Annotated in this window: 49 protein-coding genes; 24 read left to right on the forward strand and 25 right to left on the reverse strand. The window is 34.7% G+C overall.

The features are described from left to right. The 14 genes from MV589_RS06860 to MV589_RS06925 all read left to right on the forward strand — a co-directional run. On the forward strand, window positions 1–155 hold a 155-nt coding region (locus MV589_RS06860), incomplete at its 5' end, for an aconitase family protein (protein ID WP_297433375.1). A gap of 93 nt (window positions 156–248) precedes the next feature. After that, on the forward strand, window positions 249–1,469 hold the full coding sequence (locus tag MV589_RS06865) for an OmpA family protein (protein WP_297433281.1): 1,221 nt from the start codon (window positions 249–251) through the stop codon (window positions 1,467–1,469). Continuing rightward, window positions 1,469–2,056 (forward strand): molybdenum cofactor guanylyltransferase MobA, encoded by a 588-nt coding sequence (gene mobA, locus MV589_RS06870; protein WP_297433283.1) that lies wholly within the window; start codon window positions 1,469–1,471, stop codon window positions 2,054–2,056. The genes MV589_RS06865 and mobA overlap by 1 nt, the downstream gene beginning before the upstream one ends. A gap of 37 nt (window positions 2,057–2,093) precedes the next feature. Further along, window positions 2,094–2,564, forward strand: a complete 471-nt coding sequence (gene moaC / locus MV589_RS06875) for a cyclic pyranopterin monophosphate synthase MoaC (protein ID WP_297433285.1) — start codon at window positions 2,094–2,096, stop codon at window positions 2,562–2,564. After that, window positions 2,545–2,820 carry an HP0495 family protein gene (locus MV589_RS06880; protein WP_297433287.1) on the forward strand — a complete coding sequence of 92 codons (276 nt, stop codon included), beginning with the start codon at window positions 2,545–2,547 and terminating at the stop codon, window positions 2,818–2,820. Before moaC ends, MV589_RS06880 begins: the two co-directional genes overlap by 20 nt. Window positions 2,821–2,832: 12 nt before the next feature. Then, the gene (locus MV589_RS06885) at window positions 2,833–3,882 is read left to right on the forward strand and encodes a DUF6781 family protein (protein WP_297433289.1); all 1,050 of its coding nucleotides are present in this window, start codon (window positions 2,833–2,835) and stop codon (window positions 3,880–3,882) included. 93 nt (window positions 3,883–3,975) lie between these two features. After that, the gene (locus tag MV589_RS06890) at window positions 3,976–4,575 is read left to right on the forward strand and encodes a DUF2231 domain-containing protein (protein ID WP_297433291.1); all 600 of its coding nucleotides are present in this window, start codon (window positions 3,976–3,978) and stop codon (window positions 4,573–4,575) included. Then, window positions 4,565–4,720, forward strand: a complete 156-nt coding sequence (locus MV589_RS06895; RefSeq protein ID WP_297433293.1) for a hypothetical protein — start codon at window positions 4,565–4,567, stop codon at window positions 4,718–4,720. Before MV589_RS06890 ends, MV589_RS06895 begins: the two co-directional genes overlap by 11 nt. Further along, window positions 4,720–4,989: a hypothetical protein gene (locus MV589_RS06900; protein ID WP_297433295.1), complete on the forward strand. Its 270-nt coding sequence runs from the start codon at window positions 4,720–4,722 to the stop codon at window positions 4,987–4,989. Before MV589_RS06895 ends, MV589_RS06900 begins: the two co-directional genes overlap by 1 nt. A 272-nt stretch (window positions 4,990–5,261) precedes the next feature. Next, complete coding sequence (soxC, locus tag MV589_RS06905; protein WP_297433297.1) at window positions 5,262–6,644, forward strand: sulfite dehydrogenase; 1,383 nt, start codon at window positions 5,262–5,264, stop codon at window positions 6,642–6,644. A 2-nt stretch (window positions 6,645–6,646) separates the two neighbouring features. Further along, window positions 6,647–7,819 carry a c-type cytochrome gene (locus tag MV589_RS06910; protein ID WP_297433299.1) on the forward strand — a complete coding sequence of 391 codons (1,173 nt, stop codon included), beginning with the start codon at window positions 6,647–6,649 and terminating at the stop codon, window positions 7,817–7,819. Window positions 7,820–7,835: 16 nt separating this feature from the next. Next, complete coding sequence (locus tag MV589_RS06915; protein WP_297433301.1) at window positions 7,836–8,321, forward strand: thiosulfate oxidation carrier protein SoxY; 486 nt, start codon at window positions 7,836–7,838, stop codon at window positions 8,319–8,321. 50 nt (window positions 8,322–8,371) lie between these two features. Next, a complete protein-coding gene (soxZ, locus tag MV589_RS06920) occupies window positions 8,372–8,686 on the forward strand; it encodes a thiosulfate oxidation carrier complex protein SoxZ (RefSeq protein ID WP_297433303.1) in 315 nt (104 codons plus the stop codon). Window positions 8,687–8,799: 113 nt separating this feature from the next. Next, a complete protein-coding gene (locus MV589_RS06925; RefSeq protein WP_297433305.1) occupies window positions 8,800–9,252 on the forward strand; it encodes an MOSC domain-containing protein in 453 nt (150 codons plus the stop codon). 27 nt (window positions 9,253–9,279) lie between these two features. Here the strand turns inward: MV589_RS06925 and MV589_RS06930 are convergent, their stop codons facing one another. From MV589_RS06930 to MV589_RS06985, 12 genes are all read right to left on the reverse strand, one after another. Beyond that, window positions 9,280–10,020, reverse strand: a complete 741-nt coding sequence (locus MV589_RS06930) for a DUF4395 domain-containing protein (RefSeq protein ID WP_297433307.1) — start codon at window positions 10,018–10,020, stop codon at window positions 9,280–9,282. 76 nt (window positions 10,021–10,096) lie between these two features. Beyond that, entirely contained in the window at window positions 10,097–11,170 is a 1,074-nt protein-coding gene (aroC, locus tag MV589_RS06935) for a chorismate synthase (RefSeq protein WP_297433309.1), read from the reverse strand. After that, window positions 11,170–11,850 carry a ribonuclease III gene (gene rnc, locus MV589_RS06940; RefSeq protein ID WP_297433311.1) on the reverse strand — a complete coding sequence of 227 codons (681 nt, stop codon included), beginning with the start codon at window positions 11,848–11,850 and terminating at the stop codon, window positions 11,170–11,172. The genes aroC and rnc overlap by 1 nt, the downstream gene beginning before the upstream one ends. A gap of 19 nt (window positions 11,851–11,869) precedes the next feature. Next, complete coding sequence (rnhA, locus tag MV589_RS06945) at window positions 11,870–12,298, reverse strand: ribonuclease HI (protein ID WP_297433313.1); 429 nt, start codon at window positions 12,296–12,298, stop codon at window positions 11,870–11,872. Further along, window positions 12,273–13,319, reverse strand: coding sequence for a tetratricopeptide repeat protein (locus tag MV589_RS06950; RefSeq protein ID WP_297433315.1), 1,047 nt, complete (start codon window positions 13,317–13,319; stop codon window positions 12,273–12,275). The genes rnhA and MV589_RS06950 overlap by 26 nt, the downstream gene beginning before the upstream one ends. After that, window positions 13,319–13,786: a hypothetical protein gene (locus MV589_RS06955; protein ID WP_297433317.1), complete on the reverse strand. Its 468-nt coding sequence runs from the start codon at window positions 13,784–13,786 to the stop codon at window positions 13,319–13,321. The genes MV589_RS06950 and MV589_RS06955 overlap by 1 nt, the downstream gene beginning before the upstream one ends. 78 nt (window positions 13,787–13,864) lie before the next feature. Beyond that, complete coding sequence (locus MV589_RS06960; protein ID WP_297433319.1) at window positions 13,865–14,983, reverse strand: YeiH family protein; 1,119 nt, start codon at window positions 14,981–14,983, stop codon at window positions 13,865–13,867. Between the two features lie 53 nt (window positions 14,984–15,036). Further along, the gene (locus MV589_RS06965; RefSeq protein ID WP_297433321.1) at window positions 15,037–17,907 is read right to left on the reverse strand and encodes a DUF748 domain-containing protein; all 2,871 of its coding nucleotides are present in this window, start codon (window positions 17,905–17,907) and stop codon (window positions 15,037–15,039) included. Between the two features lie 58 nt (window positions 17,908–17,965). Then, entirely contained in the window at window positions 17,966–19,420 is a 1,455-nt protein-coding gene (gene ccoG / locus MV589_RS06970; RefSeq protein WP_297433323.1) for a cytochrome c oxidase accessory protein CcoG, read from the reverse strand. A gap of 15 nt (window positions 19,421–19,435) precedes the next feature. Next, the gene (locus MV589_RS06975; RefSeq protein WP_297433325.1) at window positions 19,436–20,071 is read right to left on the reverse strand and encodes a recombinase family protein; all 636 of its coding nucleotides are present in this window, start codon (window positions 20,069–20,071) and stop codon (window positions 19,436–19,438) included. Between the two features lie 104 nt (window positions 20,072–20,175). Next, window positions 20,176–21,375 (reverse strand): conjugal transfer protein TraF, encoded by a 1,200-nt coding sequence (gene traF / locus MV589_RS06980; RefSeq protein WP_297433327.1) that lies wholly within the window; start codon window positions 21,373–21,375, stop codon window positions 20,176–20,178. A gap of 16 nt (window positions 21,376–21,391) precedes the next feature. Further along, entirely contained in the window at window positions 21,392–22,474 is a 1,083-nt protein-coding gene (locus MV589_RS06985) for a hypothetical protein (protein ID WP_297433329.1), read from the reverse strand. Window positions 22,475–22,603: 129 nt separating this feature from the next. Between MV589_RS06985 and metH the strand changes: the two genes are divergently transcribed. Further along, complete coding sequence (gene metH, locus MV589_RS06990; protein WP_297433331.1) at window positions 22,604–26,092, forward strand: methionine synthase; 3,489 nt, start codon at window positions 22,604–22,606, stop codon at window positions 26,090–26,092. A 211-nt stretch (window positions 26,093–26,303) separates the two neighbouring features. After that, window positions 26,304–27,266, forward strand: a complete 963-nt coding sequence (locus MV589_RS06995) for a hypothetical protein (protein ID WP_297433333.1) — start codon at window positions 26,304–26,306, stop codon at window positions 27,264–27,266. Here MV589_RS06995 and MV589_RS07000 read toward each other — a convergent pair. Together MV589_RS07000 and MV589_RS07005 are read right to left on the reverse strand one after the other, a co-directional pair. Then, complete coding sequence (locus tag MV589_RS07000; RefSeq protein WP_297433335.1) at window positions 27,255–28,007, reverse strand: DUF3108 domain-containing protein; 753 nt, start codon at window positions 28,005–28,007, stop codon at window positions 27,255–27,257. The two genes, MV589_RS06995 and MV589_RS07000, sit on opposite strands and share 12 nt — an antisense overlap. Window positions 28,008–28,016: 9 nt before the next feature. Further along, a complete protein-coding gene (locus tag MV589_RS07005) occupies window positions 28,017–28,697 on the reverse strand; it encodes a glucosaminidase domain-containing protein (protein ID WP_297433337.1) in 681 nt (226 codons plus the stop codon). Between the two features lie 97 nt (window positions 28,698–28,794). On the opposite strand from MV589_RS07005, the gene MV589_RS07010 reads away from it, so the two are divergent. Genes MV589_RS07010 through MV589_RS07025 form a run of 4 tightly spaced genes read left to right on the forward strand, consistent with a single transcriptional unit; the run spans window position 28,795 to window position 34,384 of the window. After that, entirely contained in the window at window positions 28,795–29,391 is a 597-nt protein-coding gene (locus tag MV589_RS07010) for a TetR/AcrR family transcriptional regulator (RefSeq protein WP_297433339.1), read from the forward strand. After that, entirely contained in the window at window positions 29,388–30,626 is a 1,239-nt protein-coding gene (locus MV589_RS07015; RefSeq protein WP_297433340.1) for a TolC family protein, read from the forward strand. Before MV589_RS07010 ends, MV589_RS07015 begins: the two co-directional genes overlap by 4 nt. Beyond that, window positions 30,626–31,336 (forward strand): efflux RND transporter periplasmic adaptor subunit, encoded by a 711-nt coding sequence (locus tag MV589_RS07020; RefSeq protein ID WP_297433342.1) that lies wholly within the window; start codon window positions 30,626–30,628, stop codon window positions 31,334–31,336. Before MV589_RS07015 ends, MV589_RS07020 begins: the two co-directional genes overlap by 1 nt. A 6-nt stretch (window positions 31,337–31,342) precedes the next feature. Then, complete coding sequence (locus MV589_RS07025; RefSeq protein WP_297433344.1) at window positions 31,343–34,384, forward strand: efflux RND transporter permease subunit; 3,042 nt, start codon at window positions 31,343–31,345, stop codon at window positions 34,382–34,384. 3 nt (window positions 34,385–34,387) lie between these two features. Here the strand turns inward: MV589_RS07025 and MV589_RS07030 are convergent, their stop codons facing one another. The 7 genes from MV589_RS07030 to glmM all read right to left on the reverse strand — a co-directional run bounded on the left by MV589_RS07030 (window position 34,388) and on the right by glmM (window position 41,332). Beyond that, on the reverse strand, window positions 34,388–35,896 hold the full coding sequence (locus MV589_RS07030; RefSeq protein WP_297433346.1) for a YifB family Mg chelatase-like AAA ATPase: 1,509 nt from the start codon (window positions 35,894–35,896) through the stop codon (window positions 34,388–34,390). 69 nt (window positions 35,897–35,965) lie between these two features. After that, window positions 35,966–36,490 carry a peptide deformylase gene (gene def / locus MV589_RS07035; protein ID WP_297433348.1) on the reverse strand — a complete coding sequence of 175 codons (525 nt, stop codon included), beginning with the start codon at window positions 36,488–36,490 and terminating at the stop codon, window positions 35,966–35,968. Between the two features lie 15 nt (window positions 36,491–36,505). Then, on the reverse strand, window positions 36,506–37,564 hold the full coding sequence (locus MV589_RS07040) for a GGDEF domain-containing protein (protein WP_297433350.1): 1,059 nt from the start codon (window positions 37,562–37,564) through the stop codon (window positions 36,506–36,508). 9 nt (window positions 37,565–37,573) lie between these two features. Beyond that, window positions 37,574–38,164, reverse strand: coding sequence for an ATP-dependent Clp endopeptidase proteolytic subunit ClpP (clpP, locus tag MV589_RS07045; RefSeq protein ID WP_297433352.1), 591 nt, complete (start codon window positions 38,162–38,164; stop codon window positions 37,574–37,576). A gap of 3 nt (window positions 38,165–38,167) precedes the next feature. Further along, the gene (gene tig / locus MV589_RS07050; protein WP_297433354.1) at window positions 38,168–39,466 is read right to left on the reverse strand and encodes a trigger factor; all 1,299 of its coding nucleotides are present in this window, start codon (window positions 39,464–39,466) and stop codon (window positions 38,168–38,170) included. A gap of 74 nt (window positions 39,467–39,540) precedes the next feature. Next, the gene (gene lspA / locus MV589_RS07055; RefSeq protein WP_297433356.1) at window positions 39,541–39,996 is read right to left on the reverse strand and encodes a signal peptidase II; all 456 of its coding nucleotides are present in this window, start codon (window positions 39,994–39,996) and stop codon (window positions 39,541–39,543) included. Further along, window positions 39,989–41,332, reverse strand: coding sequence for a phosphoglucosamine mutase (gene glmM, locus MV589_RS07060; protein WP_297433358.1), 1,344 nt, complete (start codon window positions 41,330–41,332; stop codon window positions 39,989–39,991). The genes lspA and glmM overlap by 8 nt, the downstream gene beginning before the upstream one ends. 132 nt (window positions 41,333–41,464) lie before the next feature. On the opposite strand from glmM, the gene rpsT reads away from it, so the two are divergent. Together rpsT and prfA are read left to right on the forward strand one after the other, a co-directional pair. Further along, on the forward strand, window positions 41,465–41,725 hold the full coding sequence (rpsT, locus tag MV589_RS07065; protein WP_297433360.1) for a 30S ribosomal protein S20: 261 nt from the start codon (window positions 41,465–41,467) through the stop codon (window positions 41,723–41,725). 12 nt (window positions 41,726–41,737) lie between these two features. Then, window positions 41,738–42,805 (forward strand): peptide chain release factor 1, encoded by a 1,068-nt coding sequence (gene prfA, locus MV589_RS07070; RefSeq protein ID WP_297433362.1) that lies wholly within the window; start codon window positions 41,738–41,740, stop codon window positions 42,803–42,805. Between the two features lie 10 nt (window positions 42,806–42,815). On the opposite strand, the gene dapF is transcribed toward prfA, so the two are convergent. The 3 genes from dapF to MV589_RS07085 are packed head-to-tail and all read right to left on the reverse strand — an operon-like array spanning window position 42,816 to window position 44,727. Continuing rightward, complete coding sequence (gene dapF, locus MV589_RS07075) at window positions 42,816–43,589, reverse strand: diaminopimelate epimerase (RefSeq protein WP_297433364.1); 774 nt, start codon at window positions 43,587–43,589, stop codon at window positions 42,816–42,818. Next, window positions 43,586–44,179 (reverse strand): dephospho-CoA kinase, encoded by a 594-nt coding sequence (gene coaE, locus MV589_RS07080; RefSeq protein WP_297433366.1) that lies wholly within the window; start codon window positions 44,177–44,179, stop codon window positions 43,586–43,588. Before coaE ends, dapF begins: the two co-directional genes overlap by 4 nt. Then, window positions 44,179–44,727 (reverse strand): spermine/spermidine synthase domain-containing protein, encoded by a 549-nt coding sequence (locus MV589_RS07085; RefSeq protein ID WP_297433368.1) that lies wholly within the window; start codon window positions 44,725–44,727, stop codon window positions 44,179–44,181. The genes coaE and MV589_RS07085 overlap by 1 nt, the downstream gene beginning before the upstream one ends. A gap of 94 nt (window positions 44,728–44,821) precedes the next feature. Between MV589_RS07085 and MV589_RS07090 the strand changes: the two genes are divergently transcribed. Together MV589_RS07090 and purM are read left to right on the forward strand one after the other, a co-directional pair. Next, window positions 44,822–45,016 (forward strand): YgaP family membrane protein, encoded by a 195-nt coding sequence (locus MV589_RS07090; RefSeq protein WP_297433369.1) that lies wholly within the window; start codon window positions 44,822–44,824, stop codon window positions 45,014–45,016. A 3-nt stretch (window positions 45,017–45,019) separates the two neighbouring features. Then, on the forward strand, window positions 45,020–46,018 hold the full coding sequence (gene purM, locus MV589_RS07095; RefSeq protein ID WP_297433371.1) for a phosphoribosylformylglycinamidine cyclo-ligase: 999 nt from the start codon (window positions 45,020–45,022) through the stop codon (window positions 46,016–46,018). Window positions 46,019–46,249: 231 nt separating this feature from the next. Here the strand turns inward: purM and MV589_RS07100 are convergent, their stop codons facing one another. Next, window positions 46,250–47,473: an OmpP1/FadL family transporter gene (locus MV589_RS07100; protein ID WP_297433373.1), complete on the reverse strand. Its 1,224-nt coding sequence runs from the start codon at window positions 47,471–47,473 to the stop codon at window positions 46,250–46,252. Between the last annotated feature and the right edge of the window lie 505 nt (window positions 47,474–47,978).

The following is a 47,978-nucleotide window of genomic DNA, read 5'->3' on the forward strand; positions in this document are numbered from 1 at the left end:
ATATGGGAATTCTCGGTGATAACGAGGTAGCAGTTTCAACTACAAATAGAAACTTTGTAGGTCGTATGGGAAGTCGTTCATCTAAAGTCTATCTTGCTAATTCTGCAGTTGCTGCGATTTCTGCAATTACAGGCTACATTACAGACCCAAGATAAACTAATTTAAATATTTAAGAATTATATATTATTATTTTAGTTAAAATATTCGCTTATATTAAAATAAAACTAATTTCATTAAAGGATAGATAAATGAAAAAATTACTACTCGTTCCTGCTTTATTACTAGGTACGCTTGCATCTGCAGACAACTACAAATATGAGCTTTCCCCAATGATAGGCTATAACATTGCAGAAGGGAACCTTGGCATTAAAAATGATGGATACCTCACAGGTGGCCTAGAGTTTCAAATAAATTCTGCTAATTCCAAAATCAGTCCTGAATTTTCTCTCTACTATGCTCCTAATGTAGATTATTCAGTAAGCGGAAGTACAGATGTTCTTCGCGGTGCATTTAATGGTGTTTACACTTATGATAAAGTAAGTGCTATTACACCGTTTGCTAAAGCTGGTCTTGGAATAGAGAGCTTTACAACAAATAAATACAACAATGATGATCGCCTTTTCTTTGATGCAGGTGTTGGTGCAAAAGTTAATTTTACAGATAATTTAGCACTAAAACTAGAAGCTATTTATATGCTCAAACCTACTGCATCACATGCAGGAAATGCAGATAGTAATCTTATGACATTAGTAGGACTTACATACTCTTTTGGTGCACAAGCGCAAAAAAAAGAGCCTGTAGCAGTCGTAGAAGAACAAGTTGTAGAGACAGCTGTTGTACCAGTGGTTCTTGATAGTGATGGTGATGGTATTATTGATGCAAATGATAAATGTCCAAACACACCGGATAATACAACTGTTGATATTACAGGATGTCCTGTTGCTCAAGATGCCGATCATGATGGTGTACTTGATTCACATGATAAATGTCCAAATACTCCAGTAGGAGCACAAGTTGATGCAAATGGATGTAAAGTGAATCCAGATATGGACAATGATGGTGTTTTAAATGCTAAAGATATATGTCCAAATACACCTGCAAACACTGCAGTAGATGAAAATGGATGTCCAGCAACTGTTGCATTAGATATTCAATTTGAAAACAACTCATATAAAGTTAGAGCTGCTTCATTTGCTAACCTTGATAAATATGCAGCATTTTTGAAAAAATATCCAAATTATAGCGCTAAAATAGTAGGCTATACAGACAATAGAGGTGCAGCATCTTACAATCAGCGTCTTTCAGAAAAAAGAGCAAAAGAAGTTGTAAAAATGTTAGAAGCAAGAGGTGTAAGTAGTTCTCAACTCTCAGCAAAAGGGATGGGTGAAGCTAATCCAATTGCGAACAATGCAACTGCAGCTGGTCGCGCACAAAATCGCCGAATTGAAGCGCAACTTATTCATAACTAATGATAGAAATTCCCTGCGTAATCTTTGCAGGTGGCAAAAGTAGCAGAATGGGAGAGGACAAAGCGCTTCTTCCTTTTGCAGGTTTTGACACACTTACACACTACCAACATAACAGACTCTCAAAAATTTTTAAAAATGTTTATATCTCTTGTAAAGAGTGCTCCAAATTTGATTTTAAAGCAAATTTTATAGAAGATATAAAAGAGAGTGCAGTTTTCGCACCAACTCTTGGTTTTATCACTGCGTTTAAGCATTTAGAGAGTGATAGATTTTTTGCACTCAGTGTTGACACCCCTTTTGTTAGCAAAAAAGAGATAGAAACTTTAGTGAACGCAGACAGGAACTCATTTGATGCAACAATTGCAAAAACAGATGAAGGTATGCAGCCTCTTTGTGGTGTTTATCATAACTCCTTAAAGAGTTCTTTTGAAACTATGCTTAAAGAGAACAACCATAAGCTTGGACTACTGCTCAAAAATTCCAATACAAATTATTGTCACTTTTCTCAAACGCAGCCCTTTTTAAATCTTAACCACCCTCAGCAGTATCAAGAAGCTCTTAAAATTATAAAGAATTCTTTGCTATAATAAGGCAAAATTAATTTTATAATACAAAAGAGCATAGATGAATTTAACACACCTAGATGAGAATCAACGTCCTAAAATGGTCGATGTAAGCGATAAGAGCAATACAACAAGAGTTGCAGTAGCAAGTGGAACTATTCAAATGAGTCGAGATGCTTATGATGCAATCGTAAGTGAAAAGACAAAAAAAGGGCCTGTTTTGCAAACTGCTGTAATTGCTGCTATTATGGGAACAAAACAGACAAGCAATTTAATTCCTATGTGCCACCCTCTCAATCTTACAGGTATAAATTGTGATGTTGAAGAGATTGTAGATCTTCCTGGCTTTAAACTTACTGTGACTGCAAAACTTACAGGACAAACAGGAGTAGAAATGGAAGCACTTACTGGAGTAAGTGTGGGACTATTGACAATATATGATATGGTTAAAGCAATAGATAAAGGTATGATTATCAAAAATGTACAACTCGAATCTAAATCAGGAGGTAAAAGTGGAAACTTTAAACGATAAACTTAAAGATAAACAACTAGAACTTGAGTACCCTTGTAATTGGTGTTACAAAGTAATAGCAAGTGAAGCAGATACCCTCAAAAAAGCTGTTCATGATGTTATTGAAGAGAGAGAGCATAAGCTCACACCATCAAATAGTTCAAAAAGTGGGAAGTATGTAAGTATGAATTTGGATTTACTAGTCCATAATGAAGATGATAGGACCTTTATCTATGATGCACTAAAAAAACATCAAGATATAAAAATGGTTCTTTAAAAAGAGGAAAAAATGATGGATACAAATGAACTGGAATTAAAAGTTAAAAAAGTATATAGTCATAAATTTAAAAATATTTCACGAAGAGTTGTGAATGCTCTAAAAAGAGCAGAGATTGACTTAAATGAACTCACTGTAGATGAAATTAGAACACTCACAACAAGCCTTGTAGAGGTGGAGACACAATCTTTACAAAACGAAGTAGAAAATCTTTTAGCACAAAAAGAGAATATAGAGAGAGCATTGGAAAAAAAAGCAGATGAACTTCAAGAGGCTAAATATGAAATATTTAATGTTCTTGAAGAGGATGTAAAACCAAATAAAGATGTACTGCTTGCCCTGCACCATATAAAACTACAATCTATTGATTTATATGACATATTAAGTGAAATGGTAGAGTCTACTATTATTACTGCTTTAGAAAAAGAGCAAGAGAGTGATATTGATGAATCACTTAAAGAAGTAATAAAAGAGATTACATTTGAAGCTATAAAAGAGGGTTCTTTAAATACTATTCGCGTACGTAAAATTCTATCAACAATTTTAGCAACAGCTATTGATGTAGCAGAAGCAACACCAACAAAAGCTGATTCCATACTGCGTTTAACACTCAAAGGGATGCGCGGTGGTTTAGTGAAAGCTATTGACAGATTTAAACAAAGAGTTGCTTATATGCCAATAGAGGCGAAGCATATTCTTATAGAGGATTATGACACTATTATTGAAGATTTGAACCAAACAGATACACTTTTTTCTCAAATTATCCTTACTCAAGCAAGTGAGAGCTCTCAACTACTAAGAAAGATGCTTATAGAAATCAACAAAGATATGCATTATGACTTAGAAGAGCTTGTGCTTATTTCCAAAGAGACAGCAGATGTTATTCGCAGTAGATTTTCTAACTTTGCTAAAGGTGCTGTAAAAAGAGCAGATGTTGCTCTACAATCACCAAAAGCAAAAGAGGCAAAACGTATGGGGGCACAAGCGATGGAAGCTGCGCGAATAGTTCTTGGTTCAGCTATTAAATCTGCTAAAGATGTAATGGAAAAGAAAGAGAAATAAATTTCAACTTAAAATAAGAAATTATTATAATAATATAAATATTATTTATATTATACGCAATATAATTAGCTAAAAAAACAGAAGGAAAATATTATGATGATTCACCCAGCTACAGTTCACTTTGCAATGATTTTACCACTTGTTGCCGCAACATTTGGTGTTATATATATATTCAATAGAACCGAGACGATGGCAAAAATTTCTGCACGAACAGCTCTTCTTGCGGCAATTGCAATGATAGGCGTTTGGTACACTGGAGAAAAAATTGCCGGCCCTGAAGTTTTTGGCTTTCTTGATGCTGCCGGTAAAGCTGAACTTTTAGAGCATAGAGACCTTGGTCGTTACCTTGCTGTAGCGATGGCTATTGTTGCTCTTATACAAATCATTGGATGCAGAATGAAAAAAAGTGGCATTCAAATTTTTGGTATTTTACTTACAATTGCAGTTATGGCAGTTACTTTTCTTCAAGGAAAACATGGTGGCGAAATTGTATATGAACATGGAAATCCATTTCAAATGACACAATTAAAAAAATATATATCAAGTGATGAAGATTTTGATATGGCTGATGATGACGAAAAAGTTGAGCTTATTCAAAAACAGATTTCAGTGATAAATGAAACAACATGTAAAAAAATAGGGTGTGAAGACAAAGAACAAAAAAGTCAAAAGATTCAAGAAGATGATGACTAAGAATATGGAGGAAGCAAGCAAGACAGAGATTCAAGAAGCAATGCAAGAAGCACTTGCTCGCTTTTTAAAAGATAGAAGTTCTGCCAAAGAGTTCTCTGTTTGTATGCAAGAGAGTACCCAGTGGCTTAAAGAGAGAGAGAAGTAGTGCAAATATTCTGTACAGAAACATATCAAATGCAGCTCCATTCTCTTTTAGAAGAATTTTCCAAAGAGCAACTCAATGCAGCAAAAAGTTTTAAGCTTTATCTCGATACAGTCATTATAAATATTCCAACAAAAGTTCAAAAGTTCAAAAAGTCTACTCTTTTTAATGATGAAAATATTAAAGACCTTGAACATAAAGGTCTTCGTATTCCATTTTACTACGAAGAAGAGACACAGACATATCTTATTCTTGGCATAGTAAAAATGTAAATAAATATATGATATAAGCTATACAAATTAGAAATATACATTGTGTTAATATAACTATTTTCAATAACTATAAAACTGTTTCAATAAGTAACTAAAATAAGTTTTTTAAATAATATTATCACAAAAGTATCTCATTTTTCTGTATAATAACATCTGTCCAGAAATTTACAATTAATGTTTAAAATGGCATGATACAGATGTACGACTCTTTGTAATTCAAAGTGAAACATATCAATTAGATAAACTAACAACCTATTTTTAAAGGAGAAAATGTGGATATTAAAAAATCTCAACAAGACTTAGACACAGTATCTAGTAAAGATACGCAAAGTGCAAGTGTTGGGAGAAGAGACTTTTTCAAAAAGACTGCAGCACTTTCAGTGACTGCACTTGCTGGAACATCACTTCTATCCTCGAACGCTAAGGCAGATGACTCAGCTATTATGGAAACCCCAAAGTGGGCGAGTACATGGGGTGATCCTGTTACAAAAAATCTTTACGGTATGCCATCAAAATATGAGCATAATGTAACTAGAAGATACACAAAGCTACTTGCTTCTGGAAATTATAGAGCATCAATTGCAGTAACACCTATTCAAGATTCAAGTGGGATTATCACACCAAATGGACTTTTCTTCTCTCGTTCTCATGGTGGTGTAGCTCATATTGATCCAAATGAACACAGACTTATGATTACAGGTTTAGTGGAAAAGCCTATTGTTTTGACTATGAAACAACTTAAACGCTACCCAAGTGTAACTCGAACTCACTTTATTGAATGTCCTGCCAATGGTGGACAAGAGTGGAGAGGTCCTCAATATAACTCTTTACAATTTGCAAAAGGTTTTATGTCTTGTGCAGAGTGGACTGGTGTTTATGTGAAAACTATTCTTGAAGATCTTGGTCTTAAACCAGATGCGAACTGGATGCTTGCTGAAGGTGGCGACTCTTCTAAAATGGGAAGAACTATTCCTATTGATAAAGTTTTAGATGATGCTATGATCGTATGGGGTCAAAATGGTGAAGCACTTCGTCCAGAGCAAGGCTATCCTATTCGTCTTCTCGTTCCGGGTTGGGAAGGAAACTTATGTGTTAAATGGCTTCGTCGTTTAGACTTTGCTGCTGAGCCATGGTACTGTAAGGAGGAGACTTCTAAATATACAGTACTCAAACCTACGGGAAAAGCTATCCAACACTTCTATGCAAATGAAGTAAACTCAACTGTAACTTCTCCATCTCCAGAGATCGACTGGTCAGACTTAAAAGATGGTGATATTGTAGAAATTGAAGGTCTTGCATGGTCTGGAATGGGTACAATTACTGGTGTTGATCTTTCATTTGACGGTGGTAAAAACTATATTGCGGCAAACCTCAAAGGTCTAGTCCTTCCAAAATGTTGGACTCGCTGGAGTTATATGCATACATACAAGAAAGGTGATGAACTATTCCTCACTTCTCGTGCAAGAGATGATGCTGGATATATTCAACCAACAATTGATCAAGAGACACTAAAAGTTGGTGTGGAAGCTGTTTATCATAGAAATGCGGTTGAGACTTGGAAAGTTGAAAAAGACGGAAAAATTACTCATGTAGAAATCCGTTCTCAATTAGATCGAAAAGGCAAAGGCCCATTATTTATTGAAGGGAAGGCGTAACAATGTTTAAATTAAATAAAAAATTATTAATTTCAATCTCTGCGGCTGCTGCCTTATCATTAGGTCTCTCAGCATGTATGGATGGAGTAATGCCAAGCAGTAAGCAAAGTTCTCCTGCATTAGCTTCAATAGATGGTGGCGTAAGCTACCCTGTAAAAAACAATATGACTGGTCCTTACCATGTAAATCCTCAAGTTGCTAAAGATGCAACAAAGATTTTTAATGGTCGTGTTCCTACAAAAGCAGAATACGATGCATGGAACACTGATATAATGCCAGATGGTACAGGTCTACCAGAAGGTCATGGTACTGCTGAAGAGGGTAGTGACATTTACGATGCTAAATGTGGAATGTGTCATGGTGACTTTGGTTCAGGGGGAGGTGGATACCCAGCACTCTCTAAAGGAAATGCATATGACTTGCATAAAACTTTAACAAATCAAAGAATCAAACCTGATGAAGATGGTCCAGTGCGTGTCTTTGGTACATATTGGCCGCAGGCTAGTACACTCTTTTGGTACATTAAAGATGCTATGCCACATCCACAAACAGGAACTCTAACTGATGATCAGGTTTATGCTCTTGTCGCTTACATTCTAAATGTAAACGAAATGGAAATTGATGGACAAGAAGTTGATGATGAGTATGTACTTAATCGTGAAAAATTCTTAAAAATCAAAATGCCTAATGTTGATGGGTTTGAACCAAAAATTGATGGACCACATGGTCGTGACAATGTACGTAAATACTTCTCAAATCCAGATAACTTTGGTGCACAAAAGTATGATGTAAACAACCCTGCTTCAAGATGTATGCATGATTGTCAAGAGCCAACTGCAAAAGTGGCTTACATTCAAAATGGAGGAATACATGATTTTCATCCACCTCTTTCTGAAGTAAGGGACTTACCTGCTGTAAAACCTTCAGGAGAAGCTTTTAATGCTACTAAAGCATATAGTGCAAACTGTGCAATGTGTCACGGAGCTGATGGTATGGGTGCACCTGTAGTTGGTGACAAAGCAGCATGGGCAGCTTACACAGCTAAAGGTATGGATAAAGTATATGCAAATGGTATTAAAGGTACTGATGCAGGTATGCCTCCAAAAGGTGGTTCAGAGCTCTCAGACAGAGACTTTAAATTAGTTGTTGACTATATGGTTAACAAAAGTAAATAAACACAAAGGATAAACAATGGAAAGAAGAAAATTTTTAAGTATGACTTTAGGTGCAATAGCTTTAGCTACTGTTCCTGCAAGTGTTAGAGCAGCAGATTTTAGAAAATTAAAGCCAGCTGTATGGACTACAAAAAATGTAATGAAAAATAAGAAAGTAACTGAAGATGGTGTTATGGAGGCTATTAAAGCTCTTTATGGTTCAAATTCTTTAACTATGGAGGGAGTAAAATTAAAAGCTCCAGATGTAGCGAGTAATGGTGGTGCAATTCCTGTTGATTTTTCAACTGATAAAGATGTAAAAAGTATTGCAGTATTTCAAAATGCTAACCCAGAAGCTGCTGTAATGGTTGTTGATGTAAACAAATACAGTGTAAACAAATACTCTATTAAAATCAAAATGGCTTCATCTGGTACTATTACAATCGTAGCTCAAGGCAATGATGGTAAACTATATGCAGCTCAAAAAACTCTAGATGTTGCTCTTGGTGGATGTGAAGGTTAATCCTTTTTCAAAAACAAAATAATTAAAAAATAACTTATTAAGGAAATAAAATGGCTGGAATTAAAGCAAAAGCAAAATTAAAAAATGGTGTTGTATCTGTTAAAGCATTGATTAAAAACCCATCAATGACATACAATATGGCTGAGAAAAAAACAGGAAGTAGAGATAATGCAGACTTCATTACTCACTTCACTGCAACTCTTAATGGAGAAACTGTAGCTGACTTTTCAACTTCTCAGTTTTTATCTAAAAACCCTATCTTTAAATTTGAATTTAAAGGAATCGGTGCAAAAAAAGATAAAATTAAACTTGTTGCAATGAATAATCATGGTAAAACTTACAAAGGTAAAGCTAAAATAAAATAATTTTAGTTTCTTCCATATAGGGGCTTTTCGCTCCTATCATCTTCTCTTTCTATTCTCTTCATTTTATATATTCTTTTTTGCTATAATGTTAAAAATTTCTATAAAGAGCTCCAATGCATAACACTTCAGAGGGAAAAGTTTTAAACTTATATATTACAAAAGATGACACAACAAAAACAAAAGTTTCTCTTCAAACTGCAGAAATAGACAGCAATGGTATTGTGGGTGATAAATTTTATGCAAAAGATCCAGAGCGTTCAATTCTCATTACCTCACAAGATAGCTATACTTTAGCAAAACAAAACAGTATAAATATAGATACCGGCATACTTGGAGAAAATATTTTAATAGATATAAATCCATACTCATTAGTCGCGGGAGACAGACTACAAATTGGTACTGCTCTTTTAGAAATTACTCAAAACTGTACTTTATGTAAGGGTTTAACTACTATAAATTCAAAATTACCAAAACTACTCAAAAATGATAGAGGTATTTTTGCCAAAGTTATCAAAGATAAAGCTGTAATTCATACTGGAGACAGCGTTAAAATTTTAAAAAACTAACCTAAAAGAGTTTTTTAACAAGATAATTTAAAAATTATCATCAGAAAATTCTTTATCTATCTCTTGTTGATACTTTATATCTTCCTCTTTTTTTAACTGCTGTTTGCTTAAGACCGCTTCATGTAAAAATTGACCAAAAAATGTTTTTGATTCTGTCTTAGCAAGAAATAGATATATACCTGTTAGAAGCCCAATAAAGGTCACAGTTGCAATAAATGCCTGCATAAAATTAAAAGTTTGAATAGGCTCTTTTATTTTCATTTTACACACACCCCCTGGACAATGTGTAGGATCATCTTTCATAATTGCTTTATAAATCATACAACCCACACAAACACTAAACGCTGTCTCTAAAAACATCAAAGTTAAACAGAGTACACAAATTAACACCTTATAAAAGGTAATATCCCAGTGTATAACAAACCACCAAACCATAGGGAAAGAGATTAACCAACCAAGTGTCCAAGCAAATCGTTTTTGTAAACCACCTACATACTCTGGTGTCTGGTTACGCACTACAAACTTACCAAGAAGCATAGAAGGCGAGTATTTTGGACTAATAACTCTTGCTAAAAAATCAAACCATAAAAATGCCAAATAGACTCGTGCCACGATAATATGACCAAAACCAATACCCACAAATATTACAATCATTCCTAGCATAAAGAGTATTCCAGCAGCAGCTCTTGCCTCTCTTTCATTTATTACCGTAACATCATACCCTGGAACATGTTCACCATATTCCCACAAAAAAGTTTTAAGATTCAAAGATACTCTCCATAAGTTATAATAATAATTGTATCAAAAATAGGTAATCACTTAGCTAATATGAGTTTTATTTACATTAGCTATAGTAGCGTACTACTCCATCCATTTTAGAACCCATATTTAAAAGAAGCATATCGGCAATTACTAATGCAGCCATTGACTCACATACAACACTACCTCGAATAGCTACACAAGGATCATGTCTACCTTTAAGAGCAAAATCTACCTCTTCATTTTCAGTTGTAATTGTATGTTGCTCTTTAAATATAGAGGGGGTTGGTTTAAAATATACATTAAGTACAATCTCTTCACCATTGCTTATACCACCTAAAATACCACCAGCATGATTTGACTCAAACCCCTCTACGCGAATAGCATCATTGTTTTGAGAACCATACTCGCGCGCACTAAGCACACCATCTCCAATCTCAACAGCCTTGACTGCGTTTAAGCCCATCATAGCATCTGCTAAAACACCATCAAGCTTATAATAAAGTGGCTGTCCTAATCCAATTGGAGCGCCTTTTACAACAATACGAGCAACACCACCGACAGAATCATGTGCATTCTTCGCATTTAAAATAGCCTCTTTTTGTGCCTCTTCTTTATTCTTATCGAGTGCATAAATAATACTGCTCTTTGCACTCTCATAGTCAAAAACTTCGCTTTTAATGCCAGCAACTTCACTAATACCACTCACGACACTAATGTCCAACTTTTGAAGCATTAACTTCGCAATTGCACCTGCTGCTACACGAGCAGCAGTCTCTCTTGCGGAGCTTCTTCCACCACCGCGATAATCACGGATGCCATATTTGTGAAAATAGGTAAAATCAGCATGTCCTGGACGAAATACATCTTTAATATTTGTATAATCTTTTGATTTTTGATTTGTGTTATAAATAACCATGGCTATTGGCGTACCGGTACTTTTTCCCTCAAATACACCACTCAAAATTTCTACTTTATCAGCCTCTTTTCTTGCTGTTTCAAACTCACTCTTACCTGGTTTTCTGCGATCAAGTTCACTTTGAATATAATCTTCATCAATTTCTAAACCTGCAGGAACTCCATCAAGCAAGCAGCCCAAAGCTTTCCCATGAGACTCCCCAAATGTTGAAAATCGTAACTTCATTCCAAAACTATTCACTATTTTTCCTTCTTCAACATTAAAACAGCAATCTGCGCGGCCTCTTGCTGTGCAATCTTTTTACTTTTTCCATTTGCTCTAGCGTACTCTTTGCCCTCAATAAAAACACCAACTTCAAACTCTTTTTTATGGTCAGGTCCTCTTGAAGCAAGTACCTTGTACTCAGGAGTAATGCCAAATCGTGCCTGAGTAAGTTCTTGCAGTGTCGTTTTAAAATCACGGAACAGAGAATCAAGTGAAATCTCTTTGTAGTTTTCTTCAATCAATCCAATTGCTATCTCGTGTACTTTTTGCAATCCAGCTTCCAGATAAACTGCACCCATTATTGCCTCAAAAGCATTAGATAAGAGTGATGATTTTTCTCTGCCGCCATTATTATCTTCTGCGTTTGAGAGTAGTATATAATCTCCTAAACGCAACGCTCTAGCCAATTTATCAAACCCTGTTTCATTGACTAAAGAAGCTCGTATTTTTGAAAGATTTCCCTCATCAGAATTTTTAAACTTCTTAAAAAGGTACTCACCCACAACTAAATCAAGTACCGCATCGCCTAAAAATTCTAAGCGCTCATTATCGTAGGGCTGTTTATAACTTTTATGTGTCAGCGCTTCGATAATGAGCTTTTTATCTTCAAACTCATACCCTAAATCTTTTTCTAATGTTTCTACATTTTTATGCATAATACCCTCATTTTTTTTCTTACAGTAAATCTTTTGCCTTTTGAGCTGCCTCTTTGGCTAAAATATCACACCGTTCATTCTCAACATGACCATCATGCCCTCGCACCCAAATAGCATGAATTTTATGCCCACGAGCAACTTCTATATATTCCCGCCAAAGATCCGGATTTTTTACTTTTTTAAAATCCCTTTTAATCCAATTCACGAGCCACTCATTAATGCCCTTCACCACATACGAAGAGTCTGAAATAATATCAACTTCACAAGGCTCTTTTAAAGCCTTAAGCCCTTCAATGGCACCTTTTAGCTCCATTCTATTGTTAGTAGTGTGCAACTCAAATCCAGAGAGTTCCCTCTCTTTATCACCAAATCTAAGTATAACACCATACCCACCAGGACCAGGGTTGCCTAAAGCACTTCCATCACTGAAAAGAGTTATTTTCTTCACTAAATTCCTTAACAAAATCTTTACTTAATGTATACTCAACCATAGCACTATCAATGGCATGGCATGTAGTACAACGGTTAAATGCAAAAGGGTAACTCCCTTTACATTTCTTACACACATACTCAAAACTTAACGTCGCATTTGCACGTCCCTCTAAGCCTATCAGAACATCTAATTCAAATATAGAACTTCCATCTGAGAGATTTACATCTCCTCTTGCACTATAGAGTTCTTTTAAGTATCTACTCTTTGCAATTATATCTAAATTCAAATCTTTTGAGTCCATTCTCCAGAGTACTTCGGTAAGAAGCTCAGCATCATCAAGATTAAAATTTTCCCATGCCAAGGAGGGGTTTACACGAAAAAGGTACTCAAAAGTCATAAAGGCTAATTTTCCTGATTTTTGATAAAGATTTAGTAGTTGTTGCGCTTTTTCATCTTCACCAATAGTATTATCATTTAAAAGTGCTAATGCACTCAAGTATGCCTTATCAAGCAGTATATCTTCATTAAGCTCATCAAGAGGTTCTAAAACATCAATAGCAGCCTTATAATCCCTCATATACTCATAAACAAGTAAAAGATAGTGCAGTGCTTGAGGCGTCCTTGGATTATACTTTAGTATCTCTAAAAACATTTGATGAGAGCGCTCTAAAAAACCTGCCTTAAAATAAGTTTTTCCAAGTAAGAACATAGTTTCATAAAGATCTTCTTTTGATGTCACAGCAAGAATTTCATTATATATCTCTATACTTTTTTCATAATCACCATTTTTAGAGTAAGATGCTGCAAGTAACATCCACGATTTACGAGAGAGTTCCCCGCTTGAAATAAGAATTTTAAGTTCATTTTTTGTAGGTAACGTACGGAATTGCTGTAAAAATTTATCGAGATGGCTATTATCTTCCTTTCGTCTATATCTGCTCCACCAATATGAAAAAAATGTAATTACAAAGATAATAGTAAAAAAAATGATGATTGAAAAAAGAGGGTCTCTAAACCCAATGTAGAACATATCCATTAGTCATACACCACAATAGCATAATCATTTTTTAGATTATAAAAAGTTGCCTCGGGAGTAAGTTCCAAATCCTTAAGTTTTGCTAACTGCACAAGAGAATTTTTTGAGACTTTAATTCCATTTTCTCTAAAAAATTTGCGTATATTAACAAATTTAATATCTTCAACAAACTTGTATTCAAACTCCCTGTGCAAGGACATTTTACCACATGAGAACAGATGTTCATTAACATGTAATTGATCTGAAGCGTACTTTATGGGGAGGTGTCCCGAAAGATCAGTTAAAACCTCTTCAATATGCTCATGTTTTTGAGGAAGAGTATTTTTTTCTATAAACAAATATTTATTATTGAGTTTAAGCGTAGGGGTATTTTTCCAATATTTATATGCTGGATTAGAGATACCCAGCTTCACATATACTTCACGCCACAACCAAAATGAGTTCAGTGTGTTTGGAAGATATGACATAAAAACTCCTAAAAAACTATATTAAATAGATTATATAATCTTTTGCTAAATAGTTTTATTAAGAGTTCAAAAAATCTATTAAAGAATTGCAGTAACTGCTTTTGTCACAACAAAACCACCAAGAACTAGCCAAATAAACATTGAACCTGCTGTATAAATAGGTGCAAGTCCAAGTCCTTTAAATTTTGCGAAAATCGTTCCCATACCGAGAGCTGTCATTGCCATTGTTAAAAGGAAAGTATCTATTTGGTTAATTGTTCCAACAATTGCGTGTGGAACCAAGTCAAGTGAGTTAAATCCTGCCATACCAATAAAATAAACTGCAAACCAAGGAATAACAAGTTGCAATTTATCGCCTGCTTTACCAGACTTTTTCGCTTGCATAGAGAGATAAATTCCTAACAAAATTAGCATTGGAGCAATCATAATAACACGCGTCATTTTAACAATAACCGCAGAGTTTGCCATCTGTGTGTGGAGTGCTTCTGGAGACATTGTTACGCCACCTACAGTTATGATGTCGTGAATAGCTTTTGTTGGAATAGACGCAGGAACGGCTACAACCTGTGCAACTTCATGAATTGTACCACCAGTATAAATGCCAAACTGCTCAGGTGTCATATGTAAGAACCCTTGTGCTGGTTCAATAATAGATGCATATAAAACAGGATACAAGAACATTGAAATTGTTCCAAAAAGAACAACCATAGAGACTGCAACCGCAGTCTTATACCCTTCTGCTTTTAGTACAGGTTCTGTTGCCAAAACTGCTGCAGCACCACATACCGCACCACCAGCAGCTGTAAGCATAGAAGTTTCTCTATCCATTTTAAATGCTTTTATCCCAAGATATGTTCCGAGTAAAAAAGTTGTTGAGAGCATAATAAGTGAAACTGTAAATCCACTCAAACCTACATCCATAATTTGTTGAAAAGTTATACGAAAACCATAGAAAACAATTGCAAAACGCAATATTTTCTTTCCTGAAAATGTTATACCTGTCCCCCATGCACTTGGAATATGATTATGCAGAGTATTTGCATAAAATATACCAAGAACAATACCAATTACAAGTGGAGAAATCCCGAGTGATTTGAAAAATGCGATTTGCGCAATAGCAGTTGCTGCTGCTGCAAAAATTGCAACAAAAATGATACCAGAAATAGTACCTTGCCTATTTTCTTTTGAAAATGCCATAGATTACCTTTTATTGAAATAAGAAAGAATTATAGCAAATTTTTATGATACTTTTACTGAACAGCTAAATTTAATTCCAGATTTACAAAGCCTCTTTCACTCTGAACTTCCCTTATTGCCTTACTTAAATGAATTCTGTCAAGTGGTATATTTTTCTCTTTATCCAAATACCTTACTAAGTTTTTCACCCTTGAATTAGCTAAATTCTTAAGCGCGGATTTGTCAACTTTCATCATTGATACACATGCTGCAATAAGTTTTTTTCTATACTCTTTACCTGCTTTGGCTCGTAGTGTTTCTAACTCTTTTTTCTTTGAGTTATCTAAGTAAATTTCTTCAAGCATATCAAGAGTCATTGCACTTTGATGCTCATCTCTGTTTTTAAGCCCACTTTTTTGCAAAACCAAAGCTATAAGTTTCTCTTTTTGAAGTGCAACTTTATCACTCTGTTTATCATATACACCCTTGACTTTGAGTAGTAACTTAGGTCTTTTTAGCATTATTTTTGCAAGTCTATCCATCTTTTCTCTTTGCATTGGAGAAATATCACTATGACCAACTTCAAACGCAACATACTCCAAATCATCACTATTTATACCAAGCATAGCACCCAAAAATTTGAATGGTGCGGTCACCGCACGTGTGATTAAATTTGTAAAAGTGTTCCAGACCAACTTGCCATATTTAAAATCTGGTTTATCTACATCCCCATCAATTGGCATATCAATATCTATAACACCTTTATCATCTTCTAAGAGCCCAATAACAAAACCCAAGGGAAGATGTGTAGCATTTTCATCTTTTACTTCATTACCTAGCTCAATTTTCTTAATTACAATGCTATTGCTTGCTTTTAGTTTTGCATCTCTAATGTCATATCCAAGATCTAAAAAGAGTTTTCCAGAGTCTATCTCATAACCCGCGAACTCTGCGCTATATCCACTCATAGTAGTCAAATCCAGATTTTTAAAATTCATATTTATATCAGTAAATTTTTTAGGGTTCAAGCCATCAATGCTCCCTTGTATACGAGTAGAACCATATTTATCAATATCTCCATGAAGATTTATTAACGTATGTTCACCTTTCATGTTTGTAAGTGAATAAATCACTCCATTTAAATTATGAATATTAGTTTTAAATTTTATTGGTATTGAGTAATCTTGAAACTTTGCACTTCCCAAAGCAACGGCAATTTTATCTATTTTAACAGGAAAATTACTCTTAGCCCCTTTTGTCTTTTTCACTACTTTTCTCTTTTTCTTAGTAGTTTTTTTCATAAGCTTTGAAAAGTTCAATACTCTATTTTTATCTATCTGTGCATCTAAGTAAAAAGAGTTTATACCAATTTCATCTATATGGAATCTATTTGGAAATAGTTCTAAAGTATAAGATTTCACACCAAGAGAGTTTAAAGAAAAAAGCAAACTATTTTCTCTTCTATTATTAATAAACAAAGAGTCCAATTTTAAAGAGCCCTCTAAGTCTAAATCTGGAGCGTTCTTGTTTTTTTCATATTTTGTTGTTCCTTTTGCCGAAAAAAGTCCATCTTCAATACTTAAGTAGCTACTCTCTTGTAAATAAGGAGTAAGCGCTTTAAGTGAAATTTTCTTAATATCAAAACTGCCTATCTGCTTTAAAGGAGAAGCTCTCAATTTTCCTTTTGTGCTAACTAAGCCTTTTTTATCTATTTTAAAACTTGTATCATACTTGAGCCACGAACCTTTTTTAGAATTTATGTCATAAAGAGTAATATTTATATCATTAAGAGTGTTTGTTGCTGTTTTAGCAAGCATTCTATCTTTAAAAGTAACATTAGAAGAGGTGAGTGAGATTTTTTTCACCAATAATGCCAAGGTACTATTTTTATCCCTTGGTGTAGTTGCAGCTTTTTTCTTACTTTTAGGCAGCGTCACTTTTAAGTACTCTGTCCAATCAATTTTATTAGTTTTAGTGCGAGAGAGTGCAACATTGAGCTTATTCAGTGCAATTTGTGCAATGCTTACTCTATTTTGCAATGGCACTGCGTTTATATCTGTAACAGTAAAAGATTTAAGAGTAAATATATTTTGTGGAGCATTTTTTGGCTTTATTCTCAAATTATTCATGCGTATACTTGCGTTTTTAATCTCTGTTGCGTTTATATCACTACTATTAAAACTATATTGTGCATGTAAATATATTTTTCCATCTGCGACTTCAACATTTAACATATTTTTTACATATTTCCACTCGGTATAGAGTTTATTTGCTTTAAAATCCAAACTTCCTGAAGTAGCAAAAGGTCTGTAATGTTTTATCTTAGATTTAAAGTCAACAAAGCCATTATCGTTCATAGTTGCATAAAAGCGAATAGTACCTTTTGGATTTTTATTTTGTTCTGTATCAATATTCTTAATCTTTAAACCAATATTTTTCATACCAAATCTAAATACTTGAGGGAGTGTGTAATCACTAAACGCAGCCCTACCCTCTACAATGCTTATAGTATCAATTATCACTCTAGGCATCTTAAAAGAGCTACTACTGCTCTTTTTATCTACCACTTTTTTATCTTTTTTGAGAATATTGAGCACATTCCATGTTTTGTCTTGATTTCTTACTAAATTTATTTTAGGATTTTTTATCTCAAAAAGATAAATATGCACTGCACCCATAAAGAGAGAAGAGGGATTTACATTTAAGGTCATAGATTCAAAAGAAAAAATTGCTTTTTTATTCAAATCATCTATTTTTACATTATGAAGTTCTAAGTTAAATACAAATGGATTAAAATATACTTTTGCAATACTAACTTTTGTATTTGTATTCTCTTGTAAGATTTTAACAAGTTGGGGCTTGAGGACTAAGGGGAGGACAATAAATCCTATTATTGCATAAACAATAATAAAATATAAAAAAAACTTTTTAATTTTACCTAACAAAATAAACTCCACAAATAATATATTTGTAAAGTTTATCTTATAAATTGTTAAAAAAGAGTTATCTCGCTTTGTTTAAGATATCTTCTTTTGGAAATGCAAAAGTTGTTTCTCTATAAATAGAGATTATTTTATCAGGTTTTCCATTTTTATCCAATGCATACGCATGAATTTTAATAGGGATTAGAGTATCTTTTCTTTTATTATCAACAAGCACATCACTTGTTACAAGTGTTACAATTTTTTTCTTCTTAACACTTGGAACAACTCTAAAAGGTTCTGAAGGTTTCATAATCTTAATAGTACCATGAATATTTTTTGGCACTTCAACCGAAAAATAAAATTTCATTGGTTTTTCCTCAGTATTTTGCAATAAGAAAATATATGAATTTTCAACTTTAAATTTATGATTAGGCATAGATTTTAGGTCATAAAGTCTAGTTCCCTTATTGATATTTAAAAGCATATGCTCTTTTGTTGAACTCATATACGCTAATGCAACCATTAAGATTACTAAAATACCCATGTAGCCTAAAATTTTAGGACGGAAATATTTAGTTTTACCTTTTCTCTCTACAATCTCATAATCGCTTGACCATGTAACAAGAGATGGCTTACCAAGTTTTCCCATTACTGTCGTACAAGCATCCACACACTCAAGACAGTTAATACACTCAAGCTGTAACCCTTGACGAATATCAATGTGTGTAGGACAAACTGTTACACATTTTTCACATGTTGTACACTCTGCACTAGGATCCATCGCCTGCAAATCTTTTTGTTTTGTAACGAGTTTTTTATGTACACCATGATCATCTTCATAAATTTTACCACCTCTATGCTCATCATAAAGTGCCATAACTGTATGTTCATCATATAAAACAGACTGAACACGAGAATAAGGACAGACGTAAATACAAAAGTTTTCTTTTAAAATAATAATGTCATAAACCAAAAATGCAGCAATACCTAAAACAAAACCAAGCATAGTACCATGTTCAGCAGGGTGTTGCAGATATTGAAAAAATGTCTCTGGTGGAATAAAATACCACATAAAGTCAGCACCAGCTAAAAGTGCTAGAGCAGTCCATAAAAGAATGGCAATAGCTTTTTTTACCTTATTTTCAGTAAGAGACATATCAGGATCTTTTTGTTTATTTCCAATACGTTTGCGCAAATGTAATAATTTTGTTTCAATCAAATCACGATAAATTACACGAAAAGTTGTCTGAGGGCAAACCCATCCACAAAATACACGACCACCCATAACTGTCATACCAAAGATGGTAATAAACATTAACATCAGTAAAAATGGCATAAGATAAAGCTGTTGCATATCAAACTCAACAAAAGCAAGATCAAGCTTCATTTTATCAAAACTCAATAAAAAAAACTGATGTCCATTAATATGTATCCACGGTAATATAAGAGCAACTGCTGTTGCTATAGCGTATGCATAATAACGCTTAATTCTCCAAGGTTTAGGAATCTCCATTCCTTTCTTGTCTTTACTCATTTTTTTCTCCTCTTTTTATTGTGGGCAGACAATAGTACTTATGACTTTCTCTTCCGCATTATCTCTGTTTTCTGGTACTAGTGAACCAGAAGCAACCTGCTTTAGCTCACGAGATTCGATGTAGTCTTTAAGTGAACTTCTACTTACATCTAAAAGGCGAGCCATTTCACTAACGCTTTTTCCTTCTCTTATATAAGCAAGCAATTCACTAATGTATACATCAAATTTAGAACTTGACTTACTTCCTTTTGGACGACCAATTACACGCTTAGCATTCTCTTGCAGCTTTTGACGTAGTTGATCCATCAAGCCGAGTATCAACATCGCACTACTTTGTTGGGACATAATAACAGAATGTTTTATAAAATGGACTTTATATTCATTTTTTAGTAAACAGCTTGCCATCTGTACCAAATCTTCCATATTGGTGCTCAAAACCCATACATCATAAACCAAAAGTGTTACTTTAGAATGTGATTGAAAATACTCTGTCACATCCCGTCTCTCATCTAAGCGTTTATTTTGTGATGTATGGTCTAAAAACTCTTCATCAATAGTAAGACCATTTGCAATTGCGTAAGAATCCACATGCTGTAATTGTTCATGTGCAGCAAGAAAGTTTTTATCTGGGCGGATATATGCTATAACCATGGCGACAAAACCTCTCTATTTCTTAAATTTCATCGTCATTATAGCGACTTATGACGAATAAAGTCAATTAATCTAAGCTTTAATTCGTCATAGATTAGGAATTGTTACCAACCTATGCCTAAACCTACTACATACCTTCTATCTTCAAGCTGTCCCAACTCAGAGCCGAGTTGCTCTTGATATGTTGCAAATTGGAGTTTTAAAATGGCTAATTGCATATCAAATCCTGCTGTATATGCACCCTTATAAAGTCCTGCGTTTAGTGTTGCCATAAACCATGAGTTGTCAAGCAGTCCTAAACTGGCACCTGCACGAAGATGATTCATTACATCATAGCCGATATCGGCATTGTCATACTGATCTTGAGATCTATATGGATTATAATTACGGACCCGTGCCTGTTGCGAATTAAATATATCTACATAATCAACATCAAATTTTAAAGAGTTTGACCAAGAGATTTCAGGAGAAATTGAAGCTCCAATATTTACACTAAGAGGTTGTGAACCATAGGCATCAAAGGTCATATTTCCTATATTCATCACACTTAAACCAAGAGCTGGGTTCCATGTTTTATTTGAAAATTCATACAATGCACCAACATCGACTCCAAAACCAGAGTTATCCACTTCGTATGTATCTTGCAAATATTGTACAATATCATCTTTATGCTGCGTCACCTCTCCAGTATCTAAACCAGCTTCATATGATTTTTGTTTTATATATTTTACAGTTACACCTATTGTCACAGCGCCATTGAGTGTTCCTCCTAAAAAATCGCTATTTATTCCATTGTATTTCTTTGCACTTGCTAAGAATAGCCCTCCATAAAGTCTACTATGTGTCTCTAGTATTCCATTTGCTCCTCCATTATTATGAGGAATAAAGTTTACATCAGAAGCTGCTAAAATACCAAAAGAGTAGGCTATATCATTCTGAGCGTGAAAAGAGAACGACGTGTAGTTAGATACATTAACATTAAATGCTTCTCCTGAATACTTGTTCGTCACAGCAAGTATCTCATCAGTCGTATCTGCATTATTCAAATCATCTGTAAAATTTTTAATATCTTTAGATCCAGAAACACTCAGTCCAAGTATCTCCGCTTCAATACCATGACTCTTTTTAATTTTTATGATTCCAGCAGGATTGCTAAAGATAGATGAGGAGTAACCGCCAATTGCAGTATTTGCTCCCCCCATACTCATAATACGTGGATCTTTATATAAAAACTCTTGTGTTGACATATCTGCATAGAGCAGACTACTAAGTGCAATAAGTGATAATGGTAATATTTTTTTCATATTCTCTATTCCCTGCCTATTTTTGTAAATAATCTATAATATTTTGAATTGTAACATTGCCATCACGACTATTTGTTATTTCTTCTTTAAAATCTGCAATACTACTAGCAACGTCATCATTGCCAGCAACGGCACTAATAGTATCAGCACCATTATTTATAGTATCTACAAGTAGTTGGGCAATTCCCATAGTAGTGTTTTTATCTATTAAAACAGGACAGGCATAGCAATTAGCTGCCGCAGAATCACTCATATTAATGGAACCGTCTGAGTTTTCTATATCTGTACAAGCTGTTTTACTACCATTTTCATCACAATATCCATCTGTAATTATTGTTGTATTGTTTGCATCTTGTTGTGAATTTTTTGCCAATCTATAAAAAACTTTAGTAGCTCCATTTTCATTATAAGTAATATTTAAAGCGGTAAATGGATTGCCACTAATATTTATATCGGTTGCGGTTATATTACTATCACTGTAGCCTGATGTTGTTGCCCATACCAACGCCTCTAAACTCGCACGCATATCATCAGGAGTATCACCTGATTTAGAATCTATAGAATTAACAAGCGTATCTACATTTCCCGTCAAGTAAGTAATTGTATTTGCAGCTTTAATAGTCTCATTAAAACCTATATAAAGGCATGCATTTGTTAATCTCGAGTCATCTTTTGCATCAAGATTTGCCATAGAACACAACTTAATAGCTGAGGCATTACCACCAGCTTGTATTGCATTTAAAAAGTAGCCATTAGCCTTAGATAAAAGAGGCAGAGAGTTCCCTCTCTTTTTTGCTTCAACACTTGTTAAGAAAGAGGTAAATGCATCTCTATTATCTGCAGAATTAATAAGCATATCAGCAATATCACTCACACTATAGCCTGATTTTCCCATGTATGCAGCAGCAAGGTTCATATCTAAATCACTTTGTGTATATGCTGTAGCACATTTTCCCTGCAAATCAGAAATAGCACTGTCATATCTGCCCTCATCAATAGCTTTTTGTATATCTATTCTACAAGTTGTATTGTCATTTCCACAACCAGAGAACATCACGGCAACCGCCACCAATGATGCTGAAAGAATTTTTTTATACATAATTTTTCCCTTTTTTTAATATGAGTATTATATCAAATAATTTTTTAATTCTAATAAAACAGACAAAGCCATATTTATGTTCTTATAAGATAAAATAGCAATAACTATTTTCTATAAAAGATTTGACACATGACAACAAAACAGTACATTTTAGAAACCATCAAAAAACGTCCACTTATTATAGACGGGGCTATGGGTACACAACTCCAACAACGCGATGATCAGATTCCCAAAGAGGCTTGGCAAGGGAATGAGGGGTGTAATGAGCTTCTTAATGTAACTGCTCCAGAGATTATGAACGATATATTTCATGCCTATCTTACAGCTGGTGCAGACCTCATCACGACCAATACTTTTGGGTCATTCGCTTGGGTTTTAGAGGATTACGGCATAAAAGAGCGTGCTTATGAACTCACTCGTGCAGGTGCAGAGTTAGTCAAAAAGCAGTGTGAAAAATTCTCAACTCCAGAGCATCCTCGTTTTTGTTTAGGCTCTATTGGACCAGGAACAAAACTTCCATCTTTAGGGCATATTGCTTACGATGAGATGTATGAGGGTTACACTGAATTTTGTTTAGCACTTATTGATGGTGGGGCAGATATTTTTCTTATAGAAACAGCTCAAGACCCATTACAGATAAAAGCAGCACTTCACGCAATCCAAGAGGCGAATAAACAAAGAAGCACCAATATTCCCATCATGGTCTCAGTAACCATTGAACTTAGTGGAACAATGCTTATTGGAACAGATGCACAAACTATTGCAACGATTATGGAGCCTTTTGATATTTTAAGTCTCGGTTTTAACTGTGGAACAGGACCGGAACAAGTACGCAAACACGTAAAAACACTAAGCGAAGTGTGGCATAAACCCATAAGTGTTCATGCAAACGCAGGACTTCCTCAAAACCGTGGTGGATATACCTATTACCCTATGGGACCAGATGAGTTTGTAGAGCAACAAAAGAAATTTCTTGAATATGACGGAGTAAGCTTTTTAGGTGGCTGTTGTGGGACTACTCCTCAGCATATCCGCGCACTTGTAAACGCAGTCACGTCCATCACACCAAAAGTACCAACAGGTTCGCATCCAACTTCCATCGCTTCACTCTTTAACACCGTAGAGCTAATGCAAAAACCAGCTCCACTACTTATGGGCGAGCGCTCAAACGCAACAGGTTCAAAAGCCTTTCGTGAACTCCTTTTAGCAGAAGATTATGAAGGTACACTCTCGGTTGCACAACAACAAGTGCGTGCAGGTGCGCATGTACTTGATGTCAATGTTGGCTTTGCAGGGCGAGATGAAACAAAAGATATGAACGCAGTTATGGCACTCTATGCACAAAAAATTGCCATTCCACTTATGCCAGATTCAACACAAACAACAGGGCTTGAGACGGCACTTAAGCATATAGGTGGTAAGCCTATTTTAAACTCTGTAAACCTTGAAGACGGAGAAGGTAAGTTTGATGCTGTTTGTTCTTTAGCGAAAAAATTTGGTGCTTCACTTGTCTGTCTAACCATTGATGAGATTGGAATGGCAAAAACAGTGGAGAATAAACTTGCAGTTGCCGATAGAATCATAGACCTTGCAACAAATCGCCACGGCATTAAAAAAGAAGATTTAGTCTTTGATGTGCTTACCTTTACACTTGGAAGTGGAGATGAGGAGTATTGGGAAGCGGGTATAAACACCATTGAAGCCATTAGACAACTTCGTCAAAAACATCCAGAAGTTGGTGCAACACTTGGTCTCTCAAACATCTCATTTGGACTTGACAAAGATGCAAGACCATATCTTAACTCTATGTTTTTACACCACTGTGTCCAAGCGGGACTTACCTCAGTCATCATTAATGTAAAACACATTATTCCTCTGAATAAAATTCCAAAAGAGGAACAAGAGATATGTGATGACCTCATCTTCAACCGTAAACCAAATGGAGAAGCCCTTTTCACATTTATAGACCATTTTAGCAAAAAAGAGGCAGTCGATAACGATGCTGTCGATGAAGAATACCTTGCTATGAGTGATGAAGAAAAAATTGCTAAACTCCTAATGGATGGAGATAAAGATAGAATGATTCCTCTTGTAGAAGAGGCACGTCACAGAATAAAACCTGAAATTATTGTCAATGAAATTCTCATCGATGCTATGAAAGTTGTCGGTGAGCTCTTTGGTTCAGGGCAGATGCAACTCCCCTTTGTACTCCAATCGGCAGAGACGATGAAAAAAACAGTAGATCATCTTAACCCTTACCTTCCAAAAGTCGAAAAAGCAGTAGATACAACACTTATTCTTGGAACAGTAAAGGGTGATGTTCATGATGTTGGAAAAAACCTTGTAGATATTATTCTCTCAAACAATGGTTTTAAAGTTATTAATCTTGGCATTAAAGTAGAACTAGATAGTTTCTTAGAGGCACTTGAAAGCTCAAACGCAACAGCACTTGGATTTAGTGGACTTCTTGTAAAATCTACACAAGTTATGCTTGAAAATCTCAAAACATTACAAGAAAAAGGGATAAAAATACCTATGCTTTTAGGTGGTGCTGCTCTTACTCGCTCATTTATTGATGACTTTTGCCGTCCTGCTTATGATGGTCCTATATTTTACTGTAAAGATGCCTTTGATGGGGTAACTGCTATGAGCCGAATAGAGGCTGGAAATATGGATACAAACCTCCATCCAGATGCTCCAGAAGTAGAGAGAAAAGAGGAAAAAGAGTATATCATCCCTCCATTTGAAGAGATAAAAATGCCTTCTCGTGATGTACCTGTACCTACACCACCATTTTGGGGAAGACGCCAAATAAAACTCACTTCACAACAGGTAGAGATGGCATTTGAGTGGATAAACCACAAACTCCTTTTCAAATCTCGCTGGGGTTACTCTTCTAAAGGAATGGGCAAAGAGGCATACCAAAAACAACTTGATGAAGTTGTATGGCCAGCATATGAAAAACTCAAAAAACGCTTTATAGATGAGAAACTCTTTGAGCCTACCATCTTGTATGGTTACTGGCCATGTCGTAGTGATAACACCTCCCTGCTTATTTTTGATGAGAGTGAAGGGTGGTTCAATGATGAAGATGTAAATCGTGAACCACTTGATCAGGTCATAGGACGTGCGGAAGAGATTTTTAATTTTCCAAGACAGCGTAAGAAACCACATCGCGCACTCAGTGACTTCTTTCACGCTGATCGCCATGATGTCATTGCTCTTACTTGTGTAAGTGCGGGAGAAAAACTGAGTGAAGCTGAGAGAGAAATTTATGAAGCTGGAAATTATACTGAATACTACCAGTTCCACGGTCTTGGTGTAGAGCTTGCAGAAGCATTGGCAGAGATTGCCCACAAGCAAATACGACTCGACCTAGGCATCGCAAAAGATGAGGGAAATACCTTGGCAGACGTGCGAATGAACCGATACCAAGGAAGCCGCTACTCTTTTGGCTATGCAGCTTGTCCAGATTTAGAGTTAAACCGTCCACTCTTTAATCTTTTAAAACCAGAAGAGTTTGGTATTGAACTTAGTGAAACATTCCAAATTCACCCAGAGCAGTCAACCTCAGCACTTGTAGTCTATCATCCTGATGCTACTTACTATAATGTGTAAAAAGAAAAACTTAATTTTATACGCACATGAGAACAGGAATCTGTTCACATAAATGTAGCGTATACTCTCCAGGTTATAATGCACATGCTCTCAAATGGGATTCGTGTCTACAAGAGTTCTCAAGTACATCCAAAGAATTTATATCTTAAAATATACTATGTTGTTTAATTATAGTCATATTTTACTACTGTTAATCCTTAATATAGCTCTTATGGCTAACGATACTAATGGAGAATGCTATATAGATAAGGCATATAATCTAATTTCAGACCAAGTGGTTGACTCTTCAACCTATATTGATGACTCAATTTATAATATGCTTAAAAATCCAGATACTAACACAACAATACCTATAGTTAAAAAAACAGTTCCTAAACAAACATCTATAGATAATTTTTTTCGTACTAAAAAATTTACTGATGAGACAGATGAAACTTATGTCTCTGTAAAACTAAATTCAACTTTCAATGCTAAAGAGACCAATAGCTTCAACATAGGAGTAAATGCACGAATTCCATTAAGTAAAAGTACCAAAAAATACAACCTTTTTATAAATGGCTTAAAAAAAGATGTCACTAACAATCCTATAACTAACCAATTTAACAAACAAGCTGGAACAGAAATAGGAGTAAACTATTTTGCTCCTATTTTTCATAAAATACAACCACGATATGCTCTTGGTATAAATGGGCTCAATATATTTACTATTGCAAGATATTCAATAGAAAAAGATCTCTACTCGTGGAATATTTTATCGGCTCAAGAGTTCAAATACTCACTTAAAAACTTGTTTGAAGAGGAGACAGATATATATTTTGACAAGCACTTATCTGATTCTAGACTCTTTAGGATAAGTCTATTGCGTGCAACTCAAGAAAAAACCTCAGGTATGGATTATAGTCTTGTACTGCAACACTATTGGGTTTTAAATAAGACGGCTGCTTTAAACTTATCCCAACTCTTTTCTGGAAATACCCAATACAAGTATAAAACAAAAAAATATAGAGGTATCACTAACTACACAACGGCTCTAAGTTTTCGTAAAACAGCTTTACGAAAATGGTTTTATTATGGAATCACACCGAGTGTCAACTTCAACAAGGAGCATAATTATCAAGCGAATTATGAATTAAATTTTTATCTCGAATTTTATTTTGGACATTTAAAAAAGTAGCTCCCTTTGGACTGTAGCGTTACCAAAAAAAAGTATTCCATCTACTTTTGCATCATACAAAATATTATTACTGTCTAAAACAAAAGTTACTTTTGCCGAGCCACCTTTTAAATAATCTTTTTTAAGAATTACACTATATTTATACTTTCCATCAATTATACTGACTAAGTGTACTATTATACCCTCTTGGGTATCTTTACTGCCAGTAGCCTGAAGCAATTTTGATTCACCAATCTTCATATTTAGTAAATTATTTTTTTTATTAAAAAGAACACTTACCATATCATTATCATATACTTTATCTAATATCTTTGTAGATTTTTCATTAATGAACTTACTTCTAGTCTTTCTTGCAGAAGAAAAAACATTATAGATTGGCTCTTCCCTCTTTTCTTCTTTATATTTAGTAACAATAGTTTTGTTATGATCATAATCAAATGTATACACTTTTGTTTTATTATAATCTTGGGCAGTTTCTTGTGCAATATATTTTAGGGGAAGTAGTTGATTTTTTTTAACTACACCAATACTCTGATAAATGTATTTTTTATGTTGTGTTAAATAACCGACTATGCCTGTTCCATGACCAACAACTCTAATGTGATACTTTTTTCCATCATTACTATAGACAATAGAAGCTTCAGCAACTTTTCCAAAAATAGAAAGTTCACCAATATATTCCATATGCAAAGTTGATGCCGATAAACTTAAAGAGATAAATAATAAATAAATACTTTTCATGTCTATTATTTACTCTTTATCATACTTCGTAAAATTATTATGACGAATTACACTGTTTATCTCATCAATGTACGCCTGCCCTATCTCTGAGTATTTATCAAGTCCTTGCGTAATTATGAACGGGTCATTTGTCTCTAAACGCAGCTTACGGAGTTTAGCATAGGCTTTAGCCTTAGATATTAAGTCATAATAGGCTTTTATAGAGTCATCAATCGTATCAAATTTTCTCAGCCAAATAGTAACATTGCCCTCTCTTTGTTGCCCTGCTGCTATACGCTCTTGTTTTGGATCTGTACTCCACATCCCAAATATATTATTTGCTTCATTAAAAAAACGAGATGTTGCCCACGAGCTCTCCATGGCAGCTTGCGCAAGAGTAATACTTATAGGATGAGGCTTTAAACGAGCCAATAAATCTTCATCACTAGTAGCACCATACTCTTTTTTTAGAGATGCTATCTCCTCGGTAATACGAGCGTTTTTTATATCTTGTGCCACTCTTTTATAGCGCTGCATCAATTTTTTATGAACATTTTGTGTAGGAGGAACTACAAGATATAAAAAGCGCTTTTTTTTCGTTTGAATCGACATATCTTTGGGAACTACATGTGCTAAATACTTTGGTTTAAGAAGCTGCGTTTGAGAGACCTCATCTTGAAATGCCAATAGTAATGCCAATAAATAATCCATACAAACCCCAAAATAATTTAAAAAAATTATATCTTATAAAGCTTAATTAATGTAGAATTTTATAAATGACCAACAGTCGGTCATAAATGGAGGTTTCATGGCAATCATAGTAGATAAAGTCCAAAAGAAAAAAGATATTGCACTTGCTTGTAAAGATCTGTTTGTAAATAACTCTCTTAAAGATTTAACCATTGCAAAGATTGCTGCAAACGCAGGTATTAGCAAGGGGAGCATTTATGACTACTTTCAAAACAAAGAAGAGATAGTTTTTGAACTGCTCCGTCATATGATGCTTGAGCATGATGAAGCAAAAGAGCGTAAACTTAAAAGTGTCACTACTGCAAAAGAGAGAGTCAAAATATTTGCTGAGTTTTTCTACAGCGATGAAACAAAAGAGCTAAGAGAAATCTATAAAGACTTTATATCCATAAATCTTACAGCACCAAATGAGCATATAACAAGCTTTCAAACAGAGTGTGTAAATAGATACTTTAACTGGATGTGCAACATCATTCAAGATGGAATAGATAATCAAGAGATTATTCCAAAATCTATAGATATAGCAAAAGGGCTCTTTGCGCTTGGTGAGGGGATGTTTATTTCAAGTAGCATTACAAATACAATAGACGATTTACAAAAAGAGCTCAATCAAAACATAGAGACAATATTTTCTCTAATAGAGGTGAAAAAATGAAAACAAAACTACTACTACTTCTTCTGCCAGCACTTCTGTGTGCCGAAAATCTTCATGAGCTTATTAAACTCGCACAAGAGAAAAATGATATAGTCTTAGCAAAAAAATATACTCAAGATGCAAAAGCAAAAAGTGTCGCTGCACAAAAAAGTAACTATTTTCCTACTGTTGATTTAGGAGGATTTTATAAACGCGATGATGCAGTCTCTCCTTTTCAAGCGGGTGATGTCTACAGCGCATACGCAAAAGTAGCCGTTGACATCTATGATGGAGGCAGACGAGCTTCACAAGTTGATGCGAAAAAGGCATCTCTAAATGCTTCTAGTTTTGATACGGCTGCGTTTAGAAAGTCTCTTGCACTCAATATTACTAAAAATTTCTTTGCCATTAAGAGTCTTCAGGCTTCATTAAACGCAAGAGAAGAGGCACAAAAAGCACTTAAAGCCCAACTCGAACGCATAAAACAGTTTTACGATGTAAAAATGGCAACTTTAGATGATGTAGAGCGTGTGCAGTCAGATTTTGATACAAATCTTTACAATATGCAGACTATTCGTTTTCAAATTCTTTCTCTTAAATCCCAACTAGAGTTAAAAGTCGGTAAAAAAATAGGGACTTTACAAAACTCCAGCTTTAAAAAGCAACTTGAGGGAGATTATGCTCTACTTGAAACTATTAAGGCAGTAAGCGCACAGAAAAATGCCATAGAGTATAATGCAAACGCAGTAGAGAGTTACTACTATCCAAATATCCGTCTTGAAGATAAATACTCTCTCTACTCTTATGACAGACTAGATCCTTTAGCAGAAAAAATAGCAACACCACTTGATAAACAAAATGTCTTACTCATAAGCGCAAATATCCGTCTTTTTGACTTTGGCAGCCTTGCAAAAACAAAAGAGGCACTGAAGCTAAACGCAGCAGCACTTGCATCGCAAATAGAGTACCAAACAAAAGAGCAAAAGATGCAATACAATCTTGCCCTTGCAAGAATCCAAACAGCAAAACTCAAAATCACAAGTTCAAAAAGTGCGCTAAACGCAGCAACAAGTGCTTTTAAGACAATAGAGAAAAAATATAATGCTGGTATTGTTGATTACATCGTCTATCTTGATGCACTTACAAAAAAAACAAGCACAAAAGCACTCTATGAGAGTAGTTTAAATGACTTGGAAGTCGCTTATGCGATTTACTACTATTACAGTGGCAAAAATATATTAGGGGAGTTACAGTAATGAAAAAAATAGTCATAACACTATTCATGTTTGTGAGCCTTGTAAACGCAGCAGAGATTTATGCTACATTTATAGTCCATCCAATGAGAGATGCAAACCTTGCATTTATTGCAAGTGGAATCGTTGATAAAGTAGATGTAAGCGTTGGTAGCCATGTCAAAAAGGGAGAAGTTCTCGCACAGTTACAAAACAACGATATAAAAGCAATGTTAGCTGTTGCCAAGACTACTTTTAAATATGCTAAAAAAAATTATGAGAGACAGTTAAAGATTAAAAATCTCATTGATGAAGCAAAATTTGATGCAGTTGCAAATAGATACGAGAGTGCAAAAAATCAACTTGCCTATCAACAGGCACTCTATAACAAAACATTTCTAAAAGCTCCTTTTGATGGCGTTATATATGCAAAAGAGATTGAAAAAGGGGATGCTGTTAGTGGTATGATGCTTCGTACTGCGTTTAAAATACAAAGTATTTCAAAAAGAAAACTTCTGCTTAGCTTTGATCAAAAAAATAGAAATATTGTACATGTAGGAGAAAAGTTCAAGTATCAACTTGATGGCGATGGCAAAGAGTATTTTGGCACAATATCAAAGATTTATCCTAGAGCAAATTTTAACGATAGAAAAATAAGTGCTGAAGTAATTACAAAAGATTTTCTTCCTGGTCTTTTTGGAGATGGTTACATCATCTCAAATGCAAAAAAGTAGTCTTTTATGTATAAAATAGCAATAAACAGACCTATAACAACACTCATGTATGTTATGACATTGGTCGTTTTTGGATACTTGAGTTTTAAGAGTATGCCCTCTGCCCTCTTTCCAAACATTGACTTTCCCATAGTTACCATAAAAACCATCTACCCTGGAGCTGAACCAAGTACGATAGAGTCAGAAGTAACAGATAAAATAGAAGAAGCCATCTCTCAAATTGGTGGGGTTGATAGCATCACTTCAACAAGTTCAGATGGTGTTAGTGTTGTTATTGTCAAATTCTTTTTACAACGAAATATTGATGAGGCAACAAATGATGTTAGAGATAAAGTCTCTGCGGTTACACTTCCAAGAGAGGCAAGGACTCCACTTGTAAGCAAACTTGACATCGGTAGTGCGCCTGTCATTAATGTTTTTTTAACAGCAAAAAAAGATAGTCAAAAAAATCTTATGCTCTTTGCTGATGAGAAAGTAAAACCAGCACTTCAAAAGATTATTGGCGTAGGTGGTGTCAATATCATCGGTTATAGAGATAGAGAGATAAAAATCTTTCCAAATATCGATGCACTCAATAAATATGGTATTACTGTTTTAGAACTCAACAGAGATGTAGAGAATGAAAATGTGAAAATAGGTGGTGGTAAAATCATCACAAAAGAGCATAATTTTATTTTAAAAGTCCATGCTGATGCTATGAATGTCAAAGATTTACAAAATATAAAAATCAAAGATGGCATACGACTAAAAGATGTGGCAACTGTTGTCGATACACTGAGTGATGCACAAAGTTACTCCTCTTATAATGGAGTTCAGGGTGTAATGCTTGAGGTACAAAAAATTTCTGGAACAAATACCCTTGATGTTGTAAAGAGAGTAAAGGCCACCATTCCAGCGTTAAACAAACTTAGCGATGGAAGATTTGGCATAGATTTACTACAAGATACTACGCCATTCATCATAAATTCACTTAATGATGTAAAATTTGATCTTATTTATGGTGCTATTCTTGCAGCAATTATTATCTTTATATTTTTACGAAATATACGCATTACTTTTATATCTGCACTCTCTATTCCAGCATCAATCTTTGGTACTTTTGCTCTTATGAATGCTATGGGATATGATTTGAATAAAATGACACTTATTGGGCTTACACTTGCCATCGGGATTATCATTGATGATGCTATTGTTGTAATTGAAAATATTTACAAAAAGATGGAAGCTGGTATGGGAAAATTTGAAGCAGCTTATGAGGGTACAAAAGAGATGGCATTTGCTATTTTAGCGATTTCAGCAATGCTTCTTTCTGTATTTTTACCTGTTTCCAATATGAGCGGAATTGTTGGAAAGTTCTTTGAGAGTTTTGCTATGACAGTTGGCTTTGCCATCATTATCTCCTACACAATCGCACTCAGTTTTATTCCAAGCCTAAGTGCAAGAGTACTGCATAAGGGAGAGAGCCGTTTTTACAACTTTACAGAACCATTTTTTGTATGGTTAGAAAATATTTATGCATCTATTCTAAAGCTTGTACTGCGTTTTAGAATCTCTTCAATCCTTCTTGTGATTGCCCTTTTTATAGCTTCGCTCTCCCTCTTTCCTAAAATTGGTATGGACTTCATTCCAAAAGAGGATAAAGCAGAATTTGCTGTAAAAATAAAAGCCCAACCAGGTATATCACTCCAAGAGATGATACAAAAATCAAAAGCTGTAGAAGATAAAATAAGAGAGAACAAATATGTTGCGTTTACAACACTAAGTATCGCTTATGATGCAGCTAAAGAGAAGAACAAAGCACTTATTTATGTCAAACTTATACCAAAAATGAAAAGAGCAATAAAACAGGAGCAAATCATACAAAACACTAGAGATGTGCTCAAACCTTTCTCTAAAAATCTTTTTATAACGGCTGCTGCTATTCCAGATATTAAAGGTGCAGGGGTAAGTGTTCCTTATCAAATTGTACTCAAATCAGACTCCTTTGCCTCTTTAGAAAAGGCAAAAGAGAATCTTGTAGCCGCACTAAAAGCAAAAAAAGGTTTTGTGGATATTGATACAAATCTTGAAAGACCAAAACCAGAGTACAACATCACTATTCTTAGAGAAAATGCCAGCCTGCTTGGCATTAGTGCTACACAAATAGCCTCTGCTATTGCCACGGCATTTTCAAGTGATATTGCAATTTCACACTTTGAAGAGAAAGGCAAACAGTATGATATTACTCTGCGCTTTAATGATGCCAATAGAAAAAGTATATCAGATCTTAAAAAGATACAACTCCGTGCAAAAAATGGAGATTTAGTATTTTTAAGTGGACTTATAAACATCACAAAAGCATCTGCACAGGCTACAATATATCACTATGACAGACAAAGACAGGTAACAGTTTACTCAGACCTATTTGGACTCGATCTTGGTGGTGCTCTGAAATACACTCAAGCGAAAATAAACAAACTACTCCCAAAAGGTGTTACATATAGATTTACTGGTTTTGCTGAAGAGATGGGGAAAACGGCCAAAGCATTTGGTGTTGCGCTAGGACTCTCCGTCATTCTTATGTTCATTATTTTAGCAATTTTGTATGAATCACTTATACAGCCAATTATCATTATGTTTGCACTGCCACTAAGTATCATCGGGGTTATGCTGGCACTCTATATGAGCCACTTACACTTTTCTCTCTTTGTTATGATTGGATTTATGCTCCTGATGGGTATGGTTGGTAAAAATGCCGTCTTACTTGTTGATTTTGCCAATGGCGCAAGAGCAAAAGGAAAGAGTGCTGATGAAGCACTGCTCGAAGCTGGAGAGAAGAGACTTCGTCCAATTCTTATGACTACATTTGCTATGATCTTTGCAATGCTACCACTTGCACTAGGCGATGGAATAGGAAGTGAAACAAAAGCACCAATGGCAATCTCAATCATTGGAGGACTTTTAAGTTCTATGATACTGACACTTTTCGTAGTCCCTGCAATCTACAAACTTATCAACCCAATAGATACATGGCTAAGAAAATTTTATGAAGTTGGAAAAGTCTCATGACTTTTACCTTCTTCTATATGAAATCGCTTCTAAGATATGCTTTTTCTTTATAAGTTGTGATTTCTCCAAATCTGCAATTGTTCTAGCTACCTTTTGTACTTTTTTAATACTTCTAAATGAGAGTTTAAACCTATCAACTGCCATCGCTAGAACACTTTGTGCCTCAGCATCTAAGGTGCAATACTGCTCTATCTCTTTATCGCTCATAGCTGCGTTTAGACTTATCTGCCCTCGCCTTTTTGCAAAAATATGAGCTTCGACAACCATCTTGTGCATCTCTTTTGAGGAGTAACTTGCTTTATCATCAACATTTACATTTTGCATCACTACACTTAAATCTATTCTGTCTAAAAAAGGATCAGAGAGACGATTTTTATACCTTTGTATCTCTAAATCACTACATCGACACTCTCTATGTGCATCAAGTAAATTTCCACAAGGGCAAGGGTTCATAGCACCTATAAATAAAAACTTTGCAGGATACTCTACCTTTGAGTTTACACGAGAAATTCTAATTTTTCCATCCTGCATAGGCTCTCTTAAAGACTCTAAAACATTTTTAGAAAAATGCGGTAACTCATCGAAAAATAAAATACCATTATTAGCAAGTCCAACTTCTCCTATTTTTGCCTTATGTGAACCACCACCAAATATGCTCGCCATAGTAGAAGTATGATGAGGATTTTTTATGGCTCTTCTAGGGCTAAAAGAGGGTTCATCGCCTTGCAAAACTTCTAACTTGGCACTGTCTAAAATTTCACTTGCACTCATAGGCGGTAAAATATAACGCAATCTACTTGCTATCATACTTTTACCACACCCAGGGCTACCTTCAAAAATAATATTATGAAAACCAGCCGCTGCAATAAGAGCTGCTCTTTTTGCCACTTCCTGACCACGAACATCTATAAAATCTTCATCATACTCTTTCATATAATAGTACCGCTCATTAGCAATCTCATAGCTAGGGTAATCAATCTCTGACTTTTGAATACTTGGCTCAAAGTTTTCTTGATTTTTTAAAATTTCTACAGCTTCATTAAGATTTTTTACTCCATAAAAAGCAACATTTGGAATTTTTGATAATTTTTCCAAAGATTCATAAGGAACAAGTGCTTTAGAAATAAGTCCCTGATTTGCAAGAGAGAGAATGAGAGGATAGAGCTGAATATTCTCTTTTACGCTGCCATCAAGCCCTAATTCACCAAAAACGAACCACTCACCTAAATCTGTATCGACTGCGTTTAGTAAAATAAGTAACGCCATACTTAAATCAAATTGTGAACCAGATTTTGCAAGTTCTGATGGGGCAAGTAAAAAGGTGATACGTTTGGGAGGAAAAGTAAAATCATTACTTAAAAGTGCAGATTTGACACGTTCTTTTGACTCAGTAATAGCGGTTGATGCCATACCGACAATAGAGAAAGAGGGTAAACCTTTTGTGAGTGTTGATTCTACATCAACAACTTTTGCAGCGATACCCTCATATGTTGCACAACGGACTGTTTTCATACTATTTTCCTTTAAAAAAATAGTACACTAATTCTCAAAAAATATGCAACAATATGACATTTTGCCATATTATTTTTTCTGTTTTCTCTCTTTAAGCATTTTTTTGTACTCTTTTTCAAACTTTTTACGTCGTGAATAGGAAAGATGATCTATAAATAAAATCCCTTCAAGATGGTCTATTTCATGCTGAATAGCAATAGCAAGCAAATCATCTGCTTCTAAAATTTTGGTATTTCCATGTCTATCCTGATAATGTAGCGTTATCTTTTCATAGCGTGTGACATCTTCATAAAATTTTGGAACACTTAAACAACCCTCTTGATAGCTTGTCTCTCCAGACTTAGCCGTAATCACAGGATTAATTATCTCTAAAAGATTTTCAGGAGGTTGCTCACCATCTTCATTTGGAATATTTAGAATTAAGGCTCGAATAGGATAATTCACCTGAATAGCAGCAAGACCAATTCCATTTGTTTCAATCATAAATGGATGCATTGCATCTAAAAGTTTATGTAGTTTCGCATCAAAAGTTTTAATCTCTTTAGATTTATCTTTTAGACGCTTATCTGGATACTCAACAATTGTTAATTGCATATTTTTTTCACTCTCTTATTTTGCTCGTAATGATACGGCATAATCTAATTTTTTACTCTCGTATGCTTTTTCAACAGCATTCATAGCACTTACTACTATCTCTTCGACAGAATGTCTTGTGTCTATATCTGTTATTCCTATAGAAATTCGTAACTGTATCTCACGATCAGCTAGAAAAAAGTTGGAGTTAGAAACTAAATCACATAATCTTTCACTCGCTTTCTTTGCACTTGGAATATCCGTATGTTTTAACAACATTGCAAAAACTCCATTTCCATAATGTGCCACAATATCACTTCGTCTTGAGGTTTTAAGAAGTAGTCTTGCTATTGTTCGTGTCATTAAGGTAAGAGCTTTTTCATTAGTAATATTTTGTTTAAGCGTTTTAGAAAGCTCTATCATAATAAGTGAACTAGGGTGATTAAACTTAGATATAAGCTCTATCTCCTGCTCAATTTTTGTTAGTAAATAACGTTTATTATAAACCCCGAATTTATTGTCAAAGATAGTCTCATTTTCAACACTTTTCACAATTTTTGCAGTTGCATCATAAGAGTTTTTCATTTGAACACTTTGTGTCTTTAAAATTGAGTTGAGTTTTGAAACATCACCCTCTAAAATACTCACAATACCAATAGCTTCACTAATTTCAGGATCTTTTGCAAGCTCCTCTTTTCTTTTTTCAAGAATCTTTGTCATTAAAGACATATTTTTATAAAGATTTGCAGTAGTATTTAAAATATTTTTAATTGAAGAAAAGCCCTGTTTAAGACTCTTTTCTAGTTCTATGGTTGTCTCTGTATCATTACTCTCTTCAAGCTCTAACATATCATGAATTTGCTTGCGAACATTTTCACTTTTATCTTCTAAAAGTCTATCAAAATAGAGAGAAAAATTATTTGGGGTAGGAGGAAGGCTATCTGCTATAAGGGCATTTAAGACCTCTTTTGCGTAGATTTCAATATCACTAGAGACATTTGTGTCATTAAGAGTTTTTATGACAGGTACTTTTTGTGTATCATCAGCAATATTATCAATATTTCTTCGACTTCTTCGCTTTAGTGAACCTGCCATATTAACCCCTTACTCTTTGTCGTTTTTAATTAAAACTTCATCAATCATTCCGTAATCCTTTGCCTCTGCAGCACTCATAAAGTTATCACGATCTGTATCTTTTTCAATAGTTTTAGTAGTTTGACCTGTATTTTTAGCCAAAATAGCGTTAAGCTCTTTTTTCATACGTAAAATTTCTTCTGCTTGAATAGCTATATCTGTAGCTTGTCCTTGTGCCCCACCAAGTGGTTGATGAATCATAATACGAGCATGAGGCAATGCATAACGCTTACCTTTTTCACCAGAACTTAATAGAAATGAGCCCATTGAAGCAGCCTGACCTATACAAATAGTTGCTACATGTGGACGGATATAATTCATAGTATCAAATATTGCCATCCCAGCAGTTACAACTCCACCTGGAGAGTTAATGTAGAAATAGATGTCTTTTTCAGGGTCTTCTGCTTCAAGAAATAAGAACTGCGCCACTATTGTAGAAGCAACAGCATCATTCACCTCGCCGCTAAGCATAACGATTCTATCTTTTAAAAGACGTGAAAAAATATCGTATGAACGCTCACCACGTCCACTTTTTTCTACTACATAAGGAATGTAACTCATACTTTATGCTTCTATTTTTTCATTTAAAAGAGTTGATAAAACTCTATCTTCTACCATTGACATTTGGATTGCAGGAAGATAACCAGCATCTTTATATTGTTCATACGCTTTTTGTGGATCTTGTCCCATTTGCATAGCTTCATAGTAAATTGTTTGCATCACTTCTTGCTCTTCAACTTTAATACCCATATCTTGTGCTAATGCGTCAATAATAAAAGTTGCTTTTACACTTTGAATAGCATCATCACGGAAAGTTTCACGAAGCTCACTAAGTTTGTCTGCATTCTCACGAAGCTCTTTTATCTCATCTTCACTCATCTGGGATGCTTTTTTGTTTAGAGCCATATCAATCTCTTGTTCAACAACAAATTCTGGAAGATCAAAGTTGATTTTTTCTACTAATGTCTCTAAAAGTTTTGGTTTTAACTCTTCATTATAAAGTTTTGCAAGTTTTTCTTGTTCTATCGCTTTTTTTACTTCAGCTTGTAATTTTTCTAGACTTGCTTCTTCATCACCTTGTAAAAGTTTTTTTGCTAACTCATCATCAACAACAACCTCATCTTTTACTTTAATTTGATTTACTTTTACTTTAAACTCTGCAGCTTTACCAGCTAATGCTTCAGCACCATAGTTTTCAGGGAAAGAGACAGGAAGTGTAACTTCTTCATCACGCTTTACACCAATAAGTTGTTCTTCAAATCCAGGAATAAATTGCCCTGAACCAAGAGTAAGCTCAAAGTTTTCACCTTTTCCACCCTCAAAAGCTTCACCATCAATAAAACCTTCAAAATCAATAACAGCTACATCACCCTCTTTCATTTTACGGTTGCGTTTAATATCAACTAAAGGAGCTTGCCCCTCTGCAATTTCTTTAATTCTTGCATCAACCTCTTCATCTGTAACTTCTGGTTTTGTAAAATCTGGTACTAAAGATTTTACATCGCCAAGGTCAATTTGGGGACGCATTGCAACTTTTACAGCTACTTCAATTTTATCATCACTTTTATCAAATTTAGAAATAGTAGGCTCTCCAATTAAAGAATCATTGCTAATTCCAAGTTCATCAAGACCTTTAGAAAGTACCTCGCGAAGTGCTTCAGCTTCAGCATCTTCAACAAGTTTTTCACCATATTGCTTTTTCACTACAGCAACCGGAACTTTACCTTTACGAAAACCCTGAACATTTGCAGTTTTAGACAACTCTTTAGCAATTTTTTCAATGTTGGCATCTACTTCATCTCTTAAGATTGTAGCTTCTATCTCAGCATTCGCACCATTAATTTTATTTGATTTGATTTCCATCAATTTCCTTTATATTTTATTGTATAGTATTAGCACTATTATTTTGGGCAATAATACCAAAAAAGTGCTTTTATCTAGCTTTTACAAAACTTAGGTCTAAAGTTAAGCAAAAGTATCCATGCAACTGCCACATCTATCATCACATCAGCAAAGTTAAAAACAGCAAAATTAAATCCACAATGCCAGTAAACCATATCAACCACACCGCCATGAATAAAGCGGTCATAAATGTTTGAAAACGCAGCCCCAAGCAAAATTCCAGCAGGCATAGCATAACAGAGCTTTTTAAGATAAAAAACATATCCCATTACACCAAGAACCAAGACCAATTGTATATATTTCAAATACTCTGCTAAAAAAGAGAACATTGAAAATGCCACACCCTTGTTATAAACTAAAATCAGATCTATACAATTTGTATAATAACGAAAGCCATCCACAAAAAGCGACTTAATATTTTGATCTATAATAAAGATACCTGCTAATGAAAAGAGCAGCGTAGCACTTAAACGCAGCGACTTATTAGGCATTGAGTGCTTTTTCAAAAAATGTTATTAAATCATCCATAGAAGCATTCATTTTTTTAGCCTCTTTTCCCTCAATAAGCAATCTTAGTTTATTCTCTGTTCCTGAGTATCTTACAAGATGACGCATATTGTCATTTTCAATAGCAGCCAATTTTTCATCCAATCCCTCTATCTCTTCTAAAGGTTTTTTTACCTTTACTTTTATATTTGTTAAATTTTGAGGATAGAGTTTAAATGGACGCAGTGCCTTTGATGCTTTTTTATTTGTTCTAATTAAAAGTGCTAAAATTTGTAAAGCACTCACAAGTCCATCACCTGTTTTAGCAAAATCATTTACAATAATATGACCACTCTGCTCACCACCAAAGTTAATCCCTTTTTCACGCATCAGTTCTAGTACATATTTATCACCAACATTAGAACGGTAAAGCGTAATGCCATTCTCTTTTGTATAATCTTCAAGCCCTTGATTACTCATTACAGTTGCTACTATGCCCTTACCTTTAAGTTTGCCCTCTTTATGCATATATACTCCAAGAGCACCAAGAAGATGATCACCATCTACTATCTCTCCTTTTTCATCAACAACTACTATTCTATCGGCATCACCATCAAGTGCAATTCCAAGATCAGCACGGTATTTAACAACATTTTCTCCCAACTCTTTAGGATGCAGCGCTCCACAGTTTTCATTAATATTAAAGCCATTTGGCTCATTATTGAGTACAACAATATCTGCACCAAGCTCCTCTAAAACTGTTGGACCAACTTTATAAGCAGCACCATTTGCAGTATCAAGCACTATTCTCATGCCATGAAGTGATAAATCAAGAGGAAAAGAGTTTTTTAACTGTACTATATAACGACCAATCACATCATCAATTCTTTTTGCTTTACCTATTGCTGTTGCAGTTACTTGTCCTTCAAGAATTGCTTCAGAATCATTTGCAATTGCTTCTATCTCTCTCTCAATTGCCTCAGAGAGTTTATTACCATCACCATCAAAAAATTTAATTCCATTATCTTCAAAAGAGTTATGAGAAGCACTAATCATTATACCTGCATCACAACGCATATTTTCTGTTATAAACGCAATAGCAGGAGTCGGCATAGGTCCAATTTGAATAACATCATATCCTGTTGCTGTAAGTCCTGCAACAATTGCATTTTCTATCATATATCCGCTGATTCTTGTATCTTTACCTACAAGAATTCTATTATTAACAGAGTTCTTTCTAAAGTAAATACCAGCAGCCATTGCCACACGCATTGCCAAACCTGCAGTTAAAAATGAACCTGCCTCACCTCTTACACCATCTGTACCAAATAATTTTTGCATTATGTTATCCAAATTTTAAATTACCATATTTTAACATAATTCTATTATTATTTTACTTTTAACTTGTCTTTAACTTAATTTTAATTATCTTTAAGCTATTATTGCGCACTTAAAATTCCAAAAAGGACTAAAATGGCAAATCACAAGTCATCAATTAAGAGAATTCGTCAAACAATCGTTCGTACAGAACGTAATCGTTTTTACAGAACTCGTCTTAAGAACATCGTAAAAGCAGTAAACACAGCAGTAGAAGCTGGAAATAAAGAAGAAGCACAAGTAGCATTTAAAGTTGCTAACCAACAAATTCACAAATTCGTAAGCAAAGGTATTCTTAAAAAAGAAACTGCAGCTAGAAAAGTAAGCCGTCTACACAAATCTGTAAACGCAATATAAGGTAAGCTACTTATGTTAGCAGATAAACTTACACCGTTTATCAACCGCTACAATGAACTTAGCGAATTGCTAAGTTCACCTGACATTACTTCTGACATTAAAAGAATGACAGAGCTCTCAAAAGAACAATCTTCACTTTTACCTATTGTTGAAAAGACAAAAGAGTACCAAACACTTATTCAAGACATCGAAGATACAAAAGAGATGTTAAGTGATTCTGAAATGGGCGATATGGCAAAAGAGGAGCTCAAAGAGCTTGAACCACAAAAACCTATAATGGAAGAAGAGATAAAAATGCTTCTACTTCCAAAAGATCCTAATGATGATAGAAATATCATTGTTGAACTTCGTGCAGGTGCGGGTGGAGATGAAGCTGCTATCTTCGTAGGCGATTTGTTTGATGCCTACACACGATATGCAGATTTGAGAGGCTGGAAGATTGAAATTATCTCTACTTCACCATCAGATGCTGGTGGGTACAAAGAGGTTACAGCACTCATTAAAGGTGAACAGGTTTACAGTCGGTTGAAATATGAAGGTGGAACACACCGTGTGCAGCGTGTTCCTGCGACAGAATCTCAAGGACGCGTGCATACTTCAGCAATTACAGTTGCCGTTATGCCTGAAGTAGATGATGTTGAGATTGAGATTAACGATAATGATTTACGCATAGATGTTATGCGCTCATCTGGATGTGGAGGACAATGTGTAAATACAACTGACTCAGCTGTTAGAATTACACACATACCATCAGGTTTAGTAGTAACAAATCAAGATCAAAAATCGCAACATAAAAATAAAGATAAGGCAATGAAAGTCTTAAAAGCAAGACTTTATGACTTACAAATGCAAGAGCAACAGTCTGAAAATGCAGCGGAGAGAGCAGCACAAGTAGGAACGGGTGATAGAAGTGGTCGTATTCGTACCTACAACTATCCACAAAACCGTATAAGTGATCATAGAATTAACTTAACGCTCTACCGTCTTGCTGAAATTATGGGTGGTGGTTTACTCGATGAAATAGTCGAACCACTTATAGCAGACCATCAAGCAAAAATTGTTGAGGCAGCTGGGTTATAATCCAGCCTGCTTAAACTTCCCACTCTGTCTCAAAAGTTTTTTTCACTCTTCCTTTAAAAGTAATCGTTTTCCCGTTGTAACCAAGGTAGAGAGTATCGCCACTTGTAGGATAAACTTCAATGTTATTTTGTACTTTTTCTTCTTTAAAAGCTCTATAAAAGCAAGCAGACATTCCTGTTCCACATGCTAATGTTTCATCTTCCACACCACGCTCATAAGTGCGTACACGAAGATTTCCATCCTCTGTAATATGCATCACATTTACATTGGCATTATAGACATAACGCAATTCGCGTGCCTCTTCTATGTCAAAATTCTCTATAGTCTCACTATATCTTACAAGATGCGGGACACCTGTATTTATAAGCCACCAAGTATGCCCATTAAACACAATTTCTTGCTCAAGAATTTGAGGAGGAGTCAGTTCACTCTCAACCATAGCACTCTTTGGAGTGTTCTGCTCTACTCTTGCAGCTATAACGCCAGCACCTGTTAAAAATCTCATCTTTGCGGGGGCTATACCGTTGTTAAAAGCATAGTGTGCACAAGCACGACTTCCATTACCACACATATCTGCATGAGAGCCATCTGAATTATAAAATTGCCACTCAAAATCATACTCATCTGCTTTTTTCTCATTTGGCAGCAACACGATAAGTCCATCAGCCCCTACTCCCTCCTGACGATGACAAACTATTTTCGCAAGTTCGCTTCTATCCTCTTTTACATCCGAGTGAAATATTACAAAATCATTTCCATTGGCACTATATTTTGCTAATCTCATAAGTAGATCTCCTTAATTTTTTCTACAAAATTTTCTACTTCATTTTGCAGATGTTTTAAGTTCTTTGAATTATCTATTACCCAAGTAGCACGCCCTTTTTTATCATCAATTGGAAGCTGTGAGGCAATGCGTTTAAGTGACTCCTCTTTAGAGTAACCGTTGCGTTTCATAAAACGCTCAAGTTGCACCTCTTTTGGAGTATAAACTACTACACTCTCTTTAATATCGTAGTTTCCATTTTCAAAAAAAAGAGGAATATCAATAAGATAAGGAAATTTAAAACTATCTTGTTTCTCACTGCGTTTTTGAATTTCACTCTTAATTTTTGGGTGCAAATAGTGTTCCAAAGTCTCTTTTGCTTGTGGATGAGAGAAAATATACTCTCCAAGTTTTGCACGGTTTACTTTGGTACCCAGAAGATACTCATCCCCAAAAGTCTCCCTAACCCACTCAGTAGATGCATCCAAAATCTCATGTGAAATTGTATCTGCATCAATGACTCTCATACCATTAAGAGCTAAAAGAGAAGCAACAGTACTCTTACCAGTTGCTATACTTCCAGTAAGGGCAATAGCATACTCGTACGCCATTAGTTTTTAATAATACCCAAGTACTCTTTTTTGATGTAATTTCCCATAGCAAACGCAGCAGGATGTACATCGGAGTTATAATACTCAAGTCCATCTATTAAATCAGCACGATTTAAAATAATGTCGGCTGTAGGATGATACTCTTTTGATGCCAAAAGTGCGGTTGTACAATCTCCAAGATTATATGGCATAACAATTCTTGCATATTTACCAAGAATTTGCATAATATTTTTGTTAGCATCCACATCATCAAGATTGGGATGTTTAACAACACTAAGGCCTTCTTCGTTAAGCACACGGTTAATATGTGCTAAAACAGCCGCATCATTTTCAAGTTCTGAAATAACCACATCATACTTATTATCTTCAACTTCTCGTAACAGATTCATTTCAGCAGAGATAACATCACAACTAATATCGTCCATATACTTTTGTATTTCTGTGACAAAACCAGCTGCATTTGAGCTTATAATAAGTACATTTTTCGGCTCTTTATGTGTACAAAGCGGTACGTGTACCATCATCTCATTGTAAATAAATTCTTTCATTGTATAAATTCCTTTAATTTAGAAGCGATTTTAACATATTAGGATTAATTTTACTTAAGTATTGATATAATTACAAAAAGTTTAAAGGTATCTAATGGATTTCAATAAAATTAGAAAAGTATGTAGAGTAGTACGTATTGTTGTAGGGCTTGCATTAATTGTAACTGGCGTAATTACTGGTATCAACTGGTTCTATTTAGGTGTGCTTCCTCTTATCGCTGGAATAGCAAATTTCTGTCCACTTTGTATTTTTTCAAAAAAATGCGATTTACCACAAGAAACGGAGTAGATAATGGGTCAAATTAGTTATAAAGATGCTGGTGTAGATATAGACGCTGGAAACAGTTTTGTAGAAAATATTAAACCTTTAGTAAAAAGTACAAAAGTTCCTGGTGTTTTAGGTGGTATAGGCTCATTTGCCGGTGCATTTGAACTTCCAAAAGGTTTTAATGAACCTGTAATGCTTGCTGCAACTGATGGAGTTGGTACAAAACTAAAACTCGCAATTGACAGTGGTATTCACAATACTGTAGGAATAGACCTTGTTGCAATGTGTGTCAATGACCTCATTTGTAATTTTGGTACACCCTCTTTCTTTTTAGACTACTACGCTACTGGTAAACTTGATGTAAATGTAGCGACTAATGTCGTAGCAGGCATTGCAGAGGGTTGTAAACGCAGCGAATGTGCACTTATAGGCGGCGAGACAGCAGAGATGCCAGGAATGTACTCTGAAGATGACTACGACCTCGCAGGCTTTGCAGTGGGTGTTGCTGAAAAGTCTGAAATGGATAGAGTATCACTTGTACGAGCTGGACACAAGCTCATAGCCCTTCCAAGTTCAGGTCTACACTCAAATGGTTTCTCACTAGCGCGTAAAGTCTTATTTGAAAAGATGAATATGAAGTTTGAAGAAGATTTCAATGGTAAGCCACTTATCGAAACACTTTTGACACCGACAAATATCTATGTAAAGACTTTTAAAGAGTTAAAAAATGAAATAGTCGCAATGGCACATATCACAGGTGGAGGAATAGTAGAAAATCTTCCTCGTGTACTTCCCGAAAACTTAATGGCAGAGGTACAAAAAGATGCAATTAAAGTATTACCTATCTTTGAACTTATGAGCGAACATATAGAACGCGATGAAATGTTTAGAGCATTTAACATGGGTGTAGGTATGATACTTGTCGTTGAAGAAGAAAATGTTTCAAAAGTACTTAAAACGGCAGAAGGCTCTTACCTTATAGGTGAAATAAAAGAAGGCGCACGCGAAGCCAAAATGGTATAAGAGAGGAACTTCTCCTCTTACCACACATAACTATTCTTTCGTTAAACGCAGCAACTGCGTTTAGCAACACATAACCCCTCAAAATTACTTTCACATAGATTAAAATTAAATCATATAGATATAAAAAATAAAATTGTTATTTTTGAAGAAGAGAGTTTATAAAGAGTTGTATAGTAATAAATACCGCCAAAAGACGGTATTGAAAGAAAGGAGAATTTCTTTTGTTAGTTCTTAGAAATTGTAATTTAACTGCGCACTAACACCAGTTTGCGAGTGTTTTGTTGTAATTTCATATTCCTGTCCTGCAGTTGGATTATATGCTTTATACGTCTCAGTTTTTTCTGGAGCATAAGTAAATGCTAAATCAACAGATGTTTGCTCATTAAGACTATATGTTCCACCAACAGCATAGTGTGATTCAACAATACCAGGAAAACCTAAAAGATTAAACATATTGATTGTATCACCATTTAATCCAGCACTATTATTATATGCCATAGATTTTTGAGAAATTGGACTTGATGCATAGTTATAACCTAAACGTGCTGCCCAACCTTTTGTTTTATACTCATATCCTAAAGAGATTACATTTTGATCATCCCACTCAAAATCTTCATATCCTTTTGCATCAGACCATTTAATTTGTTTATAATCAAGTGCAAAAGTATGTTCAGCCATTGCATAACTTACACCTAGACCCATTTCTGCAGGAGTAGAAAGTTTATTGTTTGTATAAGCAGGTGATCCTGGATTAATAAATGGCTGTACAAGATTTGCAAAGCCTTTATACTCCATATCTATTTGAGATTTATAGATAGCACCAACTGTAAAACCAGAAATTTCATATGCTAAACCAATGTTATAACCAAACTCTAAATCTTGTGCGACACCCATACCCATGACACCATTTGATGGGTTCCCATCCATATCATAATTAATGTCAAGTGATCCATACTGTAAAATTGGTGTAAGCGCAACACTGAAACCATTAGTTGTATATGCCAAAGGCACACCAAATTGCATAAGTTGAAGATTAGTAACCATATTCATAGTTCCGGCACTTGCTGCAGCATCACGATAGTCAACACCCATACCACCAGTACCCCACATACCAATACCAACATAAAAATTATCATTAATTTTAGTAGCTAAAGATACCTCAGGAATAACACTCAAATCAGCATCACTATCTGCAGTTGTTCCGCCCTGTGAAGCATAACTAACATCTGGCATAAAAAATGTACCACCAAATGAGATCTCTGTATTTTTTACAGATGTAATCAATGCAGGATTCACTAATGCCGATTCAGCTCCATGCGCCATACCAATACCAGTTCCAGCCATACCACGAGCTTCAGCACCCATACCTATTAAAGCTGCACCATTTGTTGCAAACGCAGAAGTTGTACCTAAAGCTAAAGCAGCTACTACTGCTAATTTAATCGTTTTTTTCATTTTCTCTCCTCAGAGTAATATCAAAATTTTGAGATAGCATAAGCTATTTCGATTACTTATATTATATGTGATAAAAAATTAATAAAATCTTAACAACAAGGAGATAAATATTAATATTTCTTATAATTATAATGTAAAAAGGAACTTATATTACATAAACAACTATTAATTATCTGTTTATATAATTAAAGAGCAATAATAGGCATATATATAAAGAAAACTAATATATTTTAAACGATAAAGAGATAATTGAAAGAATTTAATAGAATGTGATAAAAAAATAATAATGGGAAGATTTGTAACATAGTTATCATAAAATTGTCACAAAATAAAAAACAAGGCAGTAAAGCAAGAAGAATAATAAGAAACAAATGAATTAATAAATAAGTAATTAGAGAATAAAGAGTGAAGTAAAAGTAAATAAACGATTAACTAGGCAGCGACCTACATTTCCACACCTGAAAGGTGCAGTATTATCAGCGATGAGAGGCTTAGCTTCTGGGTT

It is taken from the genome of Sulfurimonas sp. (assembly GCF_026991475.1).
In the GTDB taxonomy this organism is placed as follows: domain Bacteria; phylum Campylobacterota; class Campylobacteria; order Campylobacterales; family Sulfurimonadaceae; genus Sulfurimonas.

What these genes read in the sequence shown, in the direction of transcription:
- purM (WP_297433371.1), top strand. Translation starts at nt 45,020, where the DNA reads ATGGGTCAAATTAGTTATAAAGATGCTGGTGTAGATATAGACGCTGGA.
- traF (WP_297433327.1), bottom strand. Translation starts at nt 21,375, where the DNA reads ATGAAAAAAATATTACCATTATCACTTATTGCACTTAGTAGTCTGCTC.
- mobA (WP_297433283.1), top strand. Translation starts at nt 1,469, where the DNA reads ATGATAGAAATTCCCTGCGTAATCTTTGCAGGTGGCAAAAGTAGCAGA.
- MV589_RS06890 (WP_297433291.1), top strand. Translation starts at nt 3,976, where the DNA reads ATGATGATTCACCCAGCTACAGTTCACTTTGCAATGATTTTACCACTT.
- MV589_RS07085 (WP_297433368.1), bottom strand. Translation starts at nt 44,727, where the DNA reads ATGAAAGAATTTATTTACAATGAGATGATGGTACACGTACCGCTTTGT.
- dapF (WP_297433364.1), bottom strand. Translation starts at nt 43,589, where the DNA reads ATGAGATTAGCAAAATATAGTGCCAATGGAAATGATTTTGTAATATTT.
- MV589_RS07020 (WP_297433342.1), top strand. Translation starts at nt 30,626, where the DNA reads ATGAAAAAAATAGTCATAACACTATTCATGTTTGTGAGCCTTGTAAAC.
- MV589_RS07090 (WP_297433369.1), top strand. Translation starts at nt 44,822, where the DNA reads ATGGATTTCAATAAAATTAGAAAAGTATGTAGAGTAGTACGTATTGTT.
- coaE (WP_297433366.1), bottom strand. Translation starts at nt 44,179, where the DNA reads ATGGCGTACGAGTATGCTATTGCCCTTACTGGAAGTATAGCAACTGGT.
- MV589_RS06915 (WP_297433301.1), top strand. Translation starts at nt 7,836, where the DNA reads ATGGAAAGAAGAAAATTTTTAAGTATGACTTTAGGTGCAATAGCTTTA.
- MV589_RS06975 (WP_297433325.1), bottom strand. Translation starts at nt 20,071, where the DNA reads ATGGTTATAGCATATATCCGCCCAGATAAAAACTTTCTTGCTGCACAT.
- lspA (WP_297433356.1), bottom strand. Translation starts at nt 39,996, where the DNA reads ATGCCTAATAAGTCGCTGCGTTTAAGTGCTACGCTGCTCTTTTCATTA.
- clpP (WP_297433352.1), bottom strand. Translation starts at nt 38,164, where the DNA reads ATGAGTTACATTCCTTATGTAGTAGAAAAAAGTGGACGTGGTGAGCGT.
- MV589_RS06865 (WP_297433281.1), top strand. Translation starts at nt 249, where the DNA reads ATGAAAAAATTACTACTCGTTCCTGCTTTATTACTAGGTACGCTTGCA.
- MV589_RS06955 (WP_297433317.1), bottom strand. Translation starts at nt 13,786, where the DNA reads ATGTCATATCTTCCAAACACACTGAACTCATTTTGGTTGTGGCGTGAA.
- glmM (WP_297433358.1), bottom strand. Translation starts at nt 41,332, where the DNA reads ATGCAAAAATTATTTGGTACAGATGGTGTAAGAGGTGAGGCAGGTTCA.
- soxZ (WP_297433303.1), top strand. Translation starts at nt 8,372, where the DNA reads ATGGCTGGAATTAAAGCAAAAGCAAAATTAAAAAATGGTGTTGTATCT.
- def (WP_297433348.1), bottom strand. Translation starts at nt 36,490, where the DNA reads ATGCAATTAACAATTGTTGAGTATCCAGATAAGCGTCTAAAAGATAAA.
- rnc (WP_297433311.1), bottom strand. Translation starts at nt 11,850, where the DNA reads ATGCATAAAAATGTAGAAACATTAGAAAAAGATTTAGGGTATGAGTTT.
- MV589_RS07025 (WP_297433344.1), top strand. Translation starts at nt 31,343, where the DNA reads ATGTATAAAATAGCAATAAACAGACCTATAACAACACTCATGTATGTT.
- prfA (WP_297433362.1), top strand. Translation starts at nt 41,738, where the DNA reads ATGTTAGCAGATAAACTTACACCGTTTATCAACCGCTACAATGAACTT.
- MV589_RS07005 (WP_297433337.1), bottom strand. Translation starts at nt 28,697, where the DNA reads ATGGATTATTTATTGGCATTACTATTGGCATTTCAAGATGAGGTCTCT.
- MV589_RS06960 (WP_297433319.1), bottom strand. Translation starts at nt 14,983, where the DNA reads ATGGCATTTTCAAAAGAAAATAGGCAAGGTACTATTTCTGGTATCATT.
- ccoG (WP_297433323.1), bottom strand. Translation starts at nt 19,420, where the DNA reads ATGAGTAAAGACAAGAAAGGAATGGAGATTCCTAAACCTTGGAGAATT.
- MV589_RS06895 (WP_297433293.1), top strand. Translation starts at nt 4,565, where the DNA reads ATGATGACTAAGAATATGGAGGAAGCAAGCAAGACAGAGATTCAAGAA.
- MV589_RS07000 (WP_297433335.1), bottom strand. Translation starts at nt 28,007, where the DNA reads ATGAAAAGTATTTATTTATTATTTATCTCTTTAAGTTTATCGGCATCA.
- MV589_RS06925 (WP_297433305.1), top strand. Translation starts at nt 8,800, where the DNA reads ATGCATAACACTTCAGAGGGAAAAGTTTTAAACTTATATATTACAAAA.
- MV589_RS07015 (WP_297433340.1), top strand. Translation starts at nt 29,388, where the DNA reads ATGAAAACAAAACTACTACTACTTCTTCTGCCAGCACTTCTGTGTGCC.
- moaC (WP_297433285.1), top strand. Translation starts at nt 2,094, where the DNA reads ATGAATTTAACACACCTAGATGAGAATCAACGTCCTAAAATGGTCGAT.
- MV589_RS06910 (WP_297433299.1), top strand. Translation starts at nt 6,647, where the DNA reads ATGTTTAAATTAAATAAAAAATTATTAATTTCAATCTCTGCGGCTGCT.
- MV589_RS06985 (WP_297433329.1), bottom strand. Translation starts at nt 22,474, where the DNA reads ATGTATAAAAAAATTCTTTCAGCATCATTGGTGGCGGTTGCCGTGATG.
- rpsT (WP_297433360.1), top strand. Translation starts at nt 41,465, where the DNA reads ATGGCAAATCACAAGTCATCAATTAAGAGAATTCGTCAAACAATCGTT.
- MV589_RS07010 (WP_297433339.1), top strand. Translation starts at nt 28,795, where the DNA reads ATGGCAATCATAGTAGATAAAGTCCAAAAGAAAAAAGATATTGCACTT.
- tig (WP_297433354.1), bottom strand. Translation starts at nt 39,466, where the DNA reads ATGGAAATCAAATCAAATAAAATTAATGGTGCGAATGCTGAGATAGAA.
- MV589_RS06950 (WP_297433315.1), bottom strand. Translation starts at nt 13,319, where the DNA reads ATGGATATGTTCTACATTGGGTTTAGAGACCCTCTTTTTTCAATCATC.
- MV589_RS06885 (WP_297433289.1), top strand. Translation starts at nt 2,833, where the DNA reads ATGATGGATACAAATGAACTGGAATTAAAAGTTAAAAAAGTATATAGT.
- metH (WP_297433331.1), top strand. Translation starts at nt 22,604, where the DNA reads ATGACAACAAAACAGTACATTTTAGAAACCATCAAAAAACGTCCACTT.
- MV589_RS06995 (WP_297433333.1), top strand. Translation starts at nt 26,304, where the DNA reads ATGGCTAACGATACTAATGGAGAATGCTATATAGATAAGGCATATAAT.
- MV589_RS07040 (WP_297433350.1), bottom strand. Translation starts at nt 37,564, where the DNA reads ATGGCAGGTTCACTAAAGCGAAGAAGTCGAAGAAATATTGATAATATT.
- MV589_RS07100 (WP_297433373.1), bottom strand. Translation starts at nt 47,473, where the DNA reads ATGAAAAAAACGATTAAATTAGCAGTAGTAGCTGCTTTAGCTTTAGGT.
- MV589_RS07030 (WP_297433346.1), bottom strand. Translation starts at nt 35,896, where the DNA reads ATGAAAACAGTCCGTTGTGCAACATATGAGGGTATCGCTGCAAAAGTT.